The sequence below is a fragment of the Halomonas sp. HP20-15 genome, from assembly GCF_033446685.1.
GTDB lineage: Bacteria > Pseudomonadota > Gammaproteobacteria > Pseudomonadales > Halomonadaceae > Modicisalibacter.
This window is the reverse complement of record NZ_JAWQLY010000001.1, coordinates 1-57085: the sequence shown is the minus strand read 5'-3', so window position 1 is coordinate 57085 and position 57085 is coordinate 1. Positions and strand designations below refer to the sequence as shown.

Annotated in this window: 52 protein-coding genes and 2 tRNA genes; 26 read left to right on the top strand and 28 right to left on the bottom strand. The window is 64.0% G+C overall.

Going from position 1 to position 57085, the window contains the following annotated elements; genetic code table 11:
• The first annotated feature begins 158 nt into the window (after window positions 1-158).
• From R6258_RS00270 to R6258_RS00255, 4 genes are all read left to right on the top strand, one after another.
• The gene (locus R6258_RS00270) at window positions 159-389 is read left to right on the top strand and encodes a DUF2795 domain-containing protein (RefSeq protein ID WP_318446075.1); all 231 of its coding nucleotides are present in this window, start codon (window positions 159-161) and stop codon (window positions 387-389) included.
• Window positions 390-494: 105 nt separating this feature from the next.
• On the top strand, window positions 495-1412 hold the full coding sequence (locus R6258_RS00265) for a cation diffusion facilitator family transporter (RefSeq protein WP_318446073.1): 918 nt from the start codon (window positions 495-497) through the stop codon (window positions 1410-1412).
• A 96-nt stretch (window positions 1413-1508) separates the two neighbouring features.
• Window positions 1509-2864, top strand: coding sequence for a glycerophosphodiester phosphodiesterase family protein (locus tag R6258_RS00260; RefSeq protein WP_318446071.1), 1356 nt, complete (start codon window positions 1509-1511; stop codon window positions 2862-2864).
• A gap of 94 nt (window positions 2865-2958) precedes the next feature.
• Entirely contained in the window at window positions 2959-3534 is a 576-nt protein-coding gene (locus tag R6258_RS00255; RefSeq protein ID WP_318446067.1) for a hemerythrin domain-containing protein, read from the top strand.
• Between the two features lie 115 nt (window positions 3535-3649).
• Here the strand turns inward: R6258_RS00255 and R6258_RS00250 are convergent, their stop codons facing one another.
• From R6258_RS00250 to R6258_RS00240, 3 genes are all read right to left on the bottom strand, one after another.
• Window positions 3650-4099, bottom strand: a complete 450-nt coding sequence (locus R6258_RS00250) for an SRPBCC family protein (protein ID WP_318446065.1) — start codon at window positions 4097-4099, stop codon at window positions 3650-3652.
• Window positions 4100-4207: 108 nt separating this feature from the next.
• Entirely contained in the window at window positions 4208-4759 is a 552-nt protein-coding gene (locus R6258_RS00245; protein ID WP_318446063.1) for an O-acetyl-ADP-ribose deacetylase, read from the bottom strand.
• 87 nt (window positions 4760-4846) lie between these two features.
• Entirely contained in the window at window positions 4847-5593 is a 747-nt protein-coding gene (locus tag R6258_RS00240; RefSeq protein WP_318446061.1) for an SDR family oxidoreductase, read from the bottom strand.
• Between the two features lie 174 nt (window positions 5594-5767).
• Between R6258_RS00240 and R6258_RS00235 the strand changes: the two genes are divergently transcribed.
• From R6258_RS00235 to R6258_RS00200, 8 genes are all read left to right on the top strand, one after another.
• Window positions 5768-6331, top strand: coding sequence for a cytochrome b (locus R6258_RS00235; protein WP_318446057.1), 564 nt, complete (start codon window positions 5768-5770; stop codon window positions 6329-6331).
• 91 nt (window positions 6332-6422) lie between these two features.
• Window positions 6423-8195 carry an ABC transporter transmembrane domain-containing protein gene (locus R6258_RS00230; RefSeq protein WP_318446055.1) on the top strand — a complete coding sequence of 591 codons (1773 nt, stop codon included), beginning with the start codon at window positions 6423-6425 and terminating at the stop codon, window positions 8193-8195.
• Window positions 8196-8464: 269 nt separating this feature from the next.
• Window positions 8465-9391: a GGDEF domain-containing protein gene (locus R6258_RS00225; protein ID WP_318446053.1), complete on the top strand. Its 927-nt coding sequence runs from the start codon at window positions 8465-8467 to the stop codon at window positions 9389-9391.
• Window positions 9392-9464: 73 nt separating this feature from the next.
• Window positions 9465-10319: a MoxR family ATPase gene (locus R6258_RS00220; protein WP_318446051.1), complete on the top strand. Its 855-nt coding sequence runs from the start codon at window positions 9465-9467 to the stop codon at window positions 10317-10319.
• A 3-nt stretch (window positions 10320-10322) separates the two neighbouring features.
• A complete protein-coding gene (locus R6258_RS00215; protein WP_318446048.1) occupies window positions 10323-11498 on the top strand; it encodes a vWA domain-containing protein in 1176 nt (391 codons plus the stop codon).
• A gap of 220 nt (window positions 11499-11718) precedes the next feature.
• Window positions 11719-12354, top strand: coding sequence for a hypothetical protein (locus R6258_RS00210; RefSeq protein ID WP_318446046.1), 636 nt, complete (start codon window positions 11719-11721; stop codon window positions 12352-12354).
• Window positions 12351-13094 (top strand): DUF3307 domain-containing protein, encoded by a 744-nt coding sequence (locus tag R6258_RS00205; protein ID WP_318446044.1) that lies wholly within the window; start codon window positions 12351-12353, stop codon window positions 13092-13094. The genes R6258_RS00210 and R6258_RS00205 overlap by 4 nt, the downstream gene beginning before the upstream one ends.
• Before the next feature lie 2 nt (window positions 13095-13096).
• On the top strand, window positions 13097-13975 hold the full coding sequence (locus R6258_RS00200) for an N-acetylmuramoyl-L-alanine amidase (RefSeq protein ID WP_318446042.1): 879 nt from the start codon (window positions 13097-13099) through the stop codon (window positions 13973-13975).
• Window positions 13976-13977: 2 nt separating this feature from the next.
• On the opposite strand, the gene R6258_RS00195 is transcribed toward R6258_RS00200, so the two are convergent.
• Window positions 13978-14568 (bottom strand): helix-turn-helix domain-containing protein, encoded by a 591-nt coding sequence (locus R6258_RS00195; RefSeq protein ID WP_318446041.1) that lies wholly within the window; start codon window positions 14566-14568, stop codon window positions 13978-13980.
• Between the two features lie 141 nt (window positions 14569-14709).
• Here R6258_RS00195 and R6258_RS00190 point away from each other — a divergent pair, with 141 nt between their 5' ends.
• Entirely contained in the window at window positions 14710-15939 is a 1230-nt protein-coding gene (locus R6258_RS00190) for a benzoate/H(+) symporter BenE family transporter (RefSeq protein ID WP_318446038.1), read from the top strand.
• Between the two features lie 19 nt (window positions 15940-15958).
• On the opposite strand, the gene R6258_RS00185 is transcribed toward R6258_RS00190, so the two are convergent.
• From R6258_RS00185 to R6258_RS00175, 3 genes are all read right to left on the bottom strand, one after another.
• The gene (locus R6258_RS00185) at window positions 15959-16888 is read right to left on the bottom strand and encodes a transglutaminase family protein (protein ID WP_318446036.1); all 930 of its coding nucleotides are present in this window, start codon (window positions 16886-16888) and stop codon (window positions 15959-15961) included.
• Window positions 16885-19590 (bottom strand): circularly permuted type 2 ATP-grasp protein, encoded by a 2706-nt coding sequence (locus R6258_RS00180; protein WP_318446034.1) that lies wholly within the window; start codon window positions 19588-19590, stop codon window positions 16885-16887. The genes R6258_RS00185 and R6258_RS00180 overlap by 4 nt, the downstream gene beginning before the upstream one ends.
• Window positions 19591-19732: 142 nt before the next feature.
• The gene (locus tag R6258_RS00175; protein ID WP_318446032.1) at window positions 19733-23071 is read right to left on the bottom strand and encodes a transglutaminase family protein; all 3339 of its coding nucleotides are present in this window, start codon (window positions 23069-23071) and stop codon (window positions 19733-19735) included.
• A gap of 231 nt (window positions 23072-23302) precedes the next feature.
• Here R6258_RS00175 and R6258_RS00170 point away from each other — a divergent pair, with 231 nt between their 5' ends.
• Both R6258_RS00170 and R6258_RS00165 read left to right on the top strand, forming a co-directional pair.
• Window positions 23303-24757, top strand: coding sequence for a circularly permuted type 2 ATP-grasp protein (locus R6258_RS00170; protein WP_318446029.1), 1455 nt, complete (start codon window positions 23303-23305; stop codon window positions 24755-24757).
• A 5-nt stretch (window positions 24758-24762) separates the two neighbouring features.
• Window positions 24763-25758: an alpha-E domain-containing protein gene (locus R6258_RS00165; protein WP_318446026.1), complete on the top strand. Its 996-nt coding sequence runs from the start codon at window positions 24763-24765 to the stop codon at window positions 25756-25758.
• A gap of 67 nt (window positions 25759-25825) precedes the next feature.
• On the opposite strand, the gene R6258_RS00160 is transcribed toward R6258_RS00165, so the two are convergent.
• Window positions 25826-26905 carry a putative zinc-binding metallopeptidase gene (locus tag R6258_RS00160; RefSeq protein WP_318446021.1) on the bottom strand — a complete coding sequence of 360 codons (1080 nt, stop codon included), beginning with the start codon at window positions 26903-26905 and terminating at the stop codon, window positions 25826-25828.
• Window positions 26906-27125: 220 nt separating this feature from the next.
• Between R6258_RS00160 and R6258_RS00155 the strand changes: the two genes are divergently transcribed.
• The 3 genes from R6258_RS00155 (at window position 27126) to R6258_RS00145 (ending at window position 30444) form a co-directional block, all read left to right on the top strand.
• Window positions 27126-28010, top strand: a complete 885-nt coding sequence (locus R6258_RS00155) for a carbon-nitrogen hydrolase family protein (RefSeq protein ID WP_318446019.1) — start codon at window positions 27126-27128, stop codon at window positions 28008-28010.
• 111 nt (window positions 28011-28121) lie between these two features.
• Window positions 28122-29843 carry a proline--tRNA ligase gene (locus R6258_RS00150; protein ID WP_318446017.1) on the top strand — a complete coding sequence of 574 codons (1722 nt, stop codon included), beginning with the start codon at window positions 28122-28124 and terminating at the stop codon, window positions 29841-29843.
• 28 nt (window positions 29844-29871) lie between these two features.
• The gene (locus R6258_RS00145; RefSeq protein ID WP_318446015.1) at window positions 29872-30444 is read left to right on the top strand and encodes a lytic transglycosylase domain-containing protein; all 573 of its coding nucleotides are present in this window, start codon (window positions 29872-29874) and stop codon (window positions 30442-30444) included.
• A gap of 76 nt (window positions 30445-30520) precedes the next feature.
• On the opposite strand, the gene flgL is transcribed toward R6258_RS00145, so the two are convergent.
• The 11 genes from flgL to flgB form a co-directional block, all read right to left on the bottom strand.
• On the bottom strand, window positions 30521-31714 hold the full coding sequence (flgL, locus tag R6258_RS00140) for a flagellar hook-associated protein FlgL (protein ID WP_318446013.1): 1194 nt from the start codon (window positions 31712-31714) through the stop codon (window positions 30521-30523).
• A 31-nt stretch (window positions 31715-31745) separates the two neighbouring features.
• Window positions 31746-33686: a flagellar hook-associated protein FlgK gene (flgK, locus tag R6258_RS00135; RefSeq protein ID WP_318446011.1), complete on the bottom strand. Its 1941-nt coding sequence runs from the start codon at window positions 33684-33686 to the stop codon at window positions 31746-31748.
• A 90-nt stretch (window positions 33687-33776) separates the two neighbouring features.
• Complete coding sequence (gene flgJ, locus R6258_RS00130) at window positions 33777-34883, bottom strand: flagellar assembly peptidoglycan hydrolase FlgJ (protein ID WP_318446009.1); 1107 nt, start codon at window positions 34881-34883, stop codon at window positions 33777-33779.
• Entirely contained in the window at window positions 34883-36016 is a 1134-nt protein-coding gene (locus R6258_RS00125; protein ID WP_412176340.1) for a flagellar basal body P-ring protein FlgI, read from the bottom strand. Before R6258_RS00125 ends, flgJ begins: the two co-directional genes overlap by 1 nt.
• Before the next feature lie 32 nt (window positions 36017-36048).
• Window positions 36049-36723 carry a flagellar basal body L-ring protein FlgH gene (locus R6258_RS00120; RefSeq protein WP_318446005.1) on the bottom strand — a complete coding sequence of 225 codons (675 nt, stop codon included), beginning with the start codon at window positions 36721-36723 and terminating at the stop codon, window positions 36049-36051.
• A gap of 50 nt (window positions 36724-36773) precedes the next feature.
• Complete coding sequence (gene flgG, locus R6258_RS00115) at window positions 36774-37556, bottom strand: flagellar basal-body rod protein FlgG (RefSeq protein ID WP_318446003.1); 783 nt, start codon at window positions 37554-37556, stop codon at window positions 36774-36776.
• Between the two features lie 25 nt (window positions 37557-37581).
• Complete coding sequence (gene flgF / locus R6258_RS00110; protein ID WP_318446000.1) at window positions 37582-38319, bottom strand: flagellar basal-body rod protein FlgF; 738 nt, start codon at window positions 38317-38319, stop codon at window positions 37582-37584.
• Between the two features lie 65 nt (window positions 38320-38384).
• Entirely contained in the window at window positions 38385-39731 is a 1347-nt protein-coding gene (gene flgE, locus R6258_RS00105) for a flagellar hook protein FlgE (protein ID WP_318445998.1), read from the bottom strand.
• Between the two features lie 74 nt (window positions 39732-39805).
• Window positions 39806-40492, bottom strand: a complete 687-nt coding sequence (locus R6258_RS00100) for a flagellar hook assembly protein FlgD (RefSeq protein ID WP_318445996.1) — start codon at window positions 40490-40492, stop codon at window positions 39806-39808.
• 30 nt (window positions 40493-40522) lie between these two features.
• The gene (flgC, locus tag R6258_RS00095; RefSeq protein WP_318445994.1) at window positions 40523-40930 is read right to left on the bottom strand and encodes a flagellar basal body rod protein FlgC; all 408 of its coding nucleotides are present in this window, start codon (window positions 40928-40930) and stop codon (window positions 40523-40525) included.
• Window positions 40931-40935: 5 nt separating this feature from the next.
• Window positions 40936-41349, bottom strand: a complete 414-nt coding sequence (flgB, locus tag R6258_RS00090; RefSeq protein ID WP_318445992.1) for a flagellar basal body rod protein FlgB — start codon at window positions 41347-41349, stop codon at window positions 40936-40938.
• A gap of 86 nt (window positions 41350-41435) precedes the next feature.
• Between flgB and flgA the strand changes: the two genes are divergently transcribed.
• From flgA to R6258_RS00070, 4 genes are all read left to right on the top strand, one after another.
• The gene (gene flgA, locus R6258_RS00085; RefSeq protein ID WP_318445990.1) at window positions 41436-42236 is read left to right on the top strand and encodes a flagellar basal body P-ring formation chaperone FlgA; all 801 of its coding nucleotides are present in this window, start codon (window positions 41436-41438) and stop codon (window positions 42234-42236) included.
• 117 nt (window positions 42237-42353) lie between these two features.
• Entirely contained in the window at window positions 42354-42632 is a 279-nt protein-coding gene (gene flgM / locus R6258_RS00080; RefSeq protein ID WP_318445988.1) for a flagellar biosynthesis anti-sigma factor FlgM, read from the top strand.
• A 32-nt stretch (window positions 42633-42664) separates the two neighbouring features.
• Window positions 42665-43117, top strand: a complete 453-nt coding sequence (locus R6258_RS00075; RefSeq protein ID WP_318445986.1) for a flagellar protein FlgN — start codon at window positions 42665-42667, stop codon at window positions 43115-43117.
• 200 nt (window positions 43118-43317) lie between these two features.
• Window positions 43318-44793 (top strand): GGDEF domain-containing protein, encoded by a 1476-nt coding sequence (locus R6258_RS00070; RefSeq protein WP_318445985.1) that lies wholly within the window; start codon window positions 43318-43320, stop codon window positions 44791-44793.
• A 47-nt stretch (window positions 44794-44840) separates the two neighbouring features.
• Here the strand turns inward: R6258_RS00070 and R6258_RS00065 are convergent, their stop codons facing one another.
• The gene (locus tag R6258_RS00065) at window positions 44841-45251 is read right to left on the bottom strand and encodes an SRPBCC family protein (RefSeq protein ID WP_318445982.1); all 411 of its coding nucleotides are present in this window, start codon (window positions 45249-45251) and stop codon (window positions 44841-44843) included.
• Window positions 45252-45460: 209 nt separating this feature from the next.
• On the opposite strand from R6258_RS00065, the gene queC reads away from it, so the two are divergent.
• Genes queC through R6258_RS00045 form a run of 4 tightly spaced genes read left to right on the top strand, consistent with a single transcriptional unit; the run spans window position 45461 to window position 47978 of the window.
• Window positions 45461-46162 carry a 7-cyano-7-deazaguanine synthase QueC gene (gene queC / locus R6258_RS00060; protein WP_318445981.1) on the top strand — a complete coding sequence of 234 codons (702 nt, stop codon included), beginning with the start codon at window positions 45461-45463 and terminating at the stop codon, window positions 46160-46162.
• 2 nt (window positions 46163-46164) lie between these two features.
• Entirely contained in the window at window positions 46165-46818 is a 654-nt protein-coding gene (gene queE / locus R6258_RS00055; RefSeq protein WP_318445979.1) for a 7-carboxy-7-deazaguanine synthase, read from the top strand.
• Complete coding sequence (locus R6258_RS00050; RefSeq protein WP_318445977.1) at window positions 46815-47684, top strand: 6-pyruvoyl trahydropterin synthase family protein; 870 nt, start codon at window positions 46815-46817, stop codon at window positions 47682-47684. The genes queE and R6258_RS00050 overlap by 4 nt, the downstream gene beginning before the upstream one ends.
• A 6-nt stretch (window positions 47685-47690) precedes the next feature.
• Window positions 47691-47978 carry a YkgJ family cysteine cluster protein gene (locus R6258_RS00045; RefSeq protein ID WP_318445975.1) on the top strand — a complete coding sequence of 96 codons (288 nt, stop codon included), beginning with the start codon at window positions 47691-47693 and terminating at the stop codon, window positions 47976-47978.
• 157 nt (window positions 47979-48135) lie between these two features.
• Here R6258_RS00045 and R6258_RS00040 read toward each other — a convergent pair whose 3' ends face one another.
• From R6258_RS00040 to R6258_RS00005, 8 genes are all read right to left on the bottom strand, one after another.
• Complete coding sequence (locus R6258_RS00040; RefSeq protein WP_318445973.1) at window positions 48136-49965, bottom strand: SurA N-terminal domain-containing protein; 1830 nt, start codon at window positions 49963-49965, stop codon at window positions 48136-48138.
• Window positions 49966-50151: 186 nt separating this feature from the next.
• The gene (locus R6258_RS00035; protein ID WP_136067949.1) at window positions 50152-50424 is read right to left on the bottom strand and encodes an HU family DNA-binding protein; all 273 of its coding nucleotides are present in this window, start codon (window positions 50422-50424) and stop codon (window positions 50152-50154) included.
• Between the two features lie 178 nt (window positions 50425-50602).
• Window positions 50603-53011 (bottom strand): endopeptidase La, encoded by a 2409-nt coding sequence (lon, locus tag R6258_RS00030; RefSeq protein ID WP_318445969.1) that lies wholly within the window; start codon window positions 53009-53011, stop codon window positions 50603-50605.
• Between the two features lie 155 nt (window positions 53012-53166).
• Complete coding sequence (gene clpX / locus R6258_RS00025; protein ID WP_318445967.1) at window positions 53167-54444, bottom strand: ATP-dependent Clp protease ATP-binding subunit ClpX; 1278 nt, start codon at window positions 54442-54444, stop codon at window positions 53167-53169.
• 69 nt (window positions 54445-54513) lie between these two features.
• Window positions 54514-55134, bottom strand: a complete 621-nt coding sequence (gene clpP / locus R6258_RS00020; protein WP_318445964.1) for an ATP-dependent Clp endopeptidase proteolytic subunit ClpP — start codon at window positions 55132-55134, stop codon at window positions 54514-54516.
• A 110-nt stretch (window positions 55135-55244) separates the two neighbouring features.
• On the bottom strand, window positions 55245-56606 hold the full coding sequence (tig, locus tag R6258_RS00015) for a trigger factor (protein ID WP_318445961.1): 1362 nt from the start codon (window positions 56604-56606) through the stop codon (window positions 55245-55247).
• Between the two features lie 298 nt (window positions 56607-56904).
• A tRNA-His gene (locus tag R6258_RS00010) sits at window positions 56905-56979 on the bottom strand.
• A 30-nt stretch (window positions 56980-57009) separates the two neighbouring features.
• Window positions 57010-57084 (bottom strand) — tRNA-His (locus R6258_RS00005).
• Window position 57085 lies beyond the last annotated feature (1 nt).

Sequence of the window (57085 nt, the reverse complement as noted above, 5' to 3'; positions counted from 1 at the left end):
CATAAGTGGCAATCTATAGTCGAGCCGAATTGCCTGAATTCGACAGCGAAGATGACGCCTAACAGATATTAGACTGCGCGTTCAATAATGTTATCTAGCACGCAATTTTTTCCCTAACTCATTGAGTTTTAATCATACTAAGAATAATTCGGCGAGCTATGCAGGATTCGCGTGCGAGCACCGGCGGCCAACGGGCCATGCAAGCGCCGTCGGCCGCGCGCATCGCCAGCCTGTTCGCCGGCATCGACTTTCCGGTCGACGGCGACGACCTCAAGCGCTACGCCCGCCCCAACGCCAGCGAGCCAGAAATGCAGACCCTGGAGAAGTTCGGCGGACATACCTACCGCAGCATGGCCGATGTCACCCAGGAGCTCGAGAGGGTGAGCTGAGACCTCGCTCACGCCGCACGGTGATTCACCACGGTCCGGCCACAAACGCGCCGGCTCCCTCGCAGGCTGCTAGTATCGAGGCTTTTCCGCTACCGAGTCCTGTCCATGCCAGCGCCTACGCAAGCCGCGCTCGAACAACGCACCCTGATGCTTTCCATCGCCACCACGCTGGCGGTGTCGGTTCTGGGAGTCACCTTCGGCCTGTTGGCCGGCTCCCGCTCGATCCTCTTCGATGGGGTGTTCTCGACCATCGATGCGGCGATGTCGGGGCTGGCCCTGCTGGTGGCGCGGCTGGCGGTGCGCGAGGCCAGCCAGCGTTTCCAGCATGGCTTCTGGCACCTGGAGCCGATGGTGGCGGGGCTGAACGGCAGCATCCTGCTGTTGCTGTGCTTCTACGCCTTCCTCAATGCCGTCCAGGGGCTGATGGACGGCGGCCAGGAACTCGCCTTCGGCCTGGCCATCGTCTATGCCGTGGTCGTGGCGACGGCGTGCTTCACGATGTATGCCTACGAGAGGCGGATCAATCGCCGCGTGGATTCCGAGTTCCTGCGCATCGACATGCAGGGCTGGCTGATGGCCGGCTTGATTACCGCGGCGCTGATCGTGGCCTTTGCCATCGCCCTGGTGTTGGAGCGCACCACCTATGCCCACCTCACGCCCTACGTGGATTCGCTGCTGCTGGCGCTGTTGACGCTGTGCTTCATGCCGGTGCCGATTGGCATCGTGCGGCGCGCCATTCGCGAGGTCTTTCTGATCGCCCCCAGCGGGCTGGATAGCGAAGTGCATGCGGCGATGGTGCCGGTGATGGCACGCGAGGGGCTGCTCGAATACTTCAGCCACGTGGCCAAGAGCGGGCGCGGCCATTTCATCGAGATCCACATCCTCACCTCGCCCGACTACGGCGCAGAGCAAGGCATCGCGGTGCTCGACGAGATTCGCGAGCAGATCACCGCCGGGCTCTCCATCCCGCCCGAGCGGCGCTGGTTCACGGTGTCGTTCACCGCCGATTCAAAATGGACGTGAGCCCGCCGATCGGTGAAACGTCACGGTCGCCGCGGCGTCACAAGCGAGGTTCTATACTCAGGGCTCCCGCTCTTCGAATAGCCAGCGAGCCCAGCCATGACCGATAACAAGAATTTCCCCGACGTTCTCTCCGCCGTTCTTTCCACTGCCCTCTTCGTCTGCTTGTGCCTGCTCTCGACGATCGCCTTCACGCCTGCCTGGGCGGCCAGCAATGACGAGGCCGTCATCGCCGCCGCCAAGCACGTTACCCTCGGTCCGCGTCCGCTCTACCTGGTCCAGGATATGGACGAGGACACCCAGCGCTCCCGCACGCTCAAGGCCGACCTGCTGAACTGCGCCGCCCAGCGCAACGACTGGCAGCGCACGGAATTTTCCATCGCCCACCGCGGGGCGCCGCTGCAGTTTCCCGAACACACGCGGGAGGCGTACATCGCCGGGGCGCAGATGGGCGCAGGCATCATGGAGTGCGACGTCACCTTCACGGCGGACAAGGAGCTGGTCTGCCGTCATTCGCAGTGCGACCTGCACGCCACGACGAACATCCTCGAGACCGACCTGGCCAAGAAGTGCAGCGTGCCGCCCGAGTTCGATCCGCAAAGCGGCGAACTGGTGAATGCGGGCGCCATTCAATGCTGCACCAGCGACATTACCCTTGCCGAGTTCAAGACGCTCAAGGGCAAGATGGAAGGCGCCGATAGCGAGGCGCGCAGTATTCAGGCCTACATGGACGCCACCCCTGGCTGGCGTACCGACCTTTACGCCCAGCGCGGCACGCTGATGACGCATGCCGAGAGCATCGAGCTGTTCAAGGCGCTGGGCGTGAAGATGACGCCGGAGCTCAAGGCGCCGAGCGTGGCCATGCCCTTCGACGGCATGTCGCAGGCCGATTACGCCCAGAAGCTGATCGATGACTACAAGGCGGCGAACGTCCCGCCGAGCGATGTCTACCCGCAATCCTTTGAATTGGAAGACGTGCGTTACTGGATCGAGAACACGCCGGCGTTCGGCAAGCAGGCCGTCTATCTCGACGATCGTTATGACGAGGAAGGCTTCGACTACGCCAAGCCCGATACCTGGACCCCCGGCATGCAGGCACTCGCCGATGAAGGCGTGAACATCATCGCCCCACCGCTGTGGATGCTGCTGGCGTCCAATCCCGAGGCCGGCGACTCCGGCAGCCGCATCGTGCCCTCGGTCTATGCCGAGCGCGCCAGAAAGGCCGGGCTGGATATCATCGCCTGGAGCTTCGAGCGCTCGGGTCCGTTGAGCGAAGACGGCGAGTGGTATCACCGCAGCATCGACGACGTGGTCGACAACGACGGCGACAAGCTACTCGCGCTCGACGTGCTGGCCCGCGATGTCGGCGTGATCGGGCTGTTCTCGGACTGGCCGGCCACGGTCACCTTCTACGACAACTGCATGGGCTCGGCAGCTGGGAAGAAGGCCCTTTGATGGAATTTTGCCATTCTTGGCTCGAATTTGAGCGTGGTGCTACCTTTAAATAGTGGTTCCACGCTATAAAGCAGCGACTCAATGGAGGAGTCTGATGAGCGAACTCAATGGAGTTGGACAGGGTGCGGACGTCACCGAGATCCTCACCACCGACCACCGGGAGATGATGGACCTGATCGGCCAGATAGAGGGCACGACCGATTCCGTCCAGCGCCGGGACCTGGCGGACACCTTGATCGCCGAGGTCATGCGCCACTCCGTCGCCGAGGAGATGTACGTCTACCCGGTAATGGAGAAGCAACTGCCGAACGGTGCCGATGAGGCCGACCACGATAGGCAGGAACACGATGAAATCGTCCAGGTGATGAAGCAGATCGAAGACGCCAACGCCACCGATCCGGCTTTCATGGAGCGGATTGGGGAACTGAAGAAGTTGCTCGATCACCATGCGGATGACGAGGAATCGGATCAGTTTCCCAAGCTACGCTCGCATCTTTCCGCCAGCGATCTCATCGACATGGGCAACAAGGTGCAAAATGCCAAGAGCTTGGCCCCGACCCGGCCGCACCCCAGTGCGCCGCATTCCGAGCTCTTTCACAAGAGCGTCGGGCCGGGCGTCGGCATGATCGACCGGCTCCGCGACAAGCTCACCGGGCGTCAGACCGGCTAATCCCGGTTACCGCGCCTTTGCAGCAAGTGCCTTGCAACGAGGCCCATCGCAACAGGTGCATCGAAACTGGTCGGCGAGATGCTTGCGCGCTCGCCGGCCGTTTCGTTTGTAGCCTTTACAGCTCGTCGGGAATCTCCGGCTCCACCAGGTTCGCCAGCTGGCCAAGGGATTCCTGCCAGCCGAGGTAACACGCCTCGGCCGGAATGACCTCGGGCACGCCCTCCTGCGTGATGCTCAGCTCCGTCCCCACCGATACCTTCGTGAAAGTCACGGTGACCTGCATCGTGCCGGGGAGATTCGCATCGTCGAATTCGTCGGTATAGCGGATGCGCTCGTTCGGCACCAGTTCCCGATAGGTGCCGCTGAAGGAGTGACTCGTGCCGGTCGTGAAGTTCGTGAACGACATGGTGTAGGAGCCTCCCTCGCGGACATCCATGTGATGCATCTTTGCCGTGAACCCATGGGGCGGCGCCCACTTGACCTGGGCTTCAGGATCGAGGAACGCCCGATAGACCCGCTCGGGGGATGCGCGAAGCACGCGATGCAGCCGGATTGTGTTGCCCATGATGCGGTCTCCTATCGGAGGCGAACGCCGGATTGGCCTTCATAGTCGCGCGAGCCGAAGCGATTTCGACAATCGGGCGCTATTTAACAGTCCGGCCTCATGGCCTGTTCAGCGATCCACCACGTCGCGCTGCTCGGCGATGGCCTCGAACGCCTGGCGATCGCGGTCGCCGAAGAAGCACAGCGTCACCTGCAAATCATGCCTGCTCAGCGCCTCTCCCAGGGTATCGATCACGATGTGCGCCGCCTCGTCGAACGGATAACCATAGACGCCGGTCGAGATCGCCGGAAAGGCGACACTTCGGCAGGCCTTCTCGGCGGCCAGTGCCAGGGCATTGCGGTAGCAATTGGCCAGCAGGTGCGACTTGTCCTTGGTCTTGGCGTAGACCGGACCGACCGTGTGGATCACGTAGCGTGCCGGCAATTCGAAGCCATCGGTCAGGGCGACCTCGCCATCGGGCAGCCCGTCGGGCCACTGCGTCTCGCGCAGCGCCAGACAGGCGTTCTTGAGCTGGGGGCCAGCGGCCCGGTGGATCGCCCCGTCGACTCCACCGCCGCCCTTCAGCGAGTGGTTGGCGGCGTTGACGATAGCATCGACCTGCAACCGGGTGATGTCGCCGGTGATGACCTCGACGCGCCGATCGAGCAGTGTGAAAGCCATGGCAACCTCCTTGTTCGAGTGCTCTGTCGACAAAAGCCATGTCGACAGCCTAGCAGCCGGGCAGCCATGCGGGGACGCCTGTCGCAGTCAGCGCCCGCCGGTCACGTCGATGAAGCTGCCCGCGGTGTACGAGGCCTCTTCGGAAAGCAGCCAGAGGATCGCCCGGGCGACCTCCTCCGATTGCCCGCCACGTTGCATGGGCACCGTGTCCTTGAGGCGCTCGACCCGCCCGGGCTCGCCGCCGCTGGCGTGGATGTCGGTATAGATGATACCTGGGCGCACCGCGTTGACGCGGATGCCCTCGCCGGCGACCTCCTTGGCCAGCCCCGTCGTGAAGGTATCGATGGCGCCCTTGGTGGCCGCGTAATCGACGTATTCGTTGGGCGCACCCAGCCGCGCGGCTACCGACGACAGGTTGACGATGGCGCCGCCCTGGCCGCCGTGGGCGGTCGACATGCGCCGGATCGCCTCGCGGGCACACAGAAAACTGCCAGTGACGTTGGTGGCCAGAATCCGCATCAACCGCTCGGCACTCATGTCGGCGACGCGGCACTGACGCTCGAGGATGCCGGCGTTGTTGACCAGCGCCGTCAGCGGCCCGAGTTCACGGTCCACGGTCTCGAACAGGCGCATCACATCGGCTTCGACGGCAACGTCGGCGGCCACGGCGATGGCCTCGCCGGCGGCGGCGGCGATCTCGTCGACGACCGCCTCCGCGGCCTGCCGGTTGCAGCGATAATTGATGCATACCCGATAGCCGGCCGACGCGCCCAGGCGTGCCGTCGCCGCGCCGATGCCGCGACTGCCACCCGTTACCAATAGAACTCCGTGCATGGTTTCAACTCCTGAGATCGCATGGAAGAAGTTGTCAGTTCACCTCAGATATACGCAGCGCTTCGGCCCTGACAACAAGCGCGAATGAACCGGACAAGCGATGCAGTCTCCGCTTGCATCGCAGCGTGTAGTGAAGCAGATTCAATGCTGACGTACGATGGGCAAGGTTCGCACATGATCGCACGCTACACATATTCTCATCGTCTGCTGCACTGGTTGATTGCCGGCCTGGTGATAGGCTCGCTGGCTAGCGGCATGACGCTGGGTTGGCTGGGTTTCGAAAGTCTCGTCGAACGCTTCGGCAAGACCGCCATCGACTTTCTCTATCAATATCACAAGACTTTCGGTTTGCTGATTCTCGGCTTGATGACGCTGCGCCTGATCATCCGACTGGTCAAAGGCAAGCCTGCCTACGCCGAGCCCCTGCCCACCTTCAATCGCGTCGCCAGCAGCATCGTGCACACCCTGCTCTACCTATTGCTGTTCATCATGCCCATACTCGGCTGGCTGGCCACCGACATCGGCGACTTTCCGGTCGAGTTTTTCGAGGCCAAGCTGCCGGGGTTGATCGCCAAGAATCCGGCCCTGTCCGAAAGCCTGTATGAATGGCATGGGCGGGTCGGCTGGGCGATTCTGGTATTAGCCCTTATCCACATCTCAGCTGCGCTTTATCACTGGCGCATTCGCCGTGATGGCGTCATGCAACGGATGAGCCTGTTCCAGCGTAGAGACTCATGACAGGCGAGCCGTTCGGCGATGCTGGTGGCTTCTTCAAGGCCGAGCCCTCAAGCTTACCCCTGCGATACCGACTTTGCGGCAATGAGTTGCCATGTCCACTACCCGCCCCGACCCGCGCATCCTGCTTCGCCTAGCGGAGCTGCTACGTCCCTACCGCTGGCGCCTGGCCGGGGCCGGCGTCGCGCTGCTGATCGCCTCGGCCAGCGTGCTGGTGATGGGCCAGGGGCTGCGCCTGGTGATCGATCGCGGCTTCATGGCCGAAGACGCCACCCAGCTCAACCAGGCGCTGGCCGGTCTGCTGGTCGTAGTGGCGCTGCTCGCCGTCGCCTCGGCGGCACGCTACTACCTGATCACCTGGATCGGCGAGCGGCTGGCCGCCGACCTGCGCCGCCAGGTCTTCGATCACCTGCTGACGCTGGAGCCCGACTTCTTCGAGAACAGCCGCACCCCGCACGGCGGCGCCGGCGAGATCCAGGCGCGGCTGACCGCCGACACCAGCGTGCTGCAAAGCCTGTTCGGCTCGTCGCTGTCGGTGGCGCTGCGCAACCTGCTGATGCTGCTCGGCGCGATCGTGCTGATGCTCATCACCCAGCCCTGGCTCAGTGCACTGGTGCTGCTGGGCATACCCACCACGGTGTTGCCGATCCTGTGGTTCGGGCGCCGGGTACGCCGCCTGTCGCGGCACAGTCAGGATCAGGTCGCCGAGCTGGGGCGTTACGCCGGCGAGGCCCTGGCGGGCATTCGCACGCTGCAGGCTTTCGGCCATGAGCCGATCGATCGCCGCGACTACGCGCGCACCGCCGAGGCGGCATTCCGGGTAGCGATAGCCAGGACCCGCCAGCGTGCCTGGCTGACCGGCATCGCCATGTTGGTGATCTTCTCGGCGGTGGGCCTGATGCTGTGGCAGGGCGGGCACGCGGTACTCGACGGCACGATGAGTGCCGGCGAATTGTCGGCGTTCGTGTTCTATGCGGTGCTCGCCGCCGGCGCGGTCGCGGCGCTCGCCGAGGTCGCCGGCGACATCCAGCGCGCCGCGGGCGCGGCCGAACGCCTGCTCGAACTGCTCGACGCGAAGCCGCGCATTCACTCCCCGCCCGCGCCGCGCGCCCTGCCCAGGCCGTTGCGCGGCGAGATCCGTGCCGAGGGGCTGCGCTTCGCCTACCCTTCGCGTCCCAGCCCGCCCGCGCTCGACGAGCTCGACCTTCTCATCCGCCCCGGCGAGCGCATCGCCCTGGTCGGCCCGTCGGGCGCCGGCAAGAGCACCCTGCTGCAGCTGTTGCTGCGCTTCTACGATCCGCAGGCCGGTCGCCTGACACTGGACGGCATCGACCTGCGCGAGCTCGATCCGGTGGAGCTGCGCGGTGCCATCGGCCTGGTCGCCCAGGAGCCGATCCTGTTCAGCGGCAGCGCCGCCGACAACATCCGCTACGGAATGCCCGAGGCCAGCGACGACGCCGTGCGCCAGGCGGCACGCGACGCCAATGCGCTGGACTTCATCGAGGCGCTGCCGGTCGGCTTCGACAGCTACCTGGGGCCGGGCGGCGTCCAGTTGTCCGGCGGCCAGCGCCAGCGCCTGGCCATCGCCCGGGCGCTGCTGCGCGATCCCACGGTGCTGCTGCTCGACGAGGCGACCAGCGCGCTGGATGCCGAAAGCGAACGCCTCGTCCAGGAGGCGCTCGACCGGCTGATGGTCGGACGCACCACCCTGGTCGTCGCCCACCGGCTCGCCACAGTGGTGGCCGCCAATCGCCTGCTGGTCTTCGACCACGGACGCCTGGTCGGTGCCGGCAGTCATGCCGAGCTGCTGGCCGACAATCCACTGTATCGGCATCTGGCGGGGCTGCAATTCGACCTCGACCGCTGACCGCCGGCCGGCGGTCAGCGTGTCCCCATTCAAGTTCCTCTCAACGCTGCCGATTAAGTAAAGTGAAGTAGCCGCTTGGGCATGCTCCGCAGATAATGGCTCCAGGCGGCGATAGGCCGTGTAGCGCCTGGGGAACCCGAGCACCGTCTTCGCTTGCTTGCAGAAAGGCAGCGGGTAGCGGAAACCTCCCCGATTCGCTCGCCGAATCCGCTCTCGAAACTCACCGACAGGCTTGCCGCAAGGCGTGCTTATCCCAGCGAAACGGGCCCATGCGATTGCTTCGACACAGTACCCTGCTGCGCCTGTTGTCCACGTTCAGCGGCTTGTTCGTCATCGTCGGCGCGGCCTTGTGGCTGCTCGCCCGAGCGGACTCGCTGCAACTCGGCGCTGCCATTACCGAGAATCGCATCGCGCTGCTGGCGATCCTATTGCTGAGCTTCATACTAATTGCCGGCGTACTGATTAGCCGCCAGTACATCCAGCCGCTTCATCGCCTCGTCGACTACGTCAAGGACCAGCATGACGGCGAGCCCATCGCCCCGCCCGCCTCGCTGCTCGAACGCCACGACGACATCGCCTATCTGACGCGCGAGATCGAGAAGCTGCTGCTCAGCCTGCGCGAGAAGAATCAGCAACTGCTCGAGCAGACCCTCAACGACCCGCTGACCGGACTCGGCAATCGTCGCCTGCTCGAGCAGCGCCTGGAAATCGCCCTGCCGTTGAGCCGCCGGCGCATGTCGCCGCTGTCCGCGCTGATGATCGATGTCGATCATTTCAAGCTGTACAACGATCACTACGGACACCCGGCCGGCGATGACTGCCTGCTCGAGATCGCCAACGTGCTGCGCGATATCTTCCGCCGCGAAACGGACATCGTGGTCCGTCTCGGCGGCGAAGAGTTCCTGGTGGTATTGCTCGACGTCGACCTCAGCGAGGCCACCCGGCTGGCCGAGGCCATGCTCAGCATGCTCCAGGCCGTCGGCGTTCCCCATGAAACCTCACCCACCGCCGAAGTGGTCACCGTCAGTATCGGCGTGGCCACTGCCGCACCGGGGACGCCGATCGATCTCGACAGTCTGCTGACCTGCGCCGATGCCGCGCTTTACCAGTGCAAGGCAGAAGGTCGCAACCGCACTGTCAGTAGCCTGGTCGACGAACGTTGTGCCGAAACGCTGGAAACCACCTCCGAGACCTGACTCCAATCGCGCGGTTGCCGCCATTGATCGCCGTTCGTACACTCGTTTGATCACATTCAGGAACGAGACCTTCATGGCTTTCCAAGGCACCGACACCTACGTCGCCAGCGACGCCCTGCGCCTGGCGGTGGACGCCGCCGTCGCGCTCGAACGGCCCCTGTTGATCAAGGGCGAGCCCGGTACCGGCAAGACCCTGCTCGCCGAGGAACTGGCCAGCGCGCTGGGCAGCCGGCTGATCACCTGGCACATCAAGTCCACCACCAAGGCCCAGCAGGGCCTCTACGAGTACGATGCGGTCAGCCGGCTGCGCGACTCGCAGCTGGGGATCGAGGGCGTCAATGAGGTTGGCAACTACATCAAGCCCGGCAAGCTGTGGGAGGCCTTCGAGTCCGATGAGCGCGCCGTGCTGCTGATCGACGAGATCGACAAGGCGGATATCGAGTTTCCCAACGACCTGTTGCAGGAACTCGATCGCATGGAGTTCTACGTCTACGAAATCGACCGCACCGTGCGGGCGCGGCACCGGCCGATCATCGTCATCACCTCGAACAACGAGAAGGAACTGCCCGACGCCTTCCTGCGGCGCTGCTTCTTCCACTACATCGACTTCCCCGACCGCGAGACCCTGCAGCAGATCGTCGCCGTGCACTTTCCCGACATCGAGTCGCGGCTGGTCGCCCAGGCGCTGGACGTGTTCTTCGATATTCGCGACGTCCCGGGCATCAAGAAGAAACCCTCGACCTCGGAGCTGGTCGACTGGCTCAAGCTGCTGATGGCAGACGAACTCGCCCGCGAGGCACTGTATGACCGCGATCCGGCCAAGGCGCTGCCGCCGCTGGCCGGCGCGCTCATCAAGAACGAACAGGACACCGGCCTGCTCGAGCGCCTGGCGTTCATGGTCCGCCGCCAACAGTCGGCGAGGCGCTAGCGCATGTTCCTGGGCCTGTTCGAAACGCTGCGCCGCCATGGCGTGCCGGTCACTCTGCGCGAGCTGCTCGACCTGCATGCCGGCGTCGAACGCGGCGTGGTGTTCGCCGACAGCGAGGCCTTCTATCGCCTCGCCCGGCTGACCCTGGTCAAGGACGAGCGCTACTACGATCGCTTCGATCGCGCCTTCGCCGCCTGGTTCGAGGGCATCGACAACCTCGACGCGGCGATCGACGCGCTGATCCCCGACGACTGGCTGCGCCGCGAGTTCGAGCGCTCGCTGTCCGCCGAGGAGAAGGCCCGGATCGAGTCGCTCGGCGGCCTCGAGCAGCTGATCGAGACCTTCAAGCAGCGCTACGCCGAACAGCGCGAGCGCCATGCCGGCGGCAACAAGTGGATAGGTACCGGCGGTACCAGCCCCTTCGGCGCCTACGGCTACAACCCCGAGGGCATGCGCATCGGTCAGGATGGCTCGCGCCAGCGCCGCGCGGTCAAGGTCTGGGACGAGCGTCGCTTCCGCGATTACGACGACAGCCGCGAGCTGGGCACCCGCAACATCAAGCTGGCGCTGCGCCGGCTGCGCCATTTCGCGCGCAGCGGCGCCGGCGAGGAGTTCGATATCGACGCGACCATCGACGCCACCGCCCGCGATGCCGGCCTGCTCAACGTCAGGACGCGGCCCGAGCGTCACAACGCCGTAAAGGTATTGCTGCTGCTCGATGTCGGCGGCTCGATGGACGACCACGTGCATACCTGCGAGGAGCTGTTCTCGGCGTGTCGCAGCGAGTTCAAGCACCTCGAGCACTTTTATTTCCACAACTGCATCTATGAAGGGCTGTGGCGCGACAATCGCCGTCGCCACCAGCGCCTTTCCACGTTCGAGATGCTGCGCACCTTCGGCAATGACTACAAGCTGATCATCGTCGGCGACGCCGCCATGTCGCCCTATGAAATCAGCCATCCCGGCGGCAGCGTCGAGCACTTCAACGACGAGCCCGGCGGCGTCTGGCTGCAACGCCTGGCGGCCAAGTTCGAGCGCCTGGCCTGGCTCAATCCCATGCCGGCGGCGAGCTGGGAGAGAACCCACTCGACCCGCCTGATTCGTCAGCTGATCGGCGATCGCATGTATCCCCTGACCCTGCAAGGGCTGGAATCGGCCACCCGCGAACTGATCCATTGAGGCTTACATTTTGCTACAGGCGACCGGGGCGTAACGCTTGGACTCGGCAAAATACTGTATATAATTACAGTAAAGGTAGGCTTTCCGAATGAAAGGCTTGAATAATAGCCTTATTTGACTATAAATAATATTTATAGCTTTTTTGAGCTATAAATTAATAGCCTATTTCGGCTATTAAATGGAATTATAGCCATATTGAGCTATAAAGGCAGGCAGCACTATGAACACTATCGCGGTCTTGACCGGCGACATCGTCGGTTCGCAGCAGGTCAGTGACAAGCCACACTTGAGCCGCACGCTGGACGATGCGCTGACCCTGCTCGAAAGGCGCTTCGCGGCCCGCAGCGACCGCTATCGCGGTGACGGTTTCCAGATCGCCGTGAGCGATCCGGGCGACGGCGTGACCGCTGCGGTACTGCTGCGCGCGGCGCTCATCCAGCAGTCGCCGTCACGTCAGGTCACCTGGGATGCCCGCATCGCCGTTGCCGTAGGCGGCGGCGAAGTGCCCGATGCGGCTCGCTTCGCCGAGGCCGAGGGCGACGCCTTCGTGCGTTCCGGGCGTAGCCTGGACGCCCTTGGCGAAACGCCGCAGCGGCTGGTCGTGGTCACCGGCAAACCGGCCCTGGATGAGCACCTCGCCCTGCTGACCCGTTTCGCCGACGACATTCTCTGTCACTGGTCGCGCTACTCGGCCGAAGTCGCCTATCACAGCCTGCTGCACGACGAATCGCAGCAAGCCCTGGCAAGACGCCTGGAGCGCACCCAGCCGACGATCAATCGCCGCCTGGTCGCCGCCCGCTGGCCATTGATCCGCGATTATCTTGCCTACACCGGCCAATGTCTGGGGGAGGCATGATGGAATCGAACAGCCTGTCGCTACTGCTGTTATTGCTGCTCGGCCACCTGATCGGTGATTTCCTGCTCCAGAGCCAGGCCTGGGTACGCAGCAAGGAGAGCCGCCACTACCTTTCACCGGCCGTCTACCTGCACTCCGGCGTGCAGGGCCTGCTGGCGCTGGTCGCGCTGCTGGCCAGCGCGCAGGCCTTCCTGCCGACCCTCGCCGCCGTCGCGGCGATCAGCGTGACGCACCTGGCGATCGATATCGCCAAGAGCTACGCCCCGCCGCAGGCACGCTACTTCCTGCTCGACCAGGCGCTGCACGTCGGCGTGCTAGTGGTGGTCTGGGCGTTGCTGGTCGAGTCGCCCGCGTGGCTGGCCACGCTGGGTAGCTGGTTGCTGGATCCGGCCCCGTTGCTGGTAGCGCTGGGCTACCTGCTGGTGCTGCGCCCCACCTCGATCCTGATCGCGCTGATCATGCGGCGCTGGAGCCGCCAGGTCGACACCAGCGGCATGCTCGCCGACGCCGGCGCGCGCATCGGCATGCTCGAGCGCTTCCTGGTACTGACCTTCGTGCTGGCCGATCAACTGGTGCCGATCGGCTTCCTGCTGGCCGCCAAGTCGGTGCTGCGCTTCGGCGAATTGCGCGAGGACCGCGACCGCAAGCTGACCGAGTATGTACTGCTGGGCACCATGCTGAGCTTCGCCCTGACGCTGTGCCTGGGCATCCTGATCCGCCGCGCGCTGACGGTGCTGTAGCCGTGTGGCGATTTGAGCGCCGCTCGACCTGGCCCGCGCTGGCCCTGCTGGCCTCGAGCGTGTTGCTGACGGCCTGCGGCATGGCGCCGGCGATCGAGTCGCGGCCCGGCTATCAGGTCGACCGGCGTCACATCGCGCCGGCGCAGAGTTCACGCATCCGCCACCTGGTTCTGCACTACACCGACAGCGGCGATGCGCGATCGCTCAAGACCCTGACCGGCCCCCGTGTCAGCGTCCATTACCTGATCCCCCGCCACCCCGAAAACGGCCACGCCGCACCGCGGGTCTACCAACTGGTCGACGAGTCGCGCCGGGCCTGGCATGCCGGCGCCAGCCGCTGGCGCAACCGCAGCAACCTCAACGACACCTCGATCGGCATCGAGATCGTCAATCACGGCCCCGTGACTACCGCGAACGGCATGCGCTGGGACCTCTTCCCGCCGGAGCAGATCGAGGCGGTGATCGCCGTCGCCCGCGACATCGTCGCGCGCTACGGCATGGATCCCACCGATGTCGTCGCCCATGCCGACATCGCCCCGCAGCGCAAGATCGATCCCGGGCCGCGCTTTCCCTGGGCGCGACTGCACCGGGCCGGCATCGGCGCCTGGCCGGACCCGGCGAGTGTCGCCGCCTACCGCACACGCTTCGAGCGCGAACCGCCGACGATCGACCAATGGCAGCGGGCGCTGGCCGCCTACGGCTACCCGGTGATCGCGAGCGGCGAACTCGACGGCCAGACCCGCGCCGCGCTGCGCGCCTTCCAGATGCACTTCCGCCCGGCCCGCTACGACGGCAACCCCGACGCCGAGAGCGCGGCGATCCTGTGGGCGCTGCTCGCCAAGTATCGCCCGGCGGCGCTCGGACGACTGCGCGCCGACTGACCTCAACGCGGGTAATGCACCAGGTCGTGAAAGCGCACCGGCTGGGCGCGGCGATTGCGATAGGCGTGCGCCCGGTCGGCGGCGAAACGCAGAGTCTGCCCTGCTGCCAGGCGGTGCCACTGCCCCTCGACTTCGACCTCGACCCCGGCGTCCAGCGCGATGACGTGCTCGATCGTCCCGGCGGCATGCGGCGCCGAGTCGCTCGCGGCGCCGGGGGCCAGGGTCACGAGGAACATCTCGCAGCCGAGCGCCGCTTCGAAGGGCACCAGCACCGACAGCGCCATCCCGGCGGCATCCTGCCAGTCGACGGTACCGGCATCCGCCGTGCGGGGTGCGTCTTGAGAGGGTTCGGCTGCCGAGCTCACGGCCTCGCCGTGCGCGGCTTCCACGAAGAATGCCGAGAACGACACGCCGAAACCGCTGGCCAGCTTCCACAGCGTGGCCACGGTAGGGCTCGACTCGCCGCGCTCGATCTGCCCGAGCATGGCCTTGCTGACCGCCGTGGCCTGGGCGCAACGATCGAGGCTCCAGCCGCGCGACTGGCGCAGCGCCCTGAGCGTGGCGGGAATGTGCGTGCGGGGATCGGTCGGCATGGCTGGGTTACCTGGTAAGGGACCTGAAAGCGGGCTTAATAAGACTTGGACACGGGCCTGCGGGCGATTGTACGCGATGGGCGCGAATGCTAACGTGTGCCCGTCGTGCGTTATAACGCACAATCGACCCGGAGTCCCGCCATGCCCCGCCGCTCGCTGCGTCGCGATCTCTCCCCCTCCGCCTTGGTCGCCGGCTTCGTCGCGGTGCTGGTCGGCTATATCAGCTCGGCGGTGATCATCTTCCAGGCCGCCGAAGCCGCCGGCGCCAGCCCGGCACAGATCGGTGCCTGGTTGAGCATGCTGGGGCTGGGCATGGGCGCCACGTCATTGGGGCTGTCGCTGTATTACCGCGAACCGGTGCTTACCGCCTGGTCGACGCCGGGTGCGGCGCTGCTCGCCACCAGTCTGCCGGGTATCGGGCTCAGCGAGGCGATCGGCGTGTTCCTGTTCTCGGCGCTGCTGGTATTGCTGTGCGGAGTCACCGGGTTGTTCGCACGGTTGATGGAGCGCATCCCGCAGGCGGTCGCCGCGGCGATGCTCGCCGGCGTATTGCTGCAGTTCGGCATCGACGCCTTCGCCGCCCTAGAAGTCGATTTCCCGCTCGTCGCGGCGATGTGCGCCAGCTACCTGATCGGCAAGCGCTGGCTGCCGCGCTACACGATTCTGCTGGTGCTCGCGGTGGGGCTGGCCGTCGCCTGGCTACAGGGCGGCATCGAGGCCGAGCGCAGCGCGCTGGTGTTCACCGCGCCCGAATTCATCATGCCGAGCTTTACGTGGTCGTCACTGATCGGGGTGGGCATCCCGCTGTTCGTCGTCAGCATGGCCTCGCAGAACGCCCCCGGGGTCGCCACGCTGCGCGCCGCCGGCTATCGCACGCCGATTTCGCCGCTGATCGCCTGGACCGGCCTGGCGACACTGCTGCTGGCGCCGTTCGGCGGTTTCTCGGTGTGCCTGGCGGCGATTACCGCCGACATCTGCATGGGCCCCGAAGCGCACCCCGACCCGCAGCGGCGCTATGTGGCGGCCGCCGCGGCCGGCGGCTTCTACCTGCTCGCCGGGCTGTTCGGTGGCTCGATCGGCACGCTGTTCAACGCCCTGCCCCACTCATTGATCGTCACCATTGCCGGCCTCGCGCTGCTCTCGACCATCGCCAACAGCCTGCACAACGCGCTCGCCGACACGGGCCAACGCGAGGCCGCCGCGGTAACCTTCCTGATCACCGCCTCGGGAGTCACGCTACTGGGTATCGGCGCGGCTTTCTGGGGCCTGATCGGCGGGCTGGTCACGCTGGCAGTGCGCCCGGCCGGGCCGCTGCCAGGTACCGCGGCGGCACGAGCTGGCCGGCGCACCGAGACGCAGCCGACCGACTGACCGGTGGGGCCAAGTCGGCTCACCCCAGACGACGTGACTCGGGTGCTTGCTCCGGGTGAATTTCCGCAGCCGGCGGGGACTCGGGAATCACATCCACGGCGACCTCGAGCGTGTGATCGCCGCCGCCGCTCATCACCCCGCTGAGCGGCGGCACATCGGCGTAATCGCGCCCCCAGCCCACCACGACATGCTGCTCGCCGGGCAGGCTGCCGTTGGTCGGATCGAGTTCCAGCCATCCCCAGCCCGGCAGAAAGACCGCCAACCAGGCATGCGAGGCATCGGCGCCGACCAGCTTGGGCTGACCGGGCGCCGGAAAGGTCTCGAGATAGCCGCTGACGTAGCGCGCCGCCAGGCCGATCGAGCGCAGGCAGCCGATCGCCAGGTGGGCGAAATCCTGGCAGACCCCGCGGCGCTGCTCGAGCACCTCGATAAGCGGCGTGGCCAGCGTGGTGAAGCTCGGGTCGTAGGTGAATTCATCGAAGATGCGCCGGTTGAGATCCTGGACCGCTTCGAGCAGCGAACGCCCCGGGGTGAAACTCGCCGCGGCGTAATCAGCGAGCCTGGGGTTGCGCCGCACGAAGGGCGAGTCGAGGCGATACAGCCGGGCTTGCAGGCAGCTCTTCTCGGCGGCGCTGGCCAGGGTGTCGCGACAGCCCTGCCAATCGCCGGGCAGCCTGACCGGCAAGGCCGGACGCGGGCGGGTCTCGAGGCGGGTGCGTACGCTGACCTCGAGCGCCTGATGGATATCCTGGATGGCGAAGTACAGCACCCGGTTGCCGAAAAAATCCTGGCGCTCGCTCTCCACCGCCGGGCTCGGCAGGATCTCGATGCGCGAGGCCTCGCAGCGCTGCCAGGGCAATTCCCGCGGCAGCATGCGCGCCTCGTTGTGGCACAGCGTGACCGGCGCGCTGTAGCTGTAACTAGTGGTGTGACGCAACTGGTAGATCACGGCTGCACCTGCATCTTGATCAGCTGCTTGGGCGTCTCGGCGTGGCTGAAGTGGCTGTGGCCGATGGCGTCCGAGAGCTGCTCCAGGGGCGTAAGCAGGTCATCGAACAAGCTCGCCAGCGCCTCGCGTGCGCGCTCGGAAGCGTGCACGTCGGCGAGTAGGTCGATGTCGGCAAGCTGCAGGGTGCTTGAGGCCTGGACGATCAGACGCTGCTCGCGGCTGCGATACGGCGCCGAATCGGGCTGCGGCAGTCGCTCGATCTGGCGGCCCAGACGCTTGAGCATGTAGCCCACAGAGCGTGGGTTGCCCTCGTCGAACAGCAGCAGGTCGAGAATCGCCGTGGGGTGCAGCTCGCTACGGTAGCGACGCCGATAGGCGGTGACGTTGTCGGTGGTGGCCAGCACTACTTCCCACAGCGCCACGCCGGGTTCGCGGGCGTCGAGCAGCGCCAGGCGCAACAGCTCCAGCGTGCGCAGTACCCGCTCGATGAAGCGGCCGATGTCCATGAAGCGCCAGCCGTAGTGGTGCGGCATGGTCTCGTTGCACAGGCCGAAGAACGCCGCCAGCTGGTTGACCACTTCCTCGCAGGCGCGCCGCCCTGCGCTCGCCGAGGGCACCCGCGGCATGGCGTTGATCTGGCGGCGCAATTGGTTGAGCACCCGCCAGGCATCGTCGCCGAGATGATCGCGCACCGCCCGCGAGTTGCGCAGCATCTGCTGGAAATACGCCGGCAGGCCCTGGCGGGTGTCGTCGTCGAGCAGCGTCAAAAGCGCCGCACGCAGGTCGTGGAAGCGCCCGCCGAGCGAGGCACCCGCGGCACGCGCACCCGCTTCGCCACCGTGCTCACCAGAGCCGACATCGGGCCACGCCAGGGTCAATACCTCGAACAGATCGGCCATGGTGGTGTCGGCGTACTCCGCCTGCTCCTGCTCGAGCAGCCGCAGCAGGCCTTCGCGCAGCAACCGCGCGCGCACATCGAGGCGCTCACCATAGCGACCCAGCCAGAACAGGCTGTCGGCGACCCGGCTCGGCAGGTCGTTGCCATCGCGAGTGACGACGATCGGCCCCGCGGCCTGGCGCAGCAGGCTGACGTGGCGCTGCGGCTCGTCGGCCAGCACCCAGACATCCTTGACCACGTCGCTGTCCAGCGAGGGGGTTCCCGGCACGCCGGCCCAGGCCAGTCCGCCGGGCATAGCCCGGTAGCGCCTACCGTCGCTCTCGGTCTCTCCCAAGGCCGGCCCCGGCGTCGTCTCATCGCTATCGGCGGTGACAAAAGCGCGCAGGTTGAGCGGACGCGGCACGAAGCGGCCGCTGGCGTCGTCGTAGACCGGCGCCGTCGCCGAGCGCAGCGGCCGCTGGGCGACGTAGCGGCTGGGTCGCTCTTCCACTCGCTGTCGCAACACGGCGAGTTCGGCTTCGCTGAGCTCCGTGGTGCGGATCCAGCTTGAACCGGGCTCGATGTCGCGGAGCGTCAGGTGCTCGAAGTCATCGAGCACCGTGGCGAGCGCTTGCGGATCGCCGCACCACCAGCTTTGCGGCGGTGCCAGCTTGAGCGGCTCGCCGAGCAGGCGCTCGCAGAGCGTTGCCAGGTAGGGCGCGAGTCCGGGATGCTCGAGCACACTGACGCCCAGCGGGTTGGCCAGCGCCACCCCGCCGCTACGCGCGGCCTGGACCAGCCCGGGCACGCCGATCAACGAGTCGGCGCGCAACTCGAGCGGGTCGCACCAGGCGTCCTCGAGCCGCCGCAGGATCACGTCGACCGGCTTGAGCCCGCCTAACGTGCGCATCCATACCCGGCTGTCGCGCACCACCAGATCGAGACTCTCGACCAGCGACAGGTTCATGTAGTTGGCCAGGTAGGCATGCTCGAAATAGCCGTCGCTGTCGGGCCCTGGGGTCAGCAGAACGACGTTGGGCTGCTCGCGATGCAGGGTCGACAGCGCCGCCAGGGTGCGATGCTCGGCCTCGAGGAAGCTCGACAGCCGGCGTAGCGGCGCCTCGCGGTAGAGCGTGGGCATCGCCCGGGCGAGGATGATGCGATTCTCCAGCGCATAGCCGGCCCCGGAAGGCGCCTGCAGGCGGTCGGCAACGACCCGCCACTGGCCCTGATCGTCGAGGATCAAGTCCACGCCATGGAAGACCAGTCCGGCGCGGGGCGCGTCGTCATGGCTATGATCGCAGGCGAACAGGAACCCGGGATGCTCGTAGATCAGCTCGGGGGGCAGGTAGCCCTCTTCGATCAACCGCCGCGGCCCGTAGATGTCGGCCAGCAAGGCGTCGAGCAGCCGGCTGCGCTGGACCAGCCCCGCCTCGAGCTCGCGCCACTGTGCCGCCGGAATCACCAATGGCAAGGGGTCGACGCGCCAGGTACGCAACCGCCCGCGCAAGTCGTCGTGGACGTTGAAGGTGACGCCATTCTCGTAGAGCAGCCGCTGGACCTCGTCGGCGCGCTCGGCCAGCCCCTGCTCGCCCAGCGCGGCGAACTCTTCGAGTAGCTCGCGCCAGTGCGGGCGCAACTCGCCGGTTGCATCGAACAGCATGTCGTGGCGCGTGGAATCGCCCACGGCATAGCCTGCAAGCAGCGCTTCGAGCGAGCGGGTGCCCTCCGCCGCCGCGCTGGGCGGCGTGTCGAGCAGCGATTCGGGGAGGTCGGGGACCAGCATGGTGGGCATGCCCGTAAGTGAGGGAGTTACAGCGTGCATGATAGCGCGTTCTGCCCAGGGCAATACGCCGATCTGCATCCCTATTGGCCGGCTATTGCTCGGCATAGGACGGTTAACGTCCGCTAACCCGACCGGGCCGTCCCTACGCGCCGTCTGAGAAATGCCTGCGCTCTTCCATAGGCTAGCCGGGACGTCGCAGGTCGAGCGTCATCGGCAACTCCAGGCTCGCCGATTCCACGGGCGCCCGAACTTCGCCCTGGCTGTGCCCGTGTGCCGTGAAGCGTGCCAGGCGCCGCGCCTCGGCCTCGTTGGCGTTGACCGGAAAGGTCTCGTAGTTGCGCCCGGCCGGGTGGGCGACGTGATAGGTACAACCGCCCACCGAACGCTGGTTCCAGGTGTCGACGATGTCGAACGTAAGCGGCGCGTGCACGCCGATCCGCGGATGCAGCGCCGACGGCGGCTGCCAGGCGCGAAAGCGCACCCCGGCCAGCGCCTCGCCGACCCGCCCGGTCGGCGTCAACGGTACGCGCCGGCCGTTGCAGGTGACGACGTAGCGATCGCCGCTCAGCCCGTTGACCTTGACCTGGACCCGCTCCACCGAGGAGTCGACGTAACGCGCCGTACCGCCCCCGGCGCCCTCCTCGCCGAGCACGTGCCAGGGTTCGATGGCCTGGCGCAATTCCAGCTGCACGTCGCGATAGCTGACCCGCCCGTGCGCCGGGAAGCGGAACTCGAGAAACGGCGCGAACCATTCGAGCTCGAACTCGAAGCCATGCCGGCGCAAGTCGTCGAGCACATCCTCGAGATCGTTCCACAGGCAGTGCGGCAACAGCCAGCGGTCGTGCAAGGCGGTGCCCCAGCGCACCAGCTTGCCGCGATACGGACGCTCCCAGCAGCGCGCGACCAACGCGCGGATCAACAGCATCTGCATCAGACTCATGCGCGGGTGCGGCGGCATCTCGAAGGCGCGTAGCTCCAGCAACCCCAGCCGCCCGGTGTCGCTGTCCGGCGAGTAGAGCTTGTCGATGCAGAATTCCGCGCGATGGGTGTTGCCGGTGATATCGGTGAGCAGATGGCGCAGCAGCCGGTCGATCAGCCACGGCTGCGCCACCTCGCCCTCGGGAATCTGCGCAAGCGCGATCTCAAGTTCGTAGAGCGCCTCGTGGCGCGCTTCGTCGACCCGCGGCGCCTGGCTGGTGGGTCCCAGGAACAGTCCCGAGAACAGATACGACAGGCTGGGATGATGCTGCCAGTAGGTCAGCAGGCTGCCCAGCAGGTCGGGACGGCGCAGAAACGGCGAGTCCGCCGGCGTGACGCCGCCCAGGGTGACGTGGTTGCCGCCGCCGGTGCCGGTATGGCGGCCGTCGAGCATGAACTTCTCGGTACCCAGCCGCGTCAGGCGCGCCTGTTCGTAGAGCGTTTCGGTATTGACGACCAGCGACGGCCAGTCCTCGGCCGGCATGATGTTGACCTCGATCACGCCGGGGTCGGGGGTGATCAGGAACTTGGCCAGGCGCGGGTCGGAGGGTGGCGGGTACCCTTCGACGATCACCGGCATGGCAAGCTCGGCGGCGCTGTCCTCGACGCTCGCGACCAGATCGAGATAATGCTCGAGGCGGGTCAGCGGCGGCAGGAACACGTGCAGCCGGCCATCGCGCGGCTCGACGCACAGGCTGGTGTGGATCGTCGGATCGTCGTGATCGCCCTCGGCCAGCGGCTGCTCCTGCCAGTCCTGATCGGGCGCCTGATGATGCAGGCCATGAGTCGCGTCGGCGCCGTGGGCGCGCAGGTCGCTGTAGCGGCGCAACACTTCGCTATGCACGTCGCCCAGGCTGTCGCGGAATTCGAACAGCGATTGCGGCTGGGGCCGGTCGGGCCGTGCCTCCCAGGGCAGCGCCGACAGCGGCAGGCGCAGCCCCATCGGCGAATCGCCGGGCACCAGATAGAGATGCTCGCGCTTGAGCGGCCATTCGCCGCTTTCCCAGGCGTGCGGCCTGTCGAGGGCATGGCGCAGCGGTAGCGCGAAGCCAGTGATCTCGCCCAGCCCGCGTTCGAGCAATTGGCCGAGGCGGCGGCGCTCCTCGTCATCGTCGAGCTCGTAGTCGCGCGGATCGACGTTGACCGGCAGCGTGCGCTCGCGCCACAGATAGTAATAGGCGTCTTCGTAGCCGGGGATCAGGCGATGAGTGGCGATGCCCAGGCGCCGGGTCAGCGTCTCGGCGAAGCGCCGTGCCTCGTCGATGCCATGGCGCCCGGGATGGCGGTCGTCGGCAAGCAGCGTCACGTCGCGCCACAACGGCACGCCGTCGCGCCGCCAATAACAGGCCAGCGCCCAGCGCGGCAACGACTCGCCGGGGTACCACTTGCCCTGGTGGGTATGCAGCAACCCGCCTTCGGCGAAGCATTCGCGCAGGCGCTTGAGCAGGTCGCCGGCCAGCACACGCTTGGTCGGTCCCAGCGCCGCGGTGTTCCACTCCGCACCGTCCATGTCGTCGATCGACACGAAGGTCGGCTCGCCGCCCAGCGTCAGGCGCACATCACCCTGCGCCAGACGCGCGTCGACCCGTTCGCCGAGCGCGCTGATCGCCGCCCACTGGACCTCGCTGTAGGGCTTGGTGACGCGCGGGTCCTCGTTGATACGCTCGACGTGCATGGAAAAATCGAACTCGACCTCGCATTCGTCGGTCAGCCCGCTGATCGGCGCGGCGCTCGAAGGCTCGGGCGTCGCCGCCAGCGGGATGTGCCCCTCGCCGGCGAACAGCCCCGAGGTGGGATCGAGCCCCACCCAGCCGGCGCCGGGGATGAACACCTCGGTCCAGGCGTGCAGGTCGGTGAAATCGACCTCGGTGCCCGAGGGTCCGTCGAGCGCCTTGAGGTCGGCGGTCAGTTGGACGAGGTAGCCGGAAACGAAACGCGCCGCCAGGCCCAGATGACGGAATATCTGCACCAGCAGCCAGGCGCTGTCGCGGCACGAGCCGCTGGCCTTGTCCAGCGTCGTCTCGCAGCGCTGGATGCCCGGCTCCAGGCGCACCAGGTAGCCGATGTCGCGCTGCAGGTGCTGATTGATCGCGACCAGGAAATCGACCATCGCCAGCGGCTCTTGGGGCACTTCTCGCTGCCATCCACGCAGCCAGTCGCGCAACAGCGGGCCGTCCTCGCGGATTTCGAGATACGGCGCCAGCTCCTTGGCAAGCGCCTCGGGGTAGTCGAAGGGAAAGTTCTCGGCGTAGCTCTCGATGAAGAAGTCGAACGGGTTGATCACCGTCATCGGTGCGATCAGTTCGACGTCCACCGCCAGCCGGGTGAGCTTTTCGGGGAACACTACGCGGGCGACGAAGTTGCCGAACGGGTCCTGCTGCCAGTTGAGAAAGTGCGGTTCGCCGTCGATCTTCAGCGAATAGGCCTCGATCGGGGTCCGACAATGCGGCGCCGGCCGCAACCGGATCAGGTGCGGGGAGAGATTCACCGGGCGATCGAATCGATAGCTCGTATGGTGCTGCAAGGCGACGCGAATCGTCATATCGAACCCCAGGGATGAGCGAGTGCCGGCCGAACGGCCAATGCCACTTACTATCGGTCGGCGACGTGTCGAGCACAACCTGCAAGTCGGCATGTCAACGCTGACCGTGAGGCGTCCCCCGGGGAACTGGTATAGCCTGAGCAAAAAGCGCTTCGCAGCGCGAGCCTGCGAGGCGTTCCATGGATCGAGCCACCGTTGAGCTTCCCGGTGGCGTTCAGGCAGGGTAGGCCCATGAGTCTTATCGATTGGCAAAGCTATCGTTGCACGGATTTCTACGACGAGCTGCTGGCGGCCCCCGGACGGCCCCGGCCAGCCGCCAGGGAGCTGTGCGACATACTCGCCGGCTTCAGTCCGCAGGACCTTGCCGAGCGCAAGGCGGCCGCCGAGATCGCGATCCAGACCATGGGCATCACCTTCACGGTGTACTCCGAAGGCAGCATGATCGACCGCGCCTGGCCATTCGACATCGTTCCGCGAATCATTCCCGCCGACGAGTGGCGACGCACCGAGGCCGGGCTCAAGCAGCGCGTCGAGGCGCTCAACCTGTTCATCGACGATCTCTATCACGACCAGCGCATCATCAAGGACAAGGTGGTTCCCGCCGAGGTCCTCGCCCAGTCGGTGAACTTCCGCCCCCAGTGTCGCGGCATCGACCCGCCCCACCACGTCTGGGCGCACATCTGCGGTTCGGATCTGGTGCGCGACGGCGATGGCACGCTCTACGTGCTGGAAGACAATCTGCGCGTGCCCTCCGGGGTCTCGTACATGCTCGAGAATCGTAACGTCACCAAGCGCGTGCTTCCCGAAGTCTTCGCCACCGGGCGCATCCTGCCGGTCGACGACTACTGCGCCCAGCTCTACGACATGCTGGCGAGCCTGTCGCCGCGGCCACACGACGAGCCCCAGGTGGTCGTGCTGACGCCGGGCATCTACAACTCGGCCTATTACGAGCACGCCTATCTGGCCCAGCAGATGGGCGTCGAGCTGGTCCAGGGCTCCGACCTGGTGGTCGATGACGATGACATCGTCTACATGCGCACCATCGAGGGGCTGACCCGGGTCGACGTGATCTACCGACGCATCGACGATTTGTTCCTCGACCCCGAGGTCTTCAACCCCGATTCGACGCTGGGCGTGGCGGGGCTGATGCGCGCCTGGCGCTCGGGCAAGGTGGCGCTGGCCAATGCCCCGGGCGCCGGCGTCGCCGACGACAAGGTCGTCTATGCCTTCGTGCCCAAGATCATCAAGTACTACCTGGATCAGGAACCGATCCTGCCCAACGTGCCCAGCTACCTGTGCATGTTCGACGAGGATCGCCGGTACGTGCTCGAGCATCTCGACGAACTGGTGGTCAAGCCGGCCAATGAATCGGGCGGCTACGGCATGCTGATCGGCCCGCGCGCCACGCCCAGCCAGCGCGCCGAGTTCGCCGAACGGATCAAGGCCGACCCGCGCAACTACATGGCCCAGCCGACGCTCGACCTGTCCACCGCGCCGACCCTGTGCGACGGCGGCACCGAGGCCCGCCACGTCGACCTGCGCCCGTTCATCCTCTCGGGGACCGACATCCAGGTCACCACCGGTGGATTGACGCGGGTCGCGCTGGTCAAGGATTCGCTGGTGGTGAACTCCTCGCAGGGCGGGGGAAGCAAGGATACCTGGATCGTCGAAACCGACGGGGAGTGAGCGTCATGCTGTCGAGAGTGGCCGAGAATCTCTACTGGATGGCGCGTTACATCGAACGCGCCGAAGACACCGCCCGGCTGGTCAGCGTCAACAGCCACCTGCTGCTCGATCTGCCCCATCAGACGGCACTGGGTTGGTCGACGCTGATCGATATCACCGGTGGCGATGAGCTGTTCGACAAGCGCTACGACAGGCGCAGCGAGAAGAACGTCGTCCACTTCCTGTGCGTCGAGCCCGACAACCCCGGGTCGATCCTCTCCTCGCTGGCCGGTGCCCGCGAGAACCTGCGCACCACCCGCGATGTCGTCTCCCGCGAGATCTGGGAGCAGATCAACGAACTCTACCTGGAAGTGCGCGACCAGGCCGAGAACGGCCTGACGCCGCGCCGCCGCGATGGCTTCCTCAAGCGCGTGATTCGCGGCTGCCAGGCTCTCACCGGGGTGATCGAGGGCACCCTGAGCCACCTGTCGGCGAAGACCTTCATCGAGCTCGGCCGGCATCTCGAGCGCGCCGACATGACCACCCGCATCCTCGATGTGCGCTCGGGCAACCTGCTGCCCAAGGACCCCGAAGAGCTGCGCCCTTTCGAGCATCTGCAGTGGATGAGCGTGCTCAAGTCGCTGACCGGCTATCAGATGTATCGCCAGCAGGTGCGCCTGCGCGTGCGCGGCCCCGACGTGCTGCGCTTTCTGCTGCAGAACCAGCACTTCCCGCGGGCCGTGGCGCGCAGCCTCGAGGCGCTGTCCTGGGAGTTGCAGTCGTTGCCGCGCCACGACCGGGCATTGGCGGCGGCAGCGCTGGTGCGCGCCGATGTGCTCGAGGCCGACATGCAGGCGCTGGCGCGCTCCACCGATGAGTTGCACGCCTTCATCGATCAGTTGCAGATCGGCTTCAACAACCTTCACGACGCGATCGTCACCACCTACTTCGCACGCCTGGAAGACACGCCGCGCGGCCTGTTGCAGGGCGAGGCGATTAGCGAGGCGGACGACGAGGACTGAACGAGGCGGCAGCCCTTGGCTGCCCGCTCCCAGCGCCAGGCCCGCGCGCGGCGAGCCCCGGGGTCGCTCAGCCTGCCGGGGCTCGTGCGCCTGTCGCCAGACGATCCGCCCGCTGCACCAGCCGATGCACGTACTCGAGCTTGTCGCGAACCGCCGGCGAGATCACGTGGGGCATGAAGTCGATCAGTCCCATGTCGCGGTTGAGCTCGTTGAGCGCCAGCCCGACCTGATGGAAGGCCGCCAGCATGGCCGGCAGACTGTCGTCATGGTCGACCCCGGTCAGTCCCAGGTGACGGGCGGTATCGAGCACCGAGACCAGATCCAGGTAGAAGGCAAAGGTTTCGGCGAAATCCTCCCATGGATGCATGGTGGCGTAGGCCGAAATGAAGTGCTGTGACCAATCGTCGGGCGGCCCGACTTCATAGTAACGCTCCAGCGCCTCGCCATAGGTCGGTGAATCGTGATCGCCGAAGACTTGGCGGCTGCCCTCTTCGTCGCGCCCCTTGATCAGCAGGTCCCAGTAATAGTGGCCGATTTCGTGCCGGAAGTGCCCGATCAGGGTGCGATGCGACTCGTTCATGTCGATACGCAGCCGCTCGCGCTCGACGTCGTCGGCCTCCTTGACGTTGATGGTGATGTGCCCGGTAGCGTGGCCGGTATAGACCTTGGCGGTCCCGGCGGTACTTCGCCAGAGTCCGGCATCGGGAAGCGCATCGGCCATGAACGAGAACGACAGCGGCGGCTCGAACCCCTCGTCGGCGGTGCCGTGCGGCAGCCCCAGCAGGTTCAGGATATAGAACAGCCGGCGCTTGGCCGCTTCCAGCGCGGCCCAGCGTTCGCGGTGACCGGGCACCGATAGATCGGGCACGACGTCGTTGTAGCGACAGCAGTCGCACAGCGACTGCGCCTCGCCACCGTCTTCGATGGGCACCATGCGATTGCAGACCCCGTGCTCGACGTAGTTCAGGCACTTGAGCAGTTCGGCGCCACAACCCTCGTGCGTGCACCGAAAGCCGCCCTCGGCGAGCGGCTCGAGTGCCGCTATCTGCGCGCAGGCCGGGCACCAGCCGACTTCGCGCTGACAATTCAGGCAACGGGTATTGTCGAAGAACAGCCGGGCACCACAGGCACACCGATAGGTTCGCATGATCTTGAGCCTCCCTGCGTCGAGATTGACGACGCTGACAGTTTAGAGCACCTGCCGCTTTCGTTATGCTGTTAAAAATACCCGGCGACCCAGCAGGAGACCCCATGTGCTATCGCGTTGCTTCAATGCGCGGGATTTCGACGGATCCCGTCGCCCAGTCACCGCAACAACCGACCGCGCGGGCTGATCGCGACGAGACCGACGCCTCGTGAGCCGCTGTGTGGAAATAGCCACCGCCCAGTACCCGATCGACGAATTCAGCGATTTCGCGGCGTTTCGCAGCAAGGCGGAACGCTGGGTGCGCAGCGCCGTCAACCACGGCTCGCAGCTGCTGGTGCTGCCCGAATACGGCGGCATGGAGCTCGCCTCGTTGCTGCCCGCGTCGATCCGCGACGACCTGCATGCCCAACTGCACGCGCTGCAACCGCTACGCGACGAGGCGATCGCCACCTGGCAGGCGCTTGCCGAGCGCTACCGGGTCACGCTGCTGGCGCCCTCGATGCCGTGGCAGATCGAGGACGGTCGCTTCGTCAACCGCGCCTGGCTGCTCGCCCCCGGCCATGCCGCCTGGCAGGACAAGCAGATCATGACCCGTTTCGAGCGCGGCCCCTGGGGCATCGAAGGCGGCGACGGGCTCAAGGTGTTCGATACCCCCGCGGGACGGCTCGGCGTGCTGATCTGCTATGACAGCGAGTTTCCATTGTTCGCGCGGGCGCTGGTCGAGGCCGGCGCCGAGCTGCTGCTGGTGCCCAGCTGTACCGATACCGAAGCCGGCTACCACCGGGTGCGCTGGTCGTCCCAGGCGCGCGCCATCGAGCAGCAGGTGGCGGTCGTCCATTCGCCCACCGTCGGCGAAGCGCTGTGGTCGCCGGCGGTGGACATCAACATTGGCCGGGCTGCCGTCTACACGCCCTGCGATCATGGCCTGCCGCCCGATGGCGTGCTGACCATGGCCAACGATGCGACGCCGGGCTGGCAATTCGCGCGCCTCGATCTCGCTGCCATCGCCGCGCTGCGTGAAACCGGCCAGGTCGACAACTATGCCGATTGGCAGCGCCAGCTAGCCCAGTTGCCAACGCCGGTCACTCAGGTCTCGCTGCGCTGAGGCAGCGACCGGCGAGCGCGCTTTTGCTGCGTCCCCGGCTTGACCGTACAATGCCCCGAGCACTCTTTTCCGTCCCGTCCACGATGCTTACATGAAGGAAACGCCGGACCCATGCGCGCCAGCCAACTGTTGATCGCCACCCTCAAGGAAGTGCCCGCCGACGCCGAGATCGTCAGCCACCAGCTGATGCTGCGCGCGGGCATGATTCGCCGCCTGACCTCGGGGCTCTACACCTGGCTGCCGACCGGCCTGCGCACCCTGCGCAAGGTCGAGCGCATCGTCCGCGAGGAGATGGATCGCGCCGGCGCCCAGGAAGTGCTGATGCCCGCCGTACAGCCGGCCGAGCTGTGGCAGGAGTCGGGGCGCTGGGAGCAGTATGGCCCGGAGCTGTTGCGCCTCAAGGATCGTCATGAGCGCGACTACTGCGTCGGCCCGACCCATGAGGAGGTGATCACCGACCTGGTGCGCAAGGAGATCTCCAGCTACAAGCAGTTGCCGATCAACTTCTATCAGGTGCAGACCAAGTTCCGCGACGAGATTCGCCCGCGCTTCGGCGTGATGCGCTCGCGCGAGTTCATCATGAAGGATGCCTACTCCTTCGACACCGATGAAGAAGGTCTCAAGCGTTCCTATCAGACGATGTACGACGCCTATGTACGTATATTCGAGCGCCTGGGGCTGGATTTCCGTCCGGTGCTCGCCGACAACGGCTCGATCGGCGGTACCGGCTCGCATGAGTTCCACGTGCTTGCCGATTCTGGCGAGGACGCCATCGTGTTCTCCACCGGGTCCGACTACGCCGCCAACATCGAGAAGGCCGAGGCCCTGCCGGCACCACTGGGCGAGAGGCCCGAGCGCGCCGCCCCCGGCGAGGAACTGCGCCTGGTCGACACACCCGACGCTCGAACCATCGCCGCGCTGGTCGAGCAACACGGCCTGCCGATCGAGAAGACCGTCAAGACGCTGATGGTGCGTGCCGCCCAGGGCGGGCTGATCGCCCTGCTGGTGCGCGGCGATCACGAACTCAACGAGATCAAGGCCGAGAATCTGGCCGAGGTGGCGACGCCGCTGACCATGGCCACGGAGGCCGAGATCCGCGCCGCGGCGGGTGCCGGCCCGGGCTCGCTGGGCCCCGTCGAACTCGACATGCCGATCATCGTCGATCGCAGCGTGGCATTGATGAGCGATTTCGGTGCCGGCGCCAACGTCGACGGCAAGCACTATTTCGGCATCAACTGGGAACGCGACGTGGCCCTGCCCAAGGTCGCCGATCTGCGCAACGTGGTCGAGGGCGACCCCTCGCCGGACGGCCAGGGCTCGCTTTCGATCACCCGCGGCATCGAGGTGGGCCACGTCTTCCAGTTGGGCCAGAAGTACTCCCAGGCGATGAACGCCACGGTGCTCGACGATAGCGGCAAGGCCGCCAAGTTGTGGATGGGCTGCTATGGCATCGGCATTACCCGGGTGGTCGCGGCGGCGATCGAGCAGAATCACGACGCCAATGGCATCATCTGGCCCAATGCCATCGCCCCGTTCGAGGTGATGCTGGTGCCGATGAATGCGCACAAGTCGCAGCGCGTGCGCGAAACCGCCGAACGCCTGTACGGCGAACTCCGCGCCCAGGGCATCGACGTACTGCTCGACGACCGCGATACGCGCCCCGGCGTCAAGTTCGCCGACCAGGAGTTGATCGGCATTCCGCACCGCGTGGTGATCGGCGACCGCGGTCTGGACAATGGCGAACTGGAGTACAAGGGCCGCCGCGACAGCGACAACACCATGATCGCCGCCGATTCCCTGATCGATTTCCTGCGTGAGCGCCTGCAGGGCTGATCGGCGCCGGTCATGGCCGCGTGGCCCGGTGGCGGCGTTCGTCGCCGCCGCGCTGCTGGCGGGCCCTCCCGTGGCGCAGGCGGCGGCACGCGTCCCCGAGGACATCCCGCCGACGTTGATCGACACTCTGGAAGCCGTCACCAGCGACGATGCACCGGTGGCTACCCAACCCGCCACGCACTGGGTCGAGCGCATGCAGGCGCGCCTGGCCCCGCGACTCCCCGACGCCCAGGCACGCCGCGAGCTACTGGCGCGTATTCGCGCCGAAGCCAGGCTCGCCGGGCTTGCGCCGGAAATCGTCCTCGCCGTGATCCAGGTCGAGAGCGCTTTCCAGCCGGGCGCCCTCTCCCCGGTCGGCGCTCAGGGCCTGATGCAGGTGATGCCGTTCTGGAAGCGCGTGATCGGGCGCTCCGGCGATGACCTGCTCGATCCCGGCACCAATCTGCGCTACGGCTGCACGATTCTCGCCTACTACCTGCGCCTGGAGAACGGCGATCTGACACGCGCCTTGGCGCGCTACAACGGGAGCCTGGGCGAAACCTGGTATCCCGAGCGTGTCATGCATGCCTGGCTCACCGATTGGCTCGCGCCACCGGCGTGAAAAGCAATCCGCGACCACGAAAAACGGCGCCATCGAGGCGCCGTTTTTTTCGAAACATTTTCAATGTTGTCGCGGTTCAGAGCATCTCGAACAGGCTCATCCCACGCATGTCGACGAAGGTCTTCTGCGAGGCCTGCAGGCCCACCTGGCGCAGTGTGTAGTCGGAAATCGCACTGGCGTAGTCCAGGTCGACCAGTTCGGACAGGGTCGATTCGTAGTTCAGGGTACGATTGCCACCCACGGTGTCCAGCACGTCCAGCTCGTTGAGCCGCGCGCCGACCGAGGCCCGCACGGTGAGTACGTTGTCGAGGCTATTGTCGAGCTGGCGACTGACCGATGACAGCGTGTTGCTCAGGTCGGCCCGCTTGGCCGATGTATCGGCGGGCGCCTCCAGAGCGGCCAGGGCGTTTTCCAGTGTCGCGAAGACACTCTGGTCCTGCCCCTTGGCCATCTCGATGACGTCATCCTGCTTTGGCTCGCCTTCCAGCGTGATGGACATGCCCTTGAATTCGATGGGCTCGCCAGCCGTATAGGTGTCGTTCAATACCTCGTTGCCCAGACGGTCGGTAATGCTGAAGGTCGTCGAATCGGTGAATGTCAGCGTATAACTTTCGCCGAAGCCATCCGCCGAGGCGTCCCTGACGCTGGGCCCGGTAAAGGTCAGTGTGCTGTCCGCCGCCGTGGTGGCTTCGGCCACGTAATCGGATCCGGCATGCACCCCGGAGAAGACTTCCAGGCCGCTATCGCCCACCGGCATCCGGCGCGACGAGTCGACCTGCTGGGCACGCACCGAGTCGGCGCCCTGGTATACGACCTTACCGTCCTGCTTGACGAACGGCGAAGCGTTGTCCTTGACGCCGCCGAACAGGTAGTCGCCGTTGCCGTTGGTGGTGTTGGCCTGCCCCAGCAGGCTCTCGTAGATGCCGCGCAGCTCGCTGGCGATCGCGGAGCGGTCGGCATCGCTCAGGGTACCGTTGCCGGCCTGCACCATTAGCGTCTTGGCGCTGGAGATCGCATCGCCGACGCTGTTGAGTACGCTCTCTTCCTGGGACAGTGCATTGCGCGCCGTGACGCGGGCATCGGCGTACTGCTGCGATACCGCCATCGACTGCGAGACGCTGACTGCGCGCGAGGCGGCCTGCGGGTCGTCGGAGGGATTGACGACGCGGCGCCCGGTTGCCAGCTGCTGGCCGACGTCGAGGAAGGCGCTCTGCTGGCGATTCATCGACGACAGGCTGGATTCAAACATGGTCACGGTGCTGATGCGCATGACGAAACCTCAATAAGCTAGGTAACCGGGATCAACGAATGCCCAGGATGGTGTCGAGTAGCGTGCTGCCGGTCTGGATGACCTTGGCATTGGCCTGGTAGAACTGCTGAAAACGAATCAGGTTGGCGGCTTCCTCGTCGAGGTTGACCCCCGACTCGGACTGCTGCACGGCCGTCAACTGCTCGGTCAGCACCGATTGCGCACTCAGATTCGCCTGGACGACGTTGGTCCGGTTGCCCACATCGCTGACCAGTGAGGCATAGGCCTCGCTCAGGCTCGCCTTGCCCTCGACCAGTCCACCATGCTGCAGGTTCTGCAATGCCAGGGCGTTGCGGTTATCGCCGCTGGAGGGGTCCGACGACAAGGTCAGGGTGTCCCCATCGATGGGCTTCCCACTGAATGTCATGCTGACGCCGTTGATGGACAGCGTATCGCCCGTAGAAAGCTGGACGTTCGCCGGGTCCGCCGGGACCTCGCCATTGACCAGAACTTCGCTGCCGGTGGGCGCGTCATGGCTCAGGGTGAAGGTGCCCGCCGCATTGTCTGCATTGCTCACCGTCATCACGATGTCAGACGCGGGGAGCGCGAAACCTTCCTCGACCTTGACGCTGCTGGCCGCCAGGGTACTGCCCGTCTGGAGCGACGGGGTTACCTTGACATGGGCACTGGCGGCAATCTTCGAAGTATCGTGAATGACGTTTTCCAGTTGTCCGGCCAGATTCTTGGTCGGCTGAATCAGGAAGGTATCGCCTTCGGCGATCGCCCCCGCCGACTCGTCGAGCGTCAGGGTCATGCCGTCGAAAGACAAGGTCTTGTTGCCGTCGGCATCGGTTTCGACCGCCGGCTGGGGATCCAGCGGCTGCTTGCTCCCCGCCCGCGAAACGACGAAATCGCCACTCTCGTACTTGATCCGATAGTCGCTGGTCGTCACCGCGGAAAAATCGCTGAATTCGGCGGAGAAGCTGGCATCGCTGGCATTCTTCTCGTTGGAAAAGACGCTCGGCGAGCCAATGGCGAAGAAGTCCTGCCCCTGGGCGCCATTGAGATCCTGTCCGGCACGATGCTGCTCATTGAAGCCTTCGGCCAGCGCCAGCGCCATCTGCCCGACCTGACTCTGTGTCTTGTCCAGGGTCTCGCTGCGGAAGGTCATCAGACCGCCGAGCGTGCCACCCTCGAAGGTCGATTCGCCAAGCTCGATCTGGCTACCGCCGGGATCGTTATAGGCGACCACGGTGCGCGTCGGATCTGACGACGAAGCGACCGCCTCCAGCGAATAGCTCCTGTTGCCGGCGACCAGCGGCTGGCCATTGGCCATGGTCAGGTTGTAGGTGCCGCCATCCTGGATGGACAGCTTGACGTCCATACGCTCGCTCAAATCGGCGACCAGATGGTCGCGCTGATTGAGCAGATTGTTGGGTATGTCGCCGGTCTTGGCCTGGGTCAGCGAGATCTGCCGGTTGAGCTTGGCCAACTGATCGGTGGTGTTGTTGATCTGGGTGACTTCGTCACGGATCTGGCCGTTGATGCCCGATTGCATGTCGTCGAGATAGCTGTCGAAGGCACGGAACTGGGCGGTCAGCGTATCCGCGCTGCCGATCAGCCCCTGGCGTGCCGCCGGGTCGGAGGGCGCCCCGGACAGGTCTTCGAGCGACGAGAAGAAGTTCTGCATCAGCGGCGCGAGCCCGGCCTCGCCATCGGCCAGCAGATTGTCGAGCTGGCTGACCTGGGTGTCGTAGGCCTGCAACGCGCTCGAGCGACTGGTCGCCTCGTTGAGCTGCGAAGCGATGTACTGGTTGAACTGGCGCTCGATGTCGTTGACCTGGACGCCGCCACCACTGGGGCTTGTTTCACCCAGTTGCGTGATCTGGCGATTGTAGCCCGGCGTATAGACGTTGCTGATGTTGGTACTGGTCGTCTGCAGGGCAACCTGGGCAGCGCTGAGGCCGCTAAGGCCGGTGGAAAAGAGGCTCATGGGTCCGTCCCGATCTAGGAGCTAGCAATTAACCAATTTATCGGCCAGCGCTCATGAAACTTGAAGCCGGCCACCCATTTTTTGGACGACTCAGAAGATCTGCGTCGGCAGCCTGTCGATGGCGTAGGCCTCGAGCTTGGCGCGAGCGTTGTTGACCGGCCTCGCTTCGTTAGACGCCAGTTGCGTCTCGTCCGCCCCGCGCAAGCCCAGCGTATCCATGATCGCGATCAGCTTGTCGGCGTAGGCCGGGTCGGTCGCGTAACCGCCCGCCTGCAGGGCGCGCGCCGCATTGCTGGCGTTGCTTGCGGTGACGACCCCGGCGTAACGCGGATTGTCGCCGATCAACCGGGCGTAGTCGGTGAACGCCGCCTCGAAATCGTCGTAGACCCGGAAGCGGTCGACCATTTTCACCGCCCGTCCGTCGACATATTCGGTGGTGGTGATGTCGGTGGTCTCACCCTGCCACTGGCTGCCCGCCTTAATGCCGAACAGGTTATGACTGTTGTTGCCATCCGCGGTGGGAATTTCATGGCGGCCCCAGCCGGTTTCCAGCGCGGCCTGCGCCAGGATCAACTCGGCCGGCACACCGGTAGTGCGGCTGGCAGCCTGCGCGGGACCGTGGAGCTCGCGCAGGAACTCGGCGACGTGCGCCGGGCGCTCGCGATCGGTAGAACCCGTGGGCTCCGTTGCGCCGCGAGCAGCCGATTCATAGCCGCTACCCGCTGGCTTCAGTTCCAGCGCATCAAGGAACCGCGTCACGGGCTCCTCGGTTGGCGCGTCGGCAGCCTGGGAAGCCACCGGCACGTCTCCCTGCAGGCCGCCATGCAATACTCGCGGCGTGCCGCGCGGTATCCCGGCGATCAGCGATTCACTGGCGCTGTCGACCTTGGGTACCAGGCCACGATCCTCGAGCTGCTGCACCAGTTGTTCGGCGAGCCCGACCCCCTGCCCGGACAGATGCTGCGACCATTGCTGGTCGAGCATCTCCGTATAGAAGCGTGTCTGCTGGCTGTCCAGCAGCCCCGACTGAGGAGTCGCGTCGCGCATGCTCTTGAGCATCATCTTGAGGAACACCGCCTCGAACTGCTTGGCCGCTTCACGGACGCCCTCCTCGGGCCGGCTGCTGGCGGTCTGCTTGAGACGCTGCAGACCTTGGAGGTCGAGCGCGAACTGGCCGCCGGTGCTGTCCATCGCCATCAGATGATCTCCAGATCCGCGCGCAGCGAGCCCGAAGCCTTGAGCGCCTGCAGGATCGACATCAGATCCTGCGGCGTCGCGCCCAACGCATTGAGTGCATTGACGACCTTGGCCAGATCGGCGCTGGTATTGAGCATCTGCAACGCGCCGCCTTCCTGGGCCACCGATACTTCGGCGTTGGGCACGACCACGGTCTCGCCTTCGGAGAACGGATTCGGCTGGCTGACCTGGGGATTGTTGTCGATGGTGATCGACAGATTGCCATGGGCCACCGCCGCCTGGCGCAGCGTCACGCTACTGGTCAACACCACCGAGCCGGTGCGCGAATTGATGATCACCCGGGCAGGCTCCGCGCCCAGCGCCAAATCGATATTCTGTACCCGGGCCATGAAACGCACGCGGTCGTTGCTGCCCATCGGCGTCTGCAGGCGGATCACCCGGCCATCCAGCGCCGAGGCTACCGGTGCGCCGAACTCCTGGTTGATCGCCGCCACGGCACGCTGGGCGTTGTCGAAGCTGTACTCGTCGAGTTGCAGGTCCAGGGTGCCATTGGCACCGAGTTGTAGCGGCACTTCGCGCTCGACGGTGGCGCCGCCATTGATGCTGCCGCCGGCCTGCTGGTTGATGGAAACGCTGCTGCCGCCCGCTTCCGCCCCGGCACCACCAACGAAGACATTGCCCTGAGCCATGGCATAGACATTGCCATCGGCGCCCTTGAGCGGCGCCATCAGCAGAGTGCCGCCACGCAGGCTGCGTGCATTACCCACCGAGGAAACGACGACGTCGATCTCCTGGCCCTGACGGGCGAACGGCGGCAGCTTGGCGGTGATCATGACCGCGGCGACGTTCTTGAGCTGCATGTTGGTCCCCGCCGGCACGCTGATGCCCAGTTGGGAAAGCATGTTGGTCAGACTCTGGGTGGTGAACGGCGCCTGGGTGGTCTGGTCGCCCGAACCATCCAGGCCGACGACCAGGCCGTAGCCGACCAGGGCGTTGTCACGCACCCCGGCAAAGGAAGCCAAGTCGCGAATGCGCTCGGCCTGTGCCGGCGTTGCCAGAGCAACCAGCAGGCACAGGCCTGCCAGCCAACGAAAGCCCGGCTGCGAAAACGAAAAGAAGCGGCGAATAGACATGATCATCAACCCTTGATGCCTGCGATGCATCATCAGAACGGTGACACATTGAGGAAGAAGCGCTGCAACCAGCCCATGGTCTGCGCCTCGTTGATATAACCGTCGCCCACGTATTCGATACGGGCATCCGCGACATCGGTCGATACGACGGTGTTTCGACCGGTAACCGTGCGCGGATTGACGACCCCCGAAAAGCGAATGAACTCGGTGCCCTGGTTGATGGCGATCTGCTTCTCGCCACGCACCCGCAGATTGCCGTTGTAGAGCACGTCGATAACCGTGACGGTAATCGTGCCGGTAAAGCTGTTGTTGGCGGCCGCACCGCCGCTGCCGGCAAAGTCGTTTTCGCCGGACACATCGAAGCCGTACTCGGCGAGCCGGTCGAGCGCATCGGGCAACTGGGAAAGCTCGAGGCTCGCGCTGCCGTTGCGACCGGCATTGGCCGACGAGTTCTTGCTGGCACTGACATCCTCATCGAGAACGATAGTCAGGATGTCGCCGATGTTGCGCGGACGGCGATCTTCGAACAACGGCTGATAGCTGGTGGCCGGCTGGTAGATCGAACCATTGGGGATCGGCGGCGGCGGCTCGTTGATGACGATCTTTTCCTGCTCACCGACCACCGACGGGCGCGGCAACTGCGCACAGCCGCCTACCGCCAGCATCAGGGCCCCCACCAACAAGCTCCGCAGCAAACGGGTCGGCATGCGTTTCCTCACCTCCAGCATCGATCCAGTATTCATGTGGCTACCACCGATCACAGCTGGGCCAGACGCGCCAGCATCTCGTCGGAGGTCTTCACGGCCTTGCTGTTGATTTCATAGGCGCGCTGGGTCTGGATCATGCCGACCATTTCCTCGACCACGTTGACGTTGGAGGTCTCGACATAACCCTGATACAGCGTACCGGCGCCATTCAGGCCGGGGACGTTGTCGTTACGCGGGCCGGACGCCGTCGTCTCGAGATACAGGTTCTCACCGATGCTCTCCAGACCCGTGGGGTTGCTGAAGGTCGCCAGGGTCAATTGCCCGACCTGATTGGACTGCGCGGTGCCCGGCTGGGTCACCGACACGATGCCGTCGCGACTGACCGAAACCGACAGCGCATTCTCGGGAATGAATACGGCCGGCTCGATGGGGTAACCGCTGGCGGTCACCAACTGGCCATTCTGGTTGACCTGGAAACTGCCATCGCGGGTATAGGCCGTGGTGCCATCGGCACGCGTCACCTGGAAGAAGCCCTTGCCGCTGATCGCGAGATCGCGCGAGTTCTCGGTATTTTCCAGGTTGCCCTGGGTATGCAGGCGTTCGGTTGCGACCGGACGCACGCCGCTGCCGATCTGCATTCCCGACGGCAGATTGTCCTGGACATTCGACTGCGCACCGGGCTGGCGCAGGTTCTGGTAGAGCAGGTCCTCGAACACCGCACGCGAGCGCTTGAAGCCGTTGGTGCTGACGTTCGCCAGGTTGTTGGAGATAACATCCATCTGCACCTGCTGAGCTTCCAGCCCGGTCTTGGCAGTCCACAATGAACGAATCATGATTCAATTCCTCGAAGGGTTAACGCTAGCTGGTAACGGACAGCAAGCTGTTGGCGCGCTGGGCGTTCTCGTCGGCGCTCTCGATGGTCTTCATCTGCATGTCGTAGCGGCGTGCGCCATCGATCATCGCGACCATCGCCTCGGTGGCACTCACGTTGCTGCCTTCCAGGGCCCCGCTGACCACCCTGACCGTATCGTCGGCCTGAAGCTGGCCACCGCCCTGCGGACGGAACAGGCCGTCCTCGCCACGTACCAGCGAACCCGGCTCAGGATTGACCAGCTTGAGCTGGCCCACCGGGCCGCGTGTATTCGGAGCGCCACCGGGCACGACGGCGCTCATGGTGCCGTCGGCACCGATACTCACCTCGGCACCCAAGGGGACGATGATCGGCCCGCCACCGCCCATCACCGGACGCCCCATGACGTTGACCACGCCGTTGGCGTCGACCTGCAGATCGCCGCGGCGGGTATAGGCTTCGCCATCGGCGGTCTGCACCGCTAGCATGCCGTCGCCATCGATCGCCACATCGAGTTCCCGGCCGGTCGTCGACAACGGCCCGGGCGTGAAATCGCTGCCCGGCGTGGATGCCATGACCGACGTGCGGGTCGCCAACCCATCGCCCTGAACCGGGACTGCACGCATGGCGCTGAGCTCGGCACGAAAGCCCGGCGTGGCGACATTGGCCAGGTTGTTGTTGACGACCGCCTGCTGGTCCATGCTCTGCCTGGCACCGCTCATGGCGGTATAAAGAATGCGATCCATGATGTTCGACTCTCGACTTGACGCACCAAGATGCCGGGCCAGAAAGGCCCGGCATCAGCTAGCCATTAACGCAGCTGGGCGATCTGATCCATCACCTCGGACTGGGTGCGGATCGAGTTGGTATTGGCCTGGTAGTTGCGCTGAGCGATGATCAGGTCGACCAGCTCCTTGGTCAGATCGACGTTGGAAGCTTCCAGCGTACCGGACTCGATGGAGCCGAACTGACCGATGCCCGCCGTACCAATCACTTCGGCGCCGGACTCGGCGGTCGCGGCCCACATGTTGTCACCCGCGGCTTTGAGGCCTTCCGGGTTACGGAAGTTAGCCAGCGCGATCTGGCCGGAGGCGACCGACTTTTCGTTGGTGAAATTGCGCATGATGGTGCCGTCATCGGCGATGGTGATCCCCACCAAGGTGCCGGAGGTGTAGCCATCCTGAACCAGCGAGTTCTGGGTCGAGTCGTTGGCGAACTGGGTCGTACCGGTCAAGGCGAAATCGAAGTTCAGATCAGCCGGAGCGCCACCCAGTTGCTCACTGGCAAACTGGATGCTGGGAGGCGTGATATTCGGCGCGGTCGTGGTCGTTCCGCCCTGGGTGATCGAGTTCAACTTACCGCTATCGTTGAAAGCGATATCGAACTGATTTTGCAGAGTGACTGAACCGGCATCAGCAACGCCGTCATTGTCGGCATCGGCCAGGGCGCTGGCAGAGACGATGCCATCGATGGCCATCGTGCCCTTCCAGGCATTGTCGCCCGTCTTCTCGAAGTAGACCGTTGCATTGCGCTGATTACCCAGGGAATCATAAACAGTGTAACTGCTTGAGTAATGGTAATTCAGTGCGGTCTTTGCCGTTGTCCCATCAGCCAGGGTCGCTGCAACGTTCACCGTGTTCAGTGTCGTTGCATCGGTTTCATCGATGCTGGCATCCAGGTTGTAGACGGCCTTCACGCCGCCTTCGGCTCCGGTCGCCTGCGCCGGCATATCGTCGGCCGGAATATTCATTGCCACCGGCTGTCCACCGGTCACAACTTCGGAGAACGGACCGCCACCCAGGCCATAGCCCATGATCTTGGCGCCCTGCGCGTTCACCAGATCGCCCTGCGCCGTCATGGTCAGCTGACCGTTGCGCGAGTAGCCGATCTGGCCCTCCTGTTCGAAGCGGTAGAAGCCGGTGCCGCTGATCGCCAGGTCGAGATTACGCCCGGTGGTCTCCAGGTTGCCGTTGCCGAAATCCTGCAGCACGCCGGCTACGCGGGTACCCAGACCTACCTGGCTATTGGCGAACACGTCGGAGAACTGCACCGATGAACTCTTGAAGCCGGTGGTCTGCGAGTTGGCGATGTTGTTACCGACGACATCCAGTTGCTGGGAAGCGGCGTTAACACCACTCAAAGCCTGTGAAAAACCCATTCTTAGTCTCCCTGCGAGCCAAGGCGCCCGCTACTTAATTGATTCTTGGTTAGTTCTTGGTAGCACTGCTGCCGTTAAAGAATCTGGCGGACGGCATCGAGTCCGACCTGACCGGAAATCGCACCGAGATCGAGTCTCGGCCCCGAGTCGGTGGTCAGCACACCGCCGACCTGCGCGTAGTTCAATGCGGTGACACTGACCGGCTCGCCACCTTGGCTGGCCTGAATGGATACGTTGTAGGAGCCATCGGCCGCCTGGGTCTTGCCATCTTGAAGGGTTCCATCCCAAGTAAAGGATTGAACACCGGCATCAAGTGCGCCTATATCGTCGGCGCTGAAACTGCGCACGACCTCACCCGAGTCGTTGGTGATGGTGATGGTGATGTCATCGGCCGGCTCTTCCAGTTCGACGCCGAACGGCGTGGTCACTTCACCCTCTTTCGCCACCCGGTTGCCAGGCACCAGCACGCCCTGACCGATCAGCGCCGCTGCCTGCAGATTCTGGCCGGCGCTGACCTGGCTGGTGATGCCTTCCAGCGTCTTGTTCAGGTCCTGAATGCCGTTGACCGTGTTGATCTGCGCCAACTGCGAGGTCATCTCGGCGTTTTCCATCGGGTTCATCGGGTCCTGATTCTTCAACTGAGTGACCAGCAGGGTCATGAAGCTGTTGCTGAGATCGTCGGTGGCCGTTGCCTTGCCGCTCGCTGAACCAGTGGTCTGGTTCATGCCGTTGAGTACGCTCGTATCGATGGTATTGGCCATGGGGTCTCCTGATGGCTACCAAAAGTTCGCTTAGTTCTCGCCCAGCGTCAGTGTCTTGAGCATCAGCGTCTTGCTGGTGTTCATGACTTCGACGTTGGCTTGATAGGAACGAGAGGCAGCAATCATGTTGACCATCTCGTTGACTGGCTCGACGTTGGGCATCGTCACGTAGCCCTCTTCGTCGGCCAGCGGATGCGCCGGCCGGTATTCGCGGCGCATCGGCGTGGGATCCTCGACCACTTCGCTGACGCGAACACCGCCGACACCGCCGGAAACGTCGGAACGCGTCTCGAACATGACCTGCTTGGCGCGATACGCCTCGCCATCGGGTCCGGCGACGCTGTCGGCATTGGCCAGGTTGCTCGCCGTGACGTTCATGCGCTGGGACTGAGCGGTCAGCGCCGAGCCGGAAATATCGAAAATACTGAACATGGACATGCCAATTACTCCGGTTGCATCGCGGTCTTCAGCCCCTGAATCTTACGACTCAGGATGGTCAGCCCCGCCTGGTAGCGAATCGAATTATCGGCGAACTGAGCGCGTTCGCGGTTCATGTCGACCGTATTGCCATCTAGGCTTGGCTGGTCGGGTATGCGATAAAGCAGATCGCGCCCGGCGCTGGCTGGCGCCTGAGCCTGGATGTGACGCTCCGAGGTGCGGGCCAGTGAAAGCCCACCCTCGGCCGGACGCCCTTGCTGCATGGCACGCGACAATTCAGCCGAAAAGTCGAAGTCGCGCGCCTTATAATTGGGCGTGTCGGCATTGGCGATATTGCTCGCCAACACTTTCTGACGTTCCGCGCGCAGGTTCAGAGCTTCCTGGTGAAAGCGCAGCGCTCCGTCAAGCATGTCGATCATTTCTTGTCCCCTGGCTCGGATGGGAAAGGTTCAGGCTGGAGAATAGACGCCGAGCTGTCTTCCCAAAGGAAGAAATAGGCCCTGGTTTGCTCATCATTTCCGCGTATGACAATCCCCCTCCAGCACTAGAATCGTCTCCAACGCATGGGGAGGAATCGATGCGCAACCGAAACCACAGTGCCTGCCCGAATAGTGGCGCCCACTTCGTGAAACTGCTGGCTGTCGCCGTCTTGATCTGGCTGGGCGCCCCCTCGGTAATGGCCGGGAGCGACGAACAAGCCTTGCTCGAGCGACGCGTCCATGACTTTCTGATCGAGCAGGCCCAGCCCCTCGGTGACAGCGTGAGCGTCAGCGTGCAGCGCAATCAGGCGCGGCTGCCCGCCTGCGACGATCCTCAACCCTTTCTACCGCAGAATAATCAACGGCTGTACGGGCGGGTCGCGGTCGGCATTCACTGCAACGGCGACGATGGCCGCACCCGTTATGTCCAGGCCGACGTTTCGGTGTCCATCGAGCACGTCGTTCTGGCGCGGGATGTTTCGCGTGGCGCGGCCCTGACAGCGCAGGATGTGATGCTTGAAAAGGGTCTCTTGGAAAAACTGCCGCGGCATGCCGTCACACACGCCGAGGACGCCATCGGGCTGGTAGCCACCCGGGCTTTGTCCGCAGGCACGACACTGCAGAGCTATCAGTTGCGTCGCCAGGATCTCGTCAAGCGCGGACAGACGGTAAGCGTCATTGCCAGCGGCGAGGGGTTTCAGGTCCGCCGCGAGGCGCAAGCGATGGATAACGGCGCGATGGGCGAACAGGTCAGGCTGCGCATCGCCAACGGCGAGTTGCTTCAGGCGCGGGTAATCGGCCCGAAGCGATTGAGCGTCGAATTCTGAGGCTAGCCGGCAAAGTTGCCGGGAATTAAACTGCCGGGGCTTCCCCGGCGGCCATTAAAGTTATGCCATGCGTGGCCGATAGTCAGGGAAAGGTCGAAATCATCAAGAGGATGCCCCGTGAAAATCGACAGCTCACACCCCCTGCAGCGCCCGACGCAAACCGATAGCAAGACCACGCAGTCCGCCAAGCAAGGCGCCGTGTCACAGGCCGCCAGCCCGGCTGCCGTCGCGCACCTGAGCAACAAGTCCCAGGACACGACCCAGGACATCGACACCGCGCGCGTTGCCGAGATTCGCCAGGCGATCAGTGAAGGCCGCCTGGAGATCGACTCGGAGCGCATCGCCGATGGCCTGATCGACAGCGTCCGCGACCTGCTCGGTAAATCCGAAAGCTGATTATTCCTACGTTTACTGGCGGAGAGCACACCATGAGTCTGGCCCAGCACCTCGAGCGCGAACAACAGCATCTCGACGCTTTCATTGCGTTGCTCGAGGCGGAACGCGCCAGCCTCGCGGAAGGCGAAGTCGATGGCGAATGCCTGGCCACCCAGGCACAGCAGAAGCAGCAACATATGGAGCGCCTCGAAACGCTCGAGACTCAGCGGCGTAACGTACTGAAAAAGCTCGGCTACGGCCAGGGTCGCCAAGGCGCCGAAGCCGCCGCACGGGATGCCCACTGCCTGGAGGCCTGGCACGCCTTCCTGAGCCGAGCGCTACACGCCAAACAACTCAATCAGCGCAATGGCGTACTGATCGGGTCACGCATGAATCAGAATCAACGCATCCTCGACTTTCTCAACAATGCCGCGGGCAAGGCGCTATACGGGCCCAATGGCCAATCGCGGCGTCGCGGTTTTGGGGGAGTGGCCTCGAAAGCCTGAATCATGTCCCGGCCATCTCTAGAGTCCGCCTAGGGCGAGATCGATTGATTGCTTGATATTCGTGTAACAAATCGGCGATATTCATTACAATAGGCAAAGAATAGTTAACATATTCCTTGCGGTATACGCCATTATCGCCGTTGTCCTGTGCTTTGCCGCTCGCATGGTTCAGGACGTGGTTCGCGGCTAGGGATAAGCCAGTGATTCCATCGCCTCTCATCCAGTCCTTGCTCGATTGCCCGGCGCTTCCCTCGATTCCAGTCGTGATTCAGCGCGTTATCGTCCTCGCGGCCGATCCCGATTCCCGGTTGCAACCTATCCTGGACGTTTTGCACAACGATCCGGCATTGACGGCACGGCTGATCTCTTTGGCGAACACCGTCTATTACGCACAGGCGAAGCCCGCCGAAACGCTGCGCGAAGCGGTCGAGCGCCTGGGACTCGACACCACCGTATCGCTTGCCCTGGGCTTTAGCCTGGCGACGGCGTCGCGTGGCGATTCTCGAGCTAACGGCTTCGATCTGCGGCACTTCTGGCAGCGCTCGTTGACCAGTGCTATCGCCGCCCAGGAACTCGCCACGCAGCGCCGCCAGGGCAATGAGCTCGGTCCCGTGTTCACGGCGGCGCTACTGCAGGATATCGGCATGCTGGCACTCAATGCCGTTGCCCCGCTCGAGTACGCCGAGGTCATCGGCACGCTCGACGATCATGACGCGATCGCTCTGCGCGAACGCGAGCATTTTGGCGCAGACCATGCCGAAGTCGGCGCCTGGCTGGCAGGAAACTGGGGATTGTCGTTACGCTGTCGCGAATGGATACGCTGTAGCCATGATCGGCCGGTACGTGAGGACGCTTTCTTGGCCGGCGACTGCGTCATGCTCTCTGGACGACTCGCCGATATCTGGCTGGCATCGGACGGCCACCGTACCCTCGCCCAGCTAGATCCCTGGTTGAGCAACGAAAAGCAGCGGAGCGAACTGCTCAGCAGCATCCAGGCCCGGCTCCCGCAGATGGCCGAACTCTTCGAGGTCGATGCCCCGGACACGTTCGACTCGCCGCGCCTGTTGATGGAGGCAAAGCAGTTGCTCCTCGATCGTACTCTCTATCTGCAGTCCCAGCTGGACCATCAGAGCCGGGAACTGGATACCCTGCAAGCCGCCAACTGGCAGCTCGATCGCGCGCTACGCTATGACCCGTTGACCCAGCTCTATAGCCGCCAATATTTGCTATCCCTGCTCGACACGCATTTCGAAGAAGCCAATCAGTTATCACAAGAACTGTCGGTCGTGTTTCTCGATCTTGATCACTTCAAGCAGATCAACGACGAACATGGTCATCCCATGGGCGATGAAGTGCTCAAGAACTTTGCCAGCCTACTCGTCGAACTGAGCGACTCCGACGTTCATGTCGGCCGTTTCGGTGGAGAGGAGTTCATGGTTTTGCTGCCGGGCTACGACCGTCGCAAGGCCGCCGGCTACGCCGATCGTATCTGCAATACGCTACGCAGCCGCCCGTTGCTTCACCATCGGGGGATAACGATCCAGATCACCGCATCGGTCGGTATCGTCAGCCTCAAGGAGGAGGGCTACAGCTCGCCCGATGAACTGATACATAAAGCCGACCAGCGCATGTATCTGTCGAAACGCACCGGGCGCAATCGGGTGACCCACGAGTAGGCCGCGGCGGAGAACCCCCGTCTAACGCGGCCAGTTCTCTGACAGTCCTAGAGCCTGGCTTCCAGCCGAGCCAGTATCTGCTGGCCGACCTGGTTGACCAACGGCCTCGCCGCTTTGTCCACTGCCTTGGCAAGCAGGCGGTTACCAATCTCGTAGCTGACACTGAGTTCGACCCGCGTCCCCTCGGCAACCGGCGTCAACGTGTAGCGTCCCTGGTTGCGCACCCCTTGCAGGGACTCCCAGGCCAGGGTATGCGGTGGCTGGCGCTCCGTGACCTGCACGTCGAATTGCCAGTCCCGCCCGATGACGTGGATATGCCAGCGATAGCAATCTTTGCCGAGGGGTTCGACCCGCTCGATCTTGTCCGAATAGTCACTGAAGTTTTCGATGCGTTCCAGCAGTGCATAGACGCGTTCGGGTGCAGCCTTCAATACCGCACTGTGTTCGATAGTCGCCATGCGCTTCCTTGTTGGCAGGTTTTCCTGTCAGGTTGAGCAGATTGTCCTGGACAGAGAGTACGCACTGTAGCCGAGAATCGCCACGTGCGGCATTGTCCGGCCGCGTTGGCGATGGGTACAATGCGCGCCTCGTAAGAGGCTTACGTCCGGACACCCGGATCCCGGACGCCGTCTACCACGGGCCAACAAATTCTCCGGCAGGATCTCTCATGAACGATTCATCCCCGGCGACGGCATCCGCCAAGGCCGTCGTCATCTATTCCGGCGGCATGGACTCCTATACCGTGCTGCATCGAGCCATTCGCCAAGGCTATTCCATACATGCCCTGTCCTTCGATTACGGCCAGCGGCATGCCAAGGAACTCGATATCGCCCGCCGCGTCTGCCAGCGCCTGGAGATTGCCCACCGGGTGATCGATATCCAGGCGATCCATTCGCTGATCGACAACTCCGCGCTTACCGACGACAGTCGCCCACTACCCACCGGCGACTACGACGCCGACAGCTTGGCGGCCACCGTGGTGCCCAACCGCAACATGATTCTGCTGTCGCTGGCTATCGCCCACGCCGTCAACATCAATGCCGACGTGTGCTTTTACGGTGCCCATGGCGGCGATCACGTACTCTATCCGGATTGTCGACCCGAGTTCGTCGAGCGCATGAATGCCGCCTCGGCCGTAGCCAACTTCAATGCCGTGCGTATCGAGGCTCCTTACCTGCACGCCAGCAAGAGCGGCATTCTCGCCGATGGCCTGGACATGGGCCTCGACTACGCCCAGACCTGGACCTGCTACCAGGGTGGCGAGCTGGCATGCGGCGAGTGCGGCAGCTGCCGCGAGCGCCTGGCGGCCTTTGCCGAGCGAGGCCTTGCCGACCCGCTGATCTACCGCCCTGCGCCGATGGAGCCCTGACGATGTATCACATCAAGGAAGCCTTCTACACGCTCCAGGGCGAGGGCGCGCGTACCGGACGGGCCAGCGTCTTCTGTCGGTTCACCGGCTGCAACCTGTGGTCGGGCCGCGAAGTCGACAGGCAGCGCAGCGCCTGCCGCTTCTGCGATACCGACTTTGTCGGCAGCGACGGCCAGAATGGCGGGCGCTTCGCCGATGCCGACACGCTTGCCGCGCATCTCGATGCGTTATGGCCACATCCGCCGGCGGCAGCCACGCCCTATGTGGTGTTCACGGGAGGAGAGCCACTGCTGCAACTCGATGCGCCCCTGATCGAGGCCATGCAGGCGCGCGGTTTCGAAGTCGCCGTAGAAACCAACGGCACGTTGCCAGCGCCACCCGGCCTTGACTGGTTGTGCGTCAGCCCCAAGGGCACGACGACGCTGGTCATCGATAGCGGCGATGAACTGAAGCTGGTCTATCCACAGCACGATGCGCCTCCGTCGCGCTTCGCGAATCTCGGCTTCAGGCATTTCTACTTGCAGCCCATGGATACCACGGGCATCGCGCCTTTCGGTCCATCGACGGATCCGCTCGGTGCTACCCTCGCCTACTGTCTGGACAATCCGCAATGGCGGCTCTCCCTGCAGACCCATAAAACGCTTGGAATCGAATGATGGCACTTTTCGTCAACGACATCAGCCAGTTGGATGTTTCCTTCTGGTGTCCCGAAAAAGGTCTTAGCGGTGCCAGCTGGGCTGTCGACGTCGAACTCGACGGGCAACTGGGCAAGGATGGCATGCTGTTCGATTTCGGCGAGGTAAAGCCCTGGATCAAGGCGAGCCTGGACAGCGGCCCCGATCATACCCTGCTGGTGCCTACCCGGGCACCGGGCGTATCGATCACCGACCAGGGCGAGGATTGCGTCGTTCGCATGACACAACCTTACGCAATGGAAGTGCGCGGCCCACACCAGGCCTTCACACTGCTGCCCTGGCCGGCCATTACCGCCGAACGCATGGCGGCTCATTATGGTGAACGGCTTTCGCAGTGCTCACCCCGGCGTATCGAGTCGGTGCGCCTGCGATTCAGAGAGGAAGCAATCGAAGGCGCGGCCTATGGCTACAGTCATGGCCTCAAACGACATGCCGGCAACTGTCAGCGCATCGCGCATGGCCATCGCTCGCGACTGTTGATCTGGTGCGACGGCCAGCGCCAGCCTTCGCTCGAGCGCCATTGGGCCGAGCGTCTCGATGCACGCTACTTGGCGCATGCCGAGGACGTCATCGAGCAGACGCAAGAAAGAGTGGTGCTAGCATACCAGGCCAGCCAGGGCGGATTTCGCCTGACCCTGCCCCGAGAACGCTGCGAACTGCTGCCCACGGCGACGACCGTGGAGCAGATCGCCTCTTGGCTGGTCGCGCAGGTCTCACGCCATGATGCAGCGTACGGTCATGTCCGCGTTCAGGCCTTCGAGGGCATCGGCAAGGGGGCCAGCGCCGAAGCCGCACTGGATAAGCCACACCCAGTAACCAGCGATTGAACGCCTATGAATGACCTCATCGCCCACACCCCCCTCGGTATCGCAGACGGATGCCGAGCGGGGTGTGGAGCCTGCTGCATCGCTCCATCGATCAGCTCGGCGATCCCCGGCATGCCTGACGGCAAGCCGGCCGGAGTGCGCTGCGTGCAGCTTGACGAGGACAATCTCTGCCGCCTGTTCGGCGATCCGCGTCGGCCGATGGTTTGCCGACGCTTCGATTTCGATCCCGAGCTTTGCGGCAGCGATCGCGCGACGGCACTCGCGCGCATCGCTAGCTTGGAAGCCGCCACCTGAGCGAATCAATTCCAACTCGCGGAATCCCAAATTAGATAACGGTATAAAGCGGCTCGGAATTCATCCGACCCCGCTGGGTGACGCAGCAGAACTCAAGACGCCATAAAAAAGGGCGCGACCGAAGCTGCGCCCTTTAGCAATCAAGCCATAATCGCTACTAATGCCGTTCTATCTCGGCTTCTTCGCGCAGCGACTGCAACAGCCCCTGAATGGCCGCCTGTATACGCAGCCGCTCGGCCATCATTGCATCGATGTCGGTGGGATCATCCTTGGAAACCTCGCCCGCACTCACCGAGTCCAGGGCAATCAGGGCAACCCCTTGTTGGGTGTCGGCCTTGCCGTACGTAGCGTCTTGCGATGCTGGCGGCCTGGGCAGACGGAAGGCCTGAGCCACCACCGCATCCGGTACGCTATCGTCGACGGAGCGGCGAGTGACCGATTCGACGACCTTCCAGTCGATCGCCGGCTGACGACCCGCCTTGAGTGCCTCGGCCAGTTCCGCCGCACGCTCGCTGAGTGCCTGCTGGACAGCCTCGGCCTCGACCTTCGCTCGCGCCTGCTCACGGACATCCTCGAGCGGCAACGCGGTCGCTTCGCGATGATCCGTTACGCGCAGAACCATGCGTCGCTGGTCGTCGAGCTCGATGACGTCACTGTTGTATCCCTCTTCGAGCACGTCGGGCTGGAACGCGGCATCCATGACCCCGGGTTCCGCCAACACACCGCTGACGTCATTGCGCGAGACCCAGTCGCTGGACTGCACTTTGAGTCCCAGGTCCTCGGCGACACTCGCCAGGTCTTCGGCGGCGAAACTCTCGTCGATCAGTCGCTGAGCCAGTTCGTTGAAACGGTCCTGAGCCTGCTGCATGGCCACCTGCTCACGCAGCTCATCGCGCATCTCGGCGAATAACGGCAGCTCGACCCCGGTCGCCTTGAGCAGGTGCAAGCCATTGTCGGTCTCGACGATATCGGAGACCTGGCCTTGCTCAAGCGAGAACGCCGCATTTTCGAACTCTTCGCCGAAGAATCCGCGATTGATCACGCCCAGCGCGCCGCCCTTGCCCGAGGTGGTGGTGTCGTCGGAGTATTCGTTAGCCAACTGGGCGAAGTCCTCTCCGGCCTGCAACTGCTCGCGCACCTGCTGCAGGCGCTGACGGGCTTCCTCCCGCGTGCGTTCGTCCCCGAAGCTGACCATGATGTGGGAGATGCGTCGCGGCGCTTCCGCCTTGCGTTCGGCATAGGCCGAGCGCAGCGCCTGTTCACTGACCTCGACATCCGCGGCGAGCGACGCCTGATCGAGGATCACGTAGTTCAGCTTCACCTGTTCGGGACGCTGAAACTGGTCCCGATGCTGGTCGTAATAGGCTTGTACGGCCTGCTCATCCACACTGACGGGCTCACTCAGGTCGTCGCGGTTCAGTGTGTAATAGCGAAAGCTGCGACTCTGATTACGCAGGACGCTTAGCTGATCGCGCTCATTGGGCAGCATGAACTCACTAACCGCCAGGCCTTGCTGCACCTGTTGGCGCAGCAGATCGCTCTGTAACTGGTGACGAAAGGACTGCGGCGTATAGCCCGCGCTACTCAGTCGATTGCGAAAAGCATCGGCTGAAAAATGACCGTCCTGATCCTGGAATTCCGGCCGATTGACGATGATCCGATCGATTTGGGCGTCGGACATATACAACCCGCCCCGCTCAGCATACTGATCCAGCAACTGCTGAGTGATCAGCTGGTCGATGACCTGGTTGCGCAACTGGCGCTCCTGGTCGGGAGGAACCTGGCCGGAACGGATGGCCCGCTGGACCTGCATCTCGACGGCCTGACGCGAGACGGGCTCGCCGTTGACCTCGGCAACACTGTCATTGCTCTGCGAGAAGAGTCCGACGAGCGATTCGATGCCAAATAGCGCGAGGGTGACGATGACCGCCCCGACGATGACCTTGGCGGCCATACTCTGGGAGCGGTCCCGGATTTGTTGCAGCATGCTGGCCTCGGATAGCTTCTGTAACGAAAAAAGGCGCACCGCTTGTACGGTGCGCCTGGCAACGGGGCCTATATGGCAGCATCCGGCAATAAGGGATGCACAATGTCATGGCTCAATCATCAGCGCCCTGAGAATCGCCGCCAGGCTCCGCGATAAATCTCGAAATTGACGAAACTTACTCGAAACTCAGTTGACCGAGTCCTTGAGTGCCTTGCCGGCCTTGAAGCTTGGAACCTTGGCCGCCTCGATGTTGATCGGCTGGCCGGTCTGCGGATTGCGACCGGTGCGTGCAGCGCGCTCCTTGACGGTGAAGGTACCGAAACCAACCAAGGCTACGGAATCCCCTTTCTTCAGCGAGTCGGATACAGTATCGATCATCGCATCCAGCGCACGGCTGGCTGCCGCCTTGGGAATGTCGGCAGATGCGGCGATGGCTTCGATCAGCTCGGATTTATTCACACTTCACCCCTTGACTGTTTCTTCGGAAATTACTGGTAATCGGCACAATCTAACGGTGGCTACACACGATCACAGCAAAGCGCAATTTATAGCAATGCGGTAAAACTACTGTCAACCAACCATTGGGCCAAACCCCGTCATGACGGGTTTTTCAACCCGTCATGACGACAAATTATGCTTAATGTGTACTTATCATGCTGTGCGAGGGCGTTGCATCTTCGATTCTATTCTCCTCGCCACCGCCTTCGGAAAGATCCATTAATGCAACATCGAGAACTTCATCGATCCAACGAACGGGTTTGATTTCCAGCGCGTCCTTGACATTGTCCGGCACCTCCTTGAGGTCCCGGCGATTCTCTTCCGGAATAAGCACCGTCTTTATACCACCGCGCCGTGCCGCCAGCAATTTCTCCTTAAGACCGCCGATCGGCATGACCTCGCCGCGCAGATTGACCTCACCGGTCATGGCCACGTCACAACGCACGGGACGTTCGGTATAGGCCGAAACCATCGCCGTCACCATGGCGATGCCGGCGCTCGGGCCATCCTTGGGGGTCGCCCCCTCGGGAACGTGGATGTGCAGGTCTTCCTTCTCGAAGCGCTCGGGGTCGATGCCCAGGGGTACCGCCCGCGCCCGCACCACGGTATGCGCCGCGTCCACCGACTCTTTCATGACGTCGCCCAACGAGCCGGTCTTGTTGACCCGGCCCTTGCCCGGCGTGACCACCGACTCGATATTGAGCAGCTCGCCCCCGACCGAGGTCCAGGCCAGACCGGTGACCCGACCGACCTGGTTCTCCTGATCGGCCAGGCCGTAGCTGAAACGCCGCACCCCCGCGTAGGCCTCGATGTCCTCGCCCGTCAGCATCTGCGGTGCCGAAGCGCCTTCCTTGCCTTCCCGCTCGAGACGCTCACGCAGCACCTTGCGACAGACCTTGGCGATCTGACGCTCGAGCTCACGCACCCCGGCTTCACGGGTATAGTAGCGGATCAACTCGAGCAGCGCTTCCGCGGAGAAGCCAAGCTCGCCGTCCTTGAGTCCATTGGCCTTCAACTGCTTGGATACCAGGTAACGCTCGGCGATCGCCAGCTTCTCGTCTTCGGTATAGCCGGGCAGACGGATAACTTCCATGCGATCGAGCAGCGCCCGGGGGATGTTCATCGAGTTGGCGGTGCAGATGAACATCACGTCCGACAGATCATAATCCAGCTCGAGATAATGATCGCTGAAGGTATCGTTCTGCTCGGGATCGAGCACCTCGAGCAGCGCCGATGACGGATCGCCACGGAAATCGGCGCCGATCTTGTCGACCTCGTCGAGCAGGAACAGCGGGTTGCGGACGCCGGCCTTGCTCATCCGTTGCACGACCTTGCCCGGCAGCGAGCCGATGTACGTGCGCCGATGACCGCGGATCTCGGATTCGTCACGCACCCCGCCCAGGGCCAGGCGCACGTACTTGCGGTTGGTCGCCCGTGCGATCGACTGGCCGAGCGAGGTCTTGCCGACGCCGGGGGGGCCCACCAGGCAGAGCACGGGCCCCTTGAGCTTCTTGACGCGCTTCTGCACGGCCAGGTACTCGAGGATCCGCTCCTTGACCTCCTCCAGGCCGTAGTGATCGGTATCGAGCACCTGGGCGGCGTTGCCCAGATCATGCTTGACGCGCGTGCGCTTCTTCCACGGCACGGCGACCAGCCAGTCGAGATAGGAGCGCACGACGGTCGCTTCGGCAGAGGTCGGCGCCATCATCTTGAGCTTGTTGAGTTCCTGATTGGCCTTGTCGGCGGCCTCGGCCGGCATCCCCGACTCCTCGATCAGCTTCTCGTACTTCTCGGCCTCGTTGGGCACGTTCTCGAGCTCGCCCATCTCCTTCTGGATGGCCTTCATCTGCTCGTTGAGATAATACTCCCGCTGGGATTTCTCCATCTGCTCCTTGACCCGCGAGCGGATCCGCTTCTCGACCTGCAGGAGATCGATCTCGGACTCGATCAGCGCCATCAGGTGCTCGATGCGATCGCGGACCCGGTCCATCTCGAGCAGCTCCTGCTTGTCGCCGATCTTCAACGACAGATGAGCACAGATAGTGTCGACCAGACGGCTCGGATCCTCGATGCCCTGCAAGGAGCCGAGGACCTCGTTAGGCACCTTCTTGGAGAGCTTGACGTACTGCTCGAACTGGTTGAGCAGTACGCGTACCAGCGATTCCTGCTCGCGCTCGGACAACGGCTGGCTCTCGCGCATCACCACCTGCGCGGTGCTGTAACCGTCTTCATTGTGGGTGACGTCTTTCACGTCGGCTCGCGAGGCCCCCTCGATCAGCACCTTGACGGTGCCATCGGGGAGCTTGAGCAGTTGCATGATGTCGGCAACGGTGCCCACCGAGAACAGATCGCCGGCCTCGGGGTCGTCTTGACCGGCCTCTCGCTGGGCAACGAGCAGCACCCGCTTGTCGGCTTCCATTGCCGCCTCGAGAGCCTGGATCGACTTCTCGCGACCGACGAACAGAGGGATGACCATCTGCGGATAGACGACGACATCGCGCAGCGGCAGGAGGGGCAGACTGAATGTCTCTTGGGTGTTCTGCTGCATTGCAGGCAGTCCTCACGAATCGGATGGTTGGGCCGCCAGCGCGGCTCACGGCTGACACCAGTGATGGGGGCAAACAGGACGCTTTGCAACCGCGCCGGCGGGCACGCAGAAACGAAAAGGGGGCCTCAACGGGCCCCCGTCGCAACGAGAAAGGTTCAACCGTCCTTGTTGGCGACCTTGCTTTCTTCCTGCTGGGAGTAAATAAGCAGCGGCTCACTCTCTCCCGCGATCACCGACTCATCGATCACCACTTTGGTTACGCCATCCAGCGACGGTACTTCGTACATGGTATCGAGCAGCACCGACTCGAGGATCGAGCGCAACCCGCGCGCCCCGGTCTTGCGGGCCATCGCCTTGTGCGCCACCGCACGCAGGGCGTCTTCGCGGAAGTCGAGTTCGACGTTCTCCATCTCGAAGAGCTTGGCGTACTGCTTGATCAGCGAGTTCTTGGGCTCGGTGAGGATCTCGATCAAGGCATCCTCGGTCAGTTCGGTCAGTGTCGCGATGACCGGCAGACGGCCCACGAACTCAGGGATAAGGCCGAACTTGACCAGGTCCTCGGGTTCCACCCGCGCCAGCACGTCACCGACGCCCTGCTCGTTGTCCTTGCTCTTGACCGAGGCGTTGAAGCCGATACCGCCCTTCTCGGCGCGATCGCGGATCACCTTGTCCAGCCCGGCGAACGCACCGCCGACGATGAACAGGATATTGCCGGTATCGACCTGCAGGAACTCCTGCTGCGGATGCTTGCGCCCGCCCTGCGGCGGCACCGAGGCGGTCGTGCCCTCGATGAGCTTGAGCAGCGCTTGCTGTACGCCCTCGCCGGAGACGTCGCGAGTGATCGAGGGGTTGTCCGACTTGCGCGAGATCTTGTCGATCTCGTCGATGTAGACGATCCCTCTCTGCGCCTTCTCGACGTCGTAGTCGCACTTCTGGAGCAGCTTCTGGATGATGTTCTCGACATCCTCGCCCACGTAACCGGCTTCGGTCAGTGTCGTCGCATCGGCGATGGTGAACGGAACGTTGAGCAATCGCGCCAGCGTTTCGGCGAGCAGCGTCTTGCCGCTACCGGTCGGCCCGATCAGCAGAATGTTCGACTTGCCGAGCTCGACTTCGTCCGACTTCACGCCGGCGCGCAAGCGCTTGTAGTGGTTATAGACGGCCACGGATAGCACCATCTTGGCGCGGTCCTGACCGATCACGTAATCGTCGAGGGTATTACGGAGCTCACGCGGAGCGGGCAGGCGATCCTCGTCACCCTCTGCGTCGGCCTCGAGGACTTCCTCGCGAATGATGTCGTTGCATAGGTCGACACATTCATCGCAGATGTAGACGGAAGGGCCTGCAATCAGCTTGCGTACCTCGTTCTGATTCTTACCGCAGAACGAGCAGTACAGCAGCTTGCCCTCGTCTTTGCCTTTGCCGTCGGCCATTCGCGTACCTCTTTAGGGCAGGCGACCCGCCGCGGGCCGCCATGTTATGCATGGATAGAATTTACGCTATCAGGATGCCGGACGCTTATCCAGCATCGCATCGATCAGGCCATATTCTACCGCCTGGTTGCCGTCCATGAAGTTGTCACGGTCGGTATCCTTGGCGATGGTTTCGATATCCTGTCCTGTATGATCGGCCAGAATGCGATTGAGTTTATGGCGGATACTGAGAATCTCCTTGGTATGAATCTCGATATCCGAAGCCTGGCCCTGATACCCGCCCAGCGGCTGATGGATCATCATCCGCGAATTCGGCAGGCAAAAGCGCTTATCCTTGGCACCACCGGCCAGCAACAGCGCGCCCATGCTGGCTGCCTGACCCAGACACACCGTTGAGACATCGGGCTTGATGAACTGCATGGTGTCGTAGATCGACATGCCCGCCGTCACCGAACCGCCCGGCGAGTTGATATACAGATGGATATCCTTGTCCGGGTTCTCCGACTCGAGGAACAGCAACTGCGCAACCACCAGGTTGGCGGTGTAATCTTCCACCGGTCCCACCAGGAAGATCACCCGCTCCTTGAGCAGGCGAGAGTATATATCGTAGGAACGCTCGCCGCGCGCGCTCTGCTCGACCACCATGGGGACCAAGCCACCGGCGTTTTGAATATCGAACTCGTTGCCCATTGCGTGACTTCCTTAATCCGGTGATTGGAAAATCCAGCCCAGCCCTATCCGCGTTGCAGTGACTAGAGACCCGGCCGGAGCCGGGTCGTCGTTCCTGAACTGCCCGCGGATCAGGCTTGCTGTGACGACGTATCGTCGGCGCTCTCGGCGTCTTCTTCGCCGCCCTGCTGCTGCTGGGCAGCCTGAAGCGCTTCTTCGTAGGACATCTCGACGTCCTTAACCTGTGCCTGAGCGAGAAGCGTGTCAACCGCCTTCTCTTCGAGAACGGCAGACTTGACCTGATTCTTCATCTGCTCGTCCTTGAGGTAATAGTCGATCACCTCTTCAGGCTGCTGATACTGCTGGGCGAGCTCTTCGACCTTGACCTTGATCTCATCGTCGCTGGCCTCGAGTCCGTGAGTCTCGATCACCTTGGCGAGCAACAGCCCCACCTGAACCCGGCTCTTGGCCTGGTCGGCAAACAGCTCGTTGGGAAGCTGGGAAACGTCGAAGTCATCGCCCAGACCGAACTGCTGAGCCGCCTGGCGCTTGAGCGTATCGGTCTCCTGTTCGATCAGCGAGGCCGGCACGGGAACGTCGTTGGCCTTCTGCAACGCCTCGAGCACCTGCTGCTTGACGCGATTGTCGACGGCCTGCTTGATCTCGCGCTGCATGTTGTTGCGCACTTCGTTGCGGAACTTGTCCAGGTCGCCCTCTTCGACACCAAAGCGCTGGATGAATTCAGCGTCCACCTCGGGCAGTTGCTGGGCATTGACCTGGTGAACCTTGACTTCGAAGGTCGCTTCCTGGCCGGCCAAGTGTTCTGCCTGGTAATCCTCCGGGAAGGTGACCTTGATGGTCTTCTCGTCGCCGGCCTTGGCGCCGACCAGCTGATCTTCGAAACCGGGGATGAAGCTGTTGGAGCCGATCACCAGTTCGTGGCCTTCGGCCTCGCCGCCTTCGAACGGCTCGCCGCCGAGATAGCCCTTGAAGTCGATCTTGACCTGATCGCCGTCCGCCGCCTCACGCTCGACCGCTTCCCAACCTGCGTTCTGCTTGCGCAGCGTCTCGATCATCTGGTCGATATCGGCGTCGTTGACCTCGGCGACCGGACGTTCGACCTCGGCGCCCTCGATGGAGGCCAGCTCGATTTCCGGATAGATCTCCAGCGTGGCGACGAACTCCAGATCCTTGCCGGCCTCGTTGACCGTCGGCTCGATGTTCGGATACCCGGCCGGATTGAGGCTTTGCTCGGTGATCGCCTTGACGTAGTTCTGGCGCATCAGCTCGCTGACCACCTCGTTGCGCACGTCGTGACCGTAGCGCTGCTTGACTACCGCCATCGGTACCCGACCCTGGCGGAAGCCATTCAGGCGTACACGCTGGGCGGTATCGCGAAGACGTTCGCTAACAGCCTGATCGACCTCGTCGGCGGGTATTTGTACCGTGACGCGGCGTTCGATCTGTGAAGTCGTTTCGACGGAAACTTGCATGGATGGTCCTCTACCGACTAGGGCGTTTCGTTTGAAAGTATGTTCAAAAGAGCTGGATTCTAAGAATCCCCGGGCGCGCTGGCAAGCACTGCCAATGTGCGATGTTATGGTGTCGCAAGGCGCACTTTACAAGGCCTGTAGCGGCAAATTGCCGTCCAGTCCGAGCGTTTGTGCCAAGCCGGACGCACAGGGCCGCGCTCATCAAGGCAAACGAGCCATCGCTAACCGGATGATACAGAGGAATCAGGGCGGGGAGAAAGAGACGAGATGACGTCGCACTAGACGACAGCTTGCGAAATGGGGTGGATGATGGGGATCGAACCCACGACCACCGGAGCCACAATCCGGGGCTCTACCACTGAGCTACATCCACCACTTCGAAAGAGACGGCAGCAAGACGACATGGGGTGGATGATGGGGATCGAACCCACGACCACCGGAGCCACAATCCGGGGCTCTACCACTGAGCTACATCCACC

Bases quoted from the DNA above. Each gene is read 5' to 3' on its own strand.
- flgG (WP_318446003.1), bottom strand. From the start codon at position 37,556: ATGATTCGTTCATTGTGGACTGCCAAGACCGGGCTGGAAGCTCAGCAG.
- R6258_RS00175 (WP_318446032.1), bottom strand. From the start codon at position 23,071: ATGACGATTCGCGTCGCCTTGCAGCACCATACGAGCTATCGATTCGAT.
- R6258_RS00205 (WP_318446044.1), top strand. From the start codon at position 12,351: ATGATGGAATCGAACAGCCTGTCGCTACTGCTGTTATTGCTGCTCGGC.
- R6258_RS00050 (WP_318445977.1), top strand. From the start codon at position 46,815: ATGATGGCACTTTTCGTCAACGACATCAGCCAGTTGGATGTTTCCTTC.
- R6258_RS00270 (WP_318446075.1), top strand. From the start codon at position 159: ATGCAGGATTCGCGTGCGAGCACCGGCGGCCAACGGGCCATGCAAGCG.
- flgK (WP_318446011.1), bottom strand. From the start codon at position 33,686: ATGAGCCTCTTTTCCACCGGCCTTAGCGGCCTCAGCGCTGCCCAGGTT.
- queE (WP_318445979.1), top strand. From the start codon at position 46,165: ATGTATCACATCAAGGAAGCCTTCTACACGCTCCAGGGCGAGGGCGCG.
- R6258_RS00120 (WP_318446005.1), bottom strand. From the start codon at position 36,723: ATGCCGACCCGTTTGCTGCGGAGCTTGTTGGTGGGGGCCCTGATGCTG.
- R6258_RS00180 (WP_318446034.1), bottom strand. From the start codon at position 19,590: ATGCACGCTGTAACTCCCTCACTTACGGGCATGCCCACCATGCTGGTC.
- R6258_RS00235 (WP_318446057.1), top strand. From the start codon at position 5,768: ATGATCGCACGCTACACATATTCTCATCGTCTGCTGCACTGGTTGATT.
- R6258_RS00165 (WP_318446026.1), top strand. From the start codon at position 24,763: ATGCTGTCGAGAGTGGCCGAGAATCTCTACTGGATGGCGCGTTACATC.
- R6258_RS00075 (WP_318445986.1), top strand. From the start codon at position 42,665: ATGAGTCTGGCCCAGCACCTCGAGCGCGAACAACAGCATCTCGACGCT.
- lon (WP_318445969.1), bottom strand. From the start codon at position 53,011: ATGCAGCAGAACACCCAAGAGACATTCAGTCTGCCCCTCCTGCCGCTG.
- tig (WP_318445961.1), bottom strand. From the start codon at position 56,606: ATGCAAGTTTCCGTCGAAACGACTTCACAGATCGAACGCCGCGTCACG.
- R6258_RS00260 (WP_318446071.1), top strand. From the start codon at position 1,509: ATGACCGATAACAAGAATTTCCCCGACGTTCTCTCCGCCGTTCTTTCC.
- R6258_RS00190 (WP_318446038.1), top strand. From the start codon at position 14,710: ATGCCCCGCCGCTCGCTGCGTCGCGATCTCTCCCCCTCCGCCTTGGTC.
- R6258_RS00170 (WP_318446029.1), top strand. From the start codon at position 23,303: ATGAGTCTTATCGATTGGCAAAGCTATCGTTGCACGGATTTCTACGAC.
- queC (WP_318445981.1), top strand. From the start codon at position 45,461: ATGAACGATTCATCCCCGGCGACGGCATCCGCCAAGGCCGTCGTCATC.
- flgC (WP_318445994.1), bottom strand. From the start codon at position 40,930: ATGTCCATGTTCAGTATTTTCGATATTTCCGGCTCGGCGCTGACCGCT.
- clpX (WP_318445967.1), bottom strand. From the start codon at position 54,444: ATGGCCGACGGCAAAGGCAAAGACGAGGGCAAGCTGCTGTACTGCTCG.
- R6258_RS00100 (WP_318445996.1), bottom strand. From the start codon at position 40,492: ATGGCCAATACCATCGATACGAGCGTACTCAACGGCATGAACCAGACC.
- R6258_RS00125 (WP_412176340.1), bottom strand. From the start codon at position 36,016: ATGTCTATTCGCCGCTTCTTTTCGTTTTCGCAGCCGGGCTTTCGTTGG.
- R6258_RS00040 (WP_318445973.1), bottom strand. From the start codon at position 49,965: ATGCTGCAACAAATCCGGGACCGCTCCCAGAGTATGGCCGCCAAGGTC.
- R6258_RS00255 (WP_318446067.1), top strand. From the start codon at position 2,959: ATGAGCGAACTCAATGGAGTTGGACAGGGTGCGGACGTCACCGAGATC.
- R6258_RS00215 (WP_318446048.1), top strand. From the start codon at position 10,323: ATGTTCCTGGGCCTGTTCGAAACGCTGCGCCGCCATGGCGTGCCGGTC.
- flgL (WP_318446013.1), bottom strand. From the start codon at position 31,714: ATGCGCATCAGCACCGTGACCATGTTTGAATCCAGCCTGTCGTCGATG.
- R6258_RS00230 (WP_318446055.1), top strand. From the start codon at position 6,423: ATGTCCACTACCCGCCCCGACCCGCGCATCCTGCTTCGCCTAGCGGAG.
- R6258_RS00265 (WP_318446073.1), top strand. From the start codon at position 495: ATGCCAGCGCCTACGCAAGCCGCGCTCGAACAACGCACCCTGATGCTT.
- R6258_RS00195 (WP_318446041.1), bottom strand. From the start codon at position 14,568: ATGCCGACCGATCCCCGCACGCACATTCCCGCCACGCTCAGGGCGCTG.
- R6258_RS00225 (WP_318446053.1), top strand. From the start codon at position 8,465: ATGCGATTGCTTCGACACAGTACCCTGCTGCGCCTGTTGTCCACGTTC.
- R6258_RS00240 (WP_318446061.1), bottom strand. From the start codon at position 5,593: ATGCACGGAGTTCTATTGGTAACGGGTGGCAGTCGCGGCATCGGCGCG.
- R6258_RS00160 (WP_318446021.1), bottom strand. From the start codon at position 26,905: ATGCGAACCTATCGGTGTGCCTGTGGTGCCCGGCTGTTCTTCGACAAT.
- flgB (WP_318445992.1), bottom strand. From the start codon at position 41,349: ATGATCGACATGCTTGACGGAGCGCTGCGCTTTCACCAGGAAGCTCTG.
- R6258_RS00065 (WP_318445982.1), bottom strand. From the start codon at position 45,251: ATGGCGACTATCGAACACAGTGCGGTATTGAAGGCTGCACCCGAACGC.
- R6258_RS00150 (WP_318446017.1), top strand. From the start codon at position 28,122: ATGCGCGCCAGCCAACTGTTGATCGCCACCCTCAAGGAAGTGCCCGCC.
- R6258_RS00045 (WP_318445975.1), top strand. From the start codon at position 47,691: ATGAATGACCTCATCGCCCACACCCCCCTCGGTATCGCAGACGGATGC.
- flgJ (WP_318446009.1), bottom strand. From the start codon at position 34,883: ATGGCGATGGACAGCACCGGCGGCCAGTTCGCGCTCGACCTCCAAGGT.
- flgF (WP_318446000.1), bottom strand. From the start codon at position 38,319: ATGGATCGCATTCTTTATACCGCCATGAGCGGTGCCAGGCAGAGCATG.
- R6258_RS00210 (WP_318446046.1), top strand. From the start codon at position 11,719: ATGAACACTATCGCGGTCTTGACCGGCGACATCGTCGGTTCGCAGCAG.
- R6258_RS00250 (WP_318446065.1), bottom strand. From the start codon at position 4,099: ATGGGCAACACAATCCGGCTGCATCGCGTGCTTCGCGCATCCCCCGAG.
- R6258_RS00220 (WP_318446051.1), top strand. From the start codon at position 9,465: ATGGCTTTCCAAGGCACCGACACCTACGTCGCCAGCGACGCCCTGCGC.
- flgE (WP_318445998.1), bottom strand. From the start codon at position 39,731: ATGGGTTTTTCACAGGCTTTGAGTGGTGTTAACGCCGCTTCCCAGCAA.
- R6258_RS00245 (WP_318446063.1), bottom strand. From the start codon at position 4,759: ATGGCTTTCACACTGCTCGATCGGCGCGTCGAGGTCATCACCGGCGAC.
- clpP (WP_318445964.1), bottom strand. From the start codon at position 55,134: ATGGGCAACGAGTTCGATATTCAAAACGCCGGTGGCTTGGTCCCCATG.